This is a genomic window from Sphingopyxis sp. (assembly GCF_035998905.1).
In the GTDB taxonomy this organism is placed as follows: Bacteria; Pseudomonadota; Alphaproteobacteria; order Sphingomonadales; family Sphingomonadaceae; genus Sphingopyxis.
Map to the genome: position 1 here is coordinate 56602 of NZ_DASYHG010000021.1, position 55475 is coordinate 112076.

General features: G+C 65.2%; 53 protein-coding genes (2 of these 53 only partly in view). 22 read left to right on the forward strand and 31 right to left on the reverse strand.

Going from position 1 to position 55475, the window contains the following annotated elements; all coding sequences use genetic code 11:
• Nucleotides 1–700: the 5' portion of a dipeptidase gene (locus VGN62_RS11555; RefSeq protein ID WP_327453919.1), read on the reverse strand. The gene continues 443 nt to the left of window position 1, outside the view; only the first 700 of its 1143 coding nucleotides appear in the window; it begins with the start codon at nt 698–700; the stop codon falls past the left edge of the window.
• Nucleotides 701–923: 223 nt separating this feature from the next.
• The gene (locus VGN62_RS11560; protein ID WP_327453921.1) at nt 924–2903 is read right to left on the reverse strand and encodes a serine hydrolase domain-containing protein; all 1980 of its coding nucleotides are present in this window, start codon (nt 2901–2903) and stop codon (nt 924–926) included.
• 142 nt (nt 2904–3045) lie between these two features.
• Here VGN62_RS11560 and VGN62_RS11565 point away from each other — a divergent pair, with 142 nt between their 5' ends.
• Together VGN62_RS11565 and VGN62_RS11570 are read left to right on the forward strand one after the other, a co-directional pair.
• Nucleotides 3046–3672, forward strand: a complete 627-nt coding sequence (locus tag VGN62_RS11565) for an XRE family transcriptional regulator (RefSeq protein ID WP_327453924.1) — start codon at nt 3046–3048, stop codon at nt 3670–3672.
• Nucleotides 3665–5356 (forward strand): D-aminoacylase, encoded by a 1692-nt coding sequence (locus VGN62_RS11570; RefSeq protein WP_327453926.1) that lies wholly within the window; start codon nt 3665–3667, stop codon nt 5354–5356. Before VGN62_RS11565 ends, VGN62_RS11570 begins: the two co-directional genes overlap by 8 nt.
• Here the strand turns inward: VGN62_RS11570 and VGN62_RS11575 are convergent.
• Both VGN62_RS11575 and VGN62_RS11580 read right to left on the reverse strand, forming a co-directional pair.
• Complete coding sequence (locus VGN62_RS11575) at nt 5353–6252, reverse strand: oxygenase MpaB family protein (protein ID WP_327453928.1); 900 nt, start codon at nt 6250–6252, stop codon at nt 5353–5355. The two genes, VGN62_RS11570 and VGN62_RS11575, sit on opposite strands and share 4 nt — an antisense overlap.
• A 14-nt stretch (nt 6253–6266) precedes the next feature.
• Nucleotides 6267–8729 carry a TonB-dependent receptor gene (locus tag VGN62_RS11580; protein WP_327453930.1) on the reverse strand — a complete coding sequence of 821 codons (2463 nt, stop codon included), beginning with the start codon at nt 8727–8729 and terminating at the stop codon, nt 6267–6269.
• Between the two features lie 148 nt (nt 8730–8877).
• Between VGN62_RS11580 and VGN62_RS11585 the strand changes: the two genes are divergently transcribed.
• On the forward strand, nt 8878–9627 hold the full coding sequence (locus VGN62_RS11585) for a helix-turn-helix transcriptional regulator (protein ID WP_327453932.1): 750 nt from the start codon (nt 8878–8880) through the stop codon (nt 9625–9627).
• Between the two features lie 55 nt (nt 9628–9682).
• Nucleotides 9683–10807, forward strand: coding sequence for an acyl-CoA dehydrogenase family protein (locus tag VGN62_RS11590; protein WP_327453934.1), 1125 nt, complete (start codon nt 9683–9685; stop codon nt 10805–10807).
• On the opposite strand, the gene VGN62_RS11595 is transcribed toward VGN62_RS11590, so the two are convergent.
• Entirely contained in the window at nt 10804–11826 is a 1023-nt protein-coding gene (locus VGN62_RS11595) for an acyl-CoA dehydrogenase (protein WP_327453936.1), read from the reverse strand. The genes VGN62_RS11590 and VGN62_RS11595 overlap by 4 nt on opposite strands.
• A gap of 222 nt (nt 11827–12048) precedes the next feature.
• Between VGN62_RS11595 and VGN62_RS11600 the strand changes: the two genes are divergently transcribed.
• Nucleotides 12049–12960: an EamA family transporter gene (locus VGN62_RS11600; RefSeq protein WP_327453938.1), complete on the forward strand. Its 912-nt coding sequence runs from the start codon at nt 12049–12051 to the stop codon at nt 12958–12960.
• Here the strand turns inward: VGN62_RS11600 and VGN62_RS11605 are convergent.
• Nucleotides 12957–13856, reverse strand: coding sequence for a hydroxymethylglutaryl-CoA lyase (locus tag VGN62_RS11605; RefSeq protein WP_327453940.1), 900 nt, complete (start codon nt 13854–13856; stop codon nt 12957–12959). The genes VGN62_RS11600 and VGN62_RS11605 overlap by 4 nt on opposite strands.
• Before the next feature lie 118 nt (nt 13857–13974).
• Here VGN62_RS11605 and VGN62_RS11610 point away from each other — a divergent pair, with 118 nt between their 5' ends.
• Nucleotides 13975–15138 (forward strand): CoA transferase, encoded by a 1164-nt coding sequence (locus tag VGN62_RS11610; RefSeq protein ID WP_327453942.1) that lies wholly within the window; start codon nt 13975–13977, stop codon nt 15136–15138.
• Between the two features lie 4 nt (nt 15139–15142).
• Nucleotides 15143–15847, forward strand: coding sequence for a glutathione S-transferase family protein (locus VGN62_RS11615; RefSeq protein ID WP_327453944.1), 705 nt, complete (start codon nt 15143–15145; stop codon nt 15845–15847).
• A 3-nt stretch (nt 15848–15850) separates the two neighbouring features.
• Here the strand turns inward: VGN62_RS11615 and VGN62_RS11620 are convergent, their stop codons facing one another.
• Together VGN62_RS11620 and VGN62_RS11625 are read right to left on the reverse strand one after the other, a co-directional pair.
• Entirely contained in the window at nt 15851–16576 is a 726-nt protein-coding gene (locus VGN62_RS11620; RefSeq protein ID WP_327453946.1) for a glutathione binding-like protein, read from the reverse strand.
• Nucleotides 16576–17082: a DUF3237 domain-containing protein gene (locus VGN62_RS11625; RefSeq protein WP_327453948.1), complete on the reverse strand. Its 507-nt coding sequence runs from the start codon at nt 17080–17082 to the stop codon at nt 16576–16578. The genes VGN62_RS11620 and VGN62_RS11625 overlap by 1 nt, the downstream gene beginning before the upstream one ends.
• 122 nt (nt 17083–17204) lie before the next feature.
• On the opposite strand from VGN62_RS11625, the gene VGN62_RS11630 reads away from it, so the two are divergent.
• Both VGN62_RS11630 and VGN62_RS11635 read left to right on the forward strand, forming a co-directional pair.
• Nucleotides 17205–19469 carry a TonB-dependent receptor gene (locus tag VGN62_RS11630; protein WP_327453950.1) on the forward strand — a complete coding sequence of 755 codons (2265 nt, stop codon included), beginning with the start codon at nt 17205–17207 and terminating at the stop codon, nt 19467–19469.
• Between the two features lie 91 nt (nt 19470–19560).
• Nucleotides 19561–20271 carry a glutathione binding-like protein gene (locus tag VGN62_RS11635; protein WP_327453952.1) on the forward strand — a complete coding sequence of 237 codons (711 nt, stop codon included), beginning with the start codon at nt 19561–19563 and terminating at the stop codon, nt 20269–20271.
• Here the strand turns inward: VGN62_RS11635 and VGN62_RS11640 are convergent.
• A complete protein-coding gene (locus VGN62_RS11640) occupies nt 20268–21035 on the reverse strand; it encodes an SDR family oxidoreductase (RefSeq protein WP_327453954.1) in 768 nt (255 codons plus the stop codon). The two genes, VGN62_RS11635 and VGN62_RS11640, sit on opposite strands and share 4 nt — an antisense overlap.
• A gap of 108 nt (nt 21036–21143) precedes the next feature.
• On the opposite strand from VGN62_RS11640, the gene VGN62_RS11645 reads away from it, so the two are divergent.
• From VGN62_RS11645 to VGN62_RS11680, 8 genes are all read left to right on the forward strand, one after another.
• Nucleotides 21144–22439 carry an MFS transporter gene (locus VGN62_RS11645; protein ID WP_327453956.1) on the forward strand — a complete coding sequence of 432 codons (1296 nt, stop codon included), beginning with the start codon at nt 21144–21146 and terminating at the stop codon, nt 22437–22439.
• Nucleotides 22436–23323: an SDR family NAD(P)-dependent oxidoreductase gene (locus VGN62_RS11650; RefSeq protein WP_327453958.1), complete on the forward strand. Its 888-nt coding sequence runs from the start codon at nt 22436–22438 to the stop codon at nt 23321–23323. Before VGN62_RS11645 ends, VGN62_RS11650 begins: the two co-directional genes overlap by 4 nt.
• 10 nt (nt 23324–23333) lie before the next feature.
• Entirely contained in the window at nt 23334–23729 is a 396-nt protein-coding gene (locus VGN62_RS11655) for a nuclear transport factor 2 family protein (RefSeq protein ID WP_327453960.1), read from the forward strand.
• A gap of 11 nt (nt 23730–23740) precedes the next feature.
• On the forward strand, nt 23741–24388 hold the full coding sequence (locus tag VGN62_RS11660; protein ID WP_327453962.1) for a carboxymuconolactone decarboxylase family protein: 648 nt from the start codon (nt 23741–23743) through the stop codon (nt 24386–24388).
• Complete coding sequence (locus VGN62_RS11665; protein ID WP_327453964.1) at nt 24385–25299, forward strand: SMP-30/gluconolactonase/LRE family protein; 915 nt, start codon at nt 24385–24387, stop codon at nt 25297–25299. The genes VGN62_RS11660 and VGN62_RS11665 overlap by 4 nt, the downstream gene beginning before the upstream one ends.
• 47 nt (nt 25300–25346) lie before the next feature.
• Entirely contained in the window at nt 25347–25964 is a 618-nt protein-coding gene (locus VGN62_RS11670) for a glutathione S-transferase (protein ID WP_327453967.1), read from the forward strand.
• An 18-nt stretch (nt 25965–25982) separates the two neighbouring features.
• Nucleotides 25983–26576, forward strand: a complete 594-nt coding sequence (locus VGN62_RS11675) for a VOC family protein (RefSeq protein WP_327453969.1) — start codon at nt 25983–25985, stop codon at nt 26574–26576.
• 306 nt (nt 26577–26882) lie between these two features.
• Nucleotides 26883–28064, forward strand: a complete 1182-nt coding sequence (locus VGN62_RS11680; protein WP_327453971.1) for an MFS transporter — start codon at nt 26883–26885, stop codon at nt 28062–28064.
• Here the strand turns inward: VGN62_RS11680 and VGN62_RS11685 are convergent.
• Genes VGN62_RS11685 through radA form a run of 4 tightly spaced genes read right to left on the reverse strand, consistent with a single transcriptional unit; the run spans nt 28061 to nt 32298 of the window.
• Nucleotides 28061–29959 carry a cation:proton antiporter gene (locus VGN62_RS11685; protein WP_414713278.1) on the reverse strand — a complete coding sequence of 633 codons (1899 nt, stop codon included), beginning with the start codon at nt 29957–29959 and terminating at the stop codon, nt 28061–28063. The genes VGN62_RS11680 and VGN62_RS11685 overlap by 4 nt on opposite strands.
• Nucleotides 29956–30384 (reverse strand): iron-sulfur cluster assembly scaffold protein, encoded by a 429-nt coding sequence (locus tag VGN62_RS11690; RefSeq protein ID WP_327453973.1) that lies wholly within the window; start codon nt 30382–30384, stop codon nt 29956–29958. The genes VGN62_RS11685 and VGN62_RS11690 overlap by 4 nt, the downstream gene beginning before the upstream one ends.
• Nucleotides 30381–30926 (reverse strand): CvpA family protein, encoded by a 546-nt coding sequence (locus VGN62_RS11695; RefSeq protein WP_327453976.1) that lies wholly within the window; start codon nt 30924–30926, stop codon nt 30381–30383. Before VGN62_RS11695 ends, VGN62_RS11690 begins: the two co-directional genes overlap by 4 nt.
• Nucleotides 30927–30936: 10 nt before the next feature.
• The gene (gene radA / locus VGN62_RS11700; protein ID WP_327453978.1) at nt 30937–32298 is read right to left on the reverse strand and encodes a DNA repair protein RadA; all 1362 of its coding nucleotides are present in this window, start codon (nt 32296–32298) and stop codon (nt 30937–30939) included.
• Nucleotides 32299–32529: 231 nt separating this feature from the next.
• Here radA and fsa point away from each other — a divergent pair, with 231 nt between their 5' ends.
• The 3 genes from fsa (at nt 32530) to VGN62_RS11715 (ending at nt 35595) form a co-directional block, all read left to right on the forward strand.
• Nucleotides 32530–33180: a fructose-6-phosphate aldolase gene (fsa, locus tag VGN62_RS11705; protein ID WP_327453980.1), complete on the forward strand. Its 651-nt coding sequence runs from the start codon at nt 32530–32532 to the stop codon at nt 33178–33180.
• A 107-nt stretch (nt 33181–33287) separates the two neighbouring features.
• Nucleotides 33288–34091, forward strand: a complete 804-nt coding sequence (locus VGN62_RS11710) for an enoyl-CoA hydratase-related protein (RefSeq protein ID WP_327453982.1) — start codon at nt 33288–33290, stop codon at nt 34089–34091.
• Between the two features lies 1 nt (nt 34092).
• Nucleotides 34093–35595 (forward strand): acetyl-CoA acetyltransferase, encoded by a 1503-nt coding sequence (locus VGN62_RS11715; RefSeq protein WP_327453984.1) that lies wholly within the window; start codon nt 34093–34095, stop codon nt 35593–35595.
• A 24-nt stretch (nt 35596–35619) separates the two neighbouring features.
• Here VGN62_RS11715 and VGN62_RS11720 read toward each other — a convergent pair whose 3' ends face one another.
• Nucleotides 35620–37119 (reverse strand): aldehyde dehydrogenase family protein, encoded by a 1500-nt coding sequence (locus tag VGN62_RS11720; protein ID WP_327453986.1) that lies wholly within the window; start codon nt 37117–37119, stop codon nt 35620–35622.
• 97 nt (nt 37120–37216) lie between these two features.
• Between VGN62_RS11720 and acs the strand changes: the two genes are divergently transcribed.
• Nucleotides 37217–39184: an acetate--CoA ligase gene (gene acs / locus VGN62_RS11725; protein WP_327453988.1), complete on the forward strand. Its 1968-nt coding sequence runs from the start codon at nt 37217–37219 to the stop codon at nt 39182–39184.
• An 11-nt stretch (nt 39185–39195) separates the two neighbouring features.
• Here acs and VGN62_RS11730 read toward each other — a convergent pair whose 3' ends face one another.
• The 10 genes from VGN62_RS11730 to VGN62_RS11775 all read right to left on the reverse strand — a co-directional run bounded on the left by VGN62_RS11730 (nt 39196) and on the right by VGN62_RS11775 (nt 50577).
• Nucleotides 39196–40278, reverse strand: coding sequence for a Kelch repeat-containing protein (locus tag VGN62_RS11730; RefSeq protein WP_327453990.1), 1083 nt, complete (start codon nt 40276–40278; stop codon nt 39196–39198).
• A 142-nt stretch (nt 40279–40420) separates the two neighbouring features.
• Nucleotides 40421–41611, reverse strand: coding sequence for a serine hydrolase domain-containing protein (locus VGN62_RS11735; RefSeq protein WP_327453992.1), 1191 nt, complete (start codon nt 41609–41611; stop codon nt 40421–40423).
• 50 nt (nt 41612–41661) lie between these two features.
• On the reverse strand, nt 41662–42393 hold the full coding sequence (locus VGN62_RS11740) for a peptidase (protein ID WP_327453994.1): 732 nt from the start codon (nt 42391–42393) through the stop codon (nt 41662–41664).
• 45 nt (nt 42394–42438) lie between these two features.
• On the reverse strand, nt 42439–43242 hold the full coding sequence (locus VGN62_RS11745; protein ID WP_327453996.1) for a transglutaminase family protein: 804 nt from the start codon (nt 43240–43242) through the stop codon (nt 42439–42441).
• A gap of 2 nt (nt 43243–43244) precedes the next feature.
• Complete coding sequence (locus VGN62_RS11750; RefSeq protein ID WP_327453998.1) at nt 43245–44186, reverse strand: alpha-E domain-containing protein; 942 nt, start codon at nt 44184–44186, stop codon at nt 43245–43247.
• Nucleotides 44186–45625, reverse strand: coding sequence for a circularly permuted type 2 ATP-grasp protein (locus tag VGN62_RS11755; protein ID WP_327454000.1), 1440 nt, complete (start codon nt 45623–45625; stop codon nt 44186–44188). Before VGN62_RS11755 ends, VGN62_RS11750 begins: the two co-directional genes overlap by 1 nt.
• Before the next feature lie 205 nt (nt 45626–45830).
• Entirely contained in the window at nt 45831–48566 is a 2736-nt protein-coding gene (secA, locus tag VGN62_RS11760; protein WP_327454002.1) for a preprotein translocase subunit SecA, read from the reverse strand.
• 113 nt (nt 48567–48679) lie between these two features.
• Complete coding sequence (locus VGN62_RS11765; protein ID WP_327454004.1) at nt 48680–48946, reverse strand: hypothetical protein; 267 nt, start codon at nt 48944–48946, stop codon at nt 48680–48682.
• A gap of 90 nt (nt 48947–49036) precedes the next feature.
• Complete coding sequence (locus VGN62_RS11770) at nt 49037–50050, reverse strand: TonB family protein (RefSeq protein ID WP_327454006.1); 1014 nt, start codon at nt 50048–50050, stop codon at nt 49037–49039.
• A gap of 11 nt (nt 50051–50061) precedes the next feature.
• Nucleotides 50062–50577 (reverse strand): hypothetical protein, encoded by a 516-nt coding sequence (locus tag VGN62_RS11775; protein WP_327454008.1) that lies wholly within the window; start codon nt 50575–50577, stop codon nt 50062–50064.
• A 111-nt stretch (nt 50578–50688) separates the two neighbouring features.
• On the opposite strand from VGN62_RS11775, the gene VGN62_RS11780 reads away from it, so the two are divergent.
• Nucleotides 50689–51495: an SDR family oxidoreductase gene (locus VGN62_RS11780; protein WP_327454010.1), complete on the forward strand. Its 807-nt coding sequence runs from the start codon at nt 50689–50691 to the stop codon at nt 51493–51495.
• A 15-nt stretch (nt 51496–51510) separates the two neighbouring features.
• Here VGN62_RS11780 and VGN62_RS11785 read toward each other — a convergent pair whose 3' ends face one another.
• The 7 genes in view from VGN62_RS11785 to VGN62_RS11815 are tightly spaced (at most 58 nt apart) and all read right to left on the reverse strand, a layout consistent with a single transcriptional unit that may run on beyond the window.
• Entirely contained in the window at nt 51511–52221 is a 711-nt protein-coding gene (locus VGN62_RS11785) for a head GIN domain-containing protein (protein WP_327454012.1), read from the reverse strand.
• Between the two features lie 43 nt (nt 52222–52264).
• On the reverse strand, nt 52265–53017 hold the full coding sequence (locus tag VGN62_RS11790; RefSeq protein ID WP_327454014.1) for a head GIN domain-containing protein: 753 nt from the start codon (nt 53015–53017) through the stop codon (nt 52265–52267).
• A gap of 58 nt (nt 53018–53075) precedes the next feature.
• On the reverse strand, nt 53076–53726 hold the full coding sequence (locus tag VGN62_RS11795; RefSeq protein ID WP_327454016.1) for a DUF1109 domain-containing protein: 651 nt from the start codon (nt 53724–53726) through the stop codon (nt 53076–53078).
• A gap of 1 nt (nt 53727) precedes the next feature.
• Nucleotides 53728–54249, reverse strand: a complete 522-nt coding sequence (locus VGN62_RS11800; protein WP_327454019.1) for a sigma-70 family RNA polymerase sigma factor — start codon at nt 54247–54249, stop codon at nt 53728–53730.
• On the reverse strand, nt 54246–54704 hold the full coding sequence (locus VGN62_RS11805) for a DoxX family protein (RefSeq protein ID WP_327454021.1): 459 nt from the start codon (nt 54702–54704) through the stop codon (nt 54246–54248). Before VGN62_RS11805 ends, VGN62_RS11800 begins: the two co-directional genes overlap by 4 nt.
• A 3-nt stretch (nt 54705–54707) precedes the next feature.
• Nucleotides 54708–55403 carry a DNA-binding domain-containing protein gene (locus tag VGN62_RS11810; RefSeq protein ID WP_327454023.1) on the reverse strand — a complete coding sequence of 232 codons (696 nt, stop codon included), beginning with the start codon at nt 55401–55403 and terminating at the stop codon, nt 54708–54710.
• Nucleotides 55396–55475, reverse strand: partial view of a DUF692 domain-containing protein gene (locus VGN62_RS11815; RefSeq protein WP_327454025.1) — the end only. The gene runs 781 nt beyond the window's last position; the window shows 80 of its 861 coding nt (coding positions 782–861); the start codon falls outside the window, past its right edge; it ends in the stop codon at nt 55396–55398. Before VGN62_RS11815 ends, VGN62_RS11810 begins: the two co-directional genes overlap by 8 nt.

Below are 55475 nucleotides of genomic sequence, written 5' to 3' on the forward strand. Positions count from 1 at the left end.
TGATCGCGATCGGCCCTTTCGCGATGGCGATCGCATCCAATGTCGTCTTGTCGCCGCAGTGCGAGACGTCGACCAGCATCTTCTGCTTTTCCATCTCGGCGATGATCGCGGCGCCATAGTCGCTGACCCCGCCGTCGACGCGTTCGGTGCTGCCCGACCCGATCAGGTTCTGCGTATTATAGGTAAGCTGCGCACAGCGAAGGCCAAGGCGGCGGAACAGCGCGACATCCTCGATCTTCTCGAAATGCTCGGCATTCTGGATGCCCATGATGACGGCGCATTTCTTGTCCGCCTTGGCGCGGTCGAGATCCTGAACCGTATCGACGAGTGTGAAGACGTGGCTGTTGCGCCCCGCGAAGCCCTGCCACCCGGCAAGGAATTCGAGTGCCTGCGCCTTGGCGCCAGGACCGCCGAGGCCATAGGCATTGTGAAATCCGGTAATGCCGCTCGCCTTGAACTCGGCGGCTTCGGCGTCGGTCAGCCGGTGCGCGACATAATTTTCATCGAGGGTGATCTTGAGCGGTGCGAGCATGTCGATGACGAGCGACGACGCAACAAGGTCGACGGCGCGGCGCGAGTAGCTCTTCCCCGGCGCCGCGGCGAAGGCAAAGGCGCCCTTGTTGATCATCGGCGCCGACATAGCGACACCCACCACGCCCGCGAGTGCCGCGCGGCGCGTCATCTGGAACGACCCCGTCATCCCAACCTCCCTGTTTATAGTTTCATCGTCGACTATTGTCCTAATCAGAAAATTGTCAACCCATTTAGGACATAAATTTGTCACGCTCAGCGTTGGGGTGACTGGCTTCCGAATGGCGACGCAGTTTCGGTAAAGCTGTGCAGCAAAAGGCGCGGGCCCCGATGACACGAAAAACGCTCGACCCGAAGGTCGAGCGTCAGTTCGCGCGCGCTTTACGCCCGCATCAATAGACCATCCCGAAACCATAGAGATGGAAGGCAAGCGTCACCCAGACGAGCACGAGCGCGGCAAGGATCAGCAGCACCGCACCGAGTTTCATCGTCCAGCGGCGCTTGTCCTTGACGCTGAGCCACAGGTGCCAGCCCGCCGTCGCAAGCAGGCCGAAAGCGGCGAGCGGCGTCAGGATGCGCAGCAGGTGGATCAGCCAGTCGAGCGGACCGCCGATCGCGCCAATATCGGCCGAGAAGGCGGCGATCAGCCCGAACCAGCCGGCAAGCGCGCCGATCGCGAGCCACGCGAAGACCCGCGACAGGCGGTACGCACGGCGCGCCTTACCCTCGAGCGCGAAGTCGGCCTTGAAGCTGCGGCGCACCAGGGCCCGCACCGGCCACGCCAGCGCGGCGAGCAGGATGATGCCGAATGCGAAGATCAGCGCCGGGTTGAGCCAGGCGGCATTGACGCTCGCCGGAGCGGGCTCGAACACCATGAAGGGCGAGCCTCCATCGACGCTCCACCGCACGACGCGGCCGTCCTTGACCTCCGCGGCAACGCGTTCGCCGGTGCCGGTGTCGCGCCATACGAAGGGTTCGACCTCGACCCAGTCGCGTGCGCCCGCGCCCAGCCCATCGAGCGCCGGGAGCGTGATCTTGCCGTCCTCGGTCAGCGAGATCGTCGTCTGGCCGAGCAGCCCGAACAGGCTCATGAAGTTGGTGAACGACCCGCGGCTGCTGATGTAATTGCCGACCATCATCTGCGCATGTTCTTTTGCGGTCTTGGCATCGACCTGACCGGGCTTTTCGGTGCCGGGCAGGTAGCGGTCGGCGAACTTATGGAACAGCGCGCTGCGGATCGCGCCCGCGTCACCCTGTTTCCCGGCGCTGTTCATCGAGATGTAGACGCCGATATCGGCGTCGGGGAACAGCCACAAATAGCTATGAAACCATACGGTGTCGCCACCATGCGCGATCGCACGGTGACCATTGACCCATTGTTCGTAGAAGCCGAGCGCCATGCTGTTGAGCGGGCCGACGCCGGGCGCCTTGAAATCGTGCATCTGCTTCGCGGTCTCGGGCTTCAGGAGGCCGGCGCCGTCATTGAGGTGCGCGATCATGAACTTGCCCATGTCGGCGCCGCTCGCCGACAGGCTGCCCGCCGGCGCGGGGATCACCATCTCGAACGGCTTGGGCTTTTGCGTGACGTCGGGATAGCCCTTCGACATATGCGGCGCGAGATTGGCGGGAAGCGGCTGGCGGAACGACGAATGCGCCATGCCGAGCGGCTTGAAGATGTGATTGTCGATATAGTCGTCGAAATCCTCTCCGCTGACGCGCTCGACGATATAGCCCGCGAGCGCGGTGGCGTAGTTCGAGTATGCCGGTGTCGTCCCCGGCGCAAAGACGCGGTCGGGCAGCGCCAGCGGCATCTGCTTCTTCAGCGCCATCACCGACTTGGGATCGCTGCTGATCAGGTAGCGGACCGATTCCTGGAAACCGGCGGTATGCGTCATGATGTTACGCATCGTCACCGGCTTGCCCTGATAGGGCGGAATCTTGAAATCGAGATAGGCGTTGACGTCCTTGTCGAGGTCGATCTTGCCCGCTTCGACCTGCTGCATCACCGCGGTCCACGTCAGGAGCTTCGACACCGATCCCGGCCGGAAAAGCGTGGTCTCGGGCAGGACAGGCGCGCGCTTCGCGACGTCGGAAAAGCCATAGCCTTTCTGGAGCACGACCTGGTCGCCGCGAACGACGACGACGACCGCGCCCGGAATGCGCGCGCGTTCGAGCGCATAGGGCAGGTAGCCGTCGAGCCAGGCCTCGAGGTCTTTCGCATCGAGCGCGACCGGCGCTGTTGCTGTCTTGGCGACCGGCACCGCCGCCGCTTCGGTTTTCTTTGCCGCCGGCGCGGGCAAAGGCCCCTGCGCCGCCAGCGGCAACGCGGCGAATGCCGCGAGGCCGATCATCGCCTTTCGGATGAAACGCATCGCTTTCCCCTTTTCTTTTGCGAGGCCTGTCACACCTTGCAGCAAGCCGCGCGACCCCTTACCAAGGGACCAACCTCTGTTAGCCCGATAGGGACATAATGATCCTGATTGGAAAATTGTCAAACATGGATTGGAAAAACTGATGGCGGACCGCTCGACACCGCCCACGCTGGGCACGGTGATGAAGAGCATCCGGTCGCGAAACGGCTGGACGCTCAAGGAAATGAGCGCGAAATCGGGGATCCCGGTGTCGACGCTGTCGAAGGTCGAGCATGACCGGCTCACGCTCAGTTACGACAAGTTGCAGCAGCTCAGCCAGCGATTGAACATCCGCATGTCGGACCTGTTCGCCGAGGATGACGAGGATCAGACGCCGCGCGTGACCGGCCGCCGCAGCATCGGCACGGTCGACCAGGCGGTGCGCGTCACGACCGACAATTATGATTATCACTATCTGTGCACCGACCTCCGGCAAAAGCGGATGATCCCGATCATCACACGGATCCGGGCGCACAGCGCGCGCGAGTTCGGCGAGCTTGTCCGCCATCAGGGCGAGGAATTCATCTTCGTCCTCGAAGGCGAGGTCGAGATTCATACCGAATTCTACGACCCGGTCGCGCTCAAGACCGGTCAGGGCATCTATCTCGATTCGTCGATGGGCCACGCCTATGTCGTCGCCGAGGGACATGAGGAAGCGCTGGTGCTCGGCGTCTGTTCGAGCGCCGACGACGGACTGATGGATGAACTGATAAGGAATCTTCATGGTTAGCCGCCCCGCCGCCCGCGCGCTGCTTCTCGGCAGCGCCCTTCTCGTCTCGGTGTCGGCACAGGCGGCAGACGCCGCCTACGACCTCATCATTCGCGGCGGCACGATCTACGACGGGTCGGGCAAGGCGCCGGTCGTCGGCGATGTCGCGATCAAGGGCGATCGCATCGTCGCGGTTGGCAAGGTCGAGGGCAGCGCGAAGACCGAAGTCGCGGCGAAGGGCATGGCGGTCGCGCCGGGCTTCATCAACATGTTGAGCTGGGCGACCGAGTCGCTGATCGCCGATCCCCGGAGCCAGAGCGACATCCGCCAGGGCGTGACGCTGGAGGTGATGGGCGAAGGCTGGTCGATGGGGCCGATGAACGCCGCGATGAAACGGCTTGAGACCGAACGTCAGGGCGACGTCAAATATCCGATCGAATGGACCACCCTCGGCGACTATCTCGGCTGGCTCGAAAAGCGCGGGGTTTCGACCAATGTCGCAAGCTTCGTCGGCGCGGCGACGGTGCGCGTCCACGAACTGGGCGAAGGCGATGTCGACCCGACGCCCGAACAGCTCGCCCGGATGCGCGCGCTTGTCCGTCAGGCGATGAACGAGGGCGCGATGGGGGTCGGCAGCTCGATCATCTACGCGCCGGGTTCCTATGCCGAGACCGACGAGCTGGTCGCGCTGACCAGCGAGGCCGCGAAATGCGGCGGCATGTATATCAGCCACATGCGCTCCGAAGGCGACCGGATCGAGGAAGCCGTCGACGAGTTGATCGACATCTCGCGCCGTTCGGGGGCACCCGCAGAAATCTATCACTTGAAGATGGCGGGGCGCAGCAACTGGGGCAAGCTCGACACGATCGTGAAGAAGATCGAAGCGGCCCGCGCCGAGGGGCTGAAGATCACGACCGACATGTACACCTATACCGCCGGCGCCACCGGGCTCGATGCCGCGATGCCGACATGGGTGCAGGCGGGCGGGCTCGAAGAATGGATCAAGCGGTTGAAGGACCCCGCGATCCGCGCGCGCGTCGCCGCCGAGATGAAGCAGCCGGGCAGCGATTGGGAAAATCTCTATTTCGGCGCGGGCGCCGACAAGATGATCCTTTCGGGGTTCAAGAATGACGCGCTCAAGCCGCTGACCGGCAAGACGCTTGCCGAGGTTGCGGCGATGCGCGGCAAGTCGCCCGAAGAAACCGCGATGGACCTCGTCGTCGAGGACGGGTCGCGCGTCGGCACCGTCTATTTCCTGATGTCGGAAGACAATGTGCGCAGGCAGGTCCAGCTTCCATGGATGAGCTTCGGGTCGGACGCCGCGTCGCAAGCGACCGAGGGCGTCTTCCTGAAATCGGGCGCACACCCGCGCACCTATGGCAATTTCGCGCGGCTGCTCGGCCGCTATGTCCGCGACGAGAAGCTGATCCCGCTCGAACAGGCGGTGTACCGCCTCACCACCCTGCCCGCGACCAACCTCGGCATCAAGGAACGCGGCGCGCTACGGCCCGGCTATTATGCCGATGTCGTGGTGTTCGATCCGGCGACGATCGGCGACCGGTCGACCTTCGAAAAGCCGCACCAATATTCGGTCGGGATGCGCGACGTCTTCGTCAACGGCGTCGGCGTGCTGCGGAACGGCGAGCATAGCGGCGCGACGCCGGGGCGCGCGGTACGCGGTGCGGGCTGGAACCGCTGTTCCTAGGCGGCGGCGAGCAACCGCCGCTGCTCGGCAGGTGATTTGAACAGGAAATCGTGCGGCAAGCCGAGCCGGACGCTCGCCTGACAGTGCGGCGCGGCGCGGTCGACATGGCGGTCGGCAAGCCGACCGGCGATGCGTAGCGCGGTGCGGTCGAGCCGTGTCAGGTCGTAACGCGGGCCGAGGTCCAGCTTGCGGCGAATATACGGCGGAAGCAGCGACACCGAAGCGCGCGCGATCGCGCGGTGGAGGAAGCGCGGCACACCGGGAGCCGCCTTGCCCGACTGGATAATATCGAGGAATTCGAAGATGATCGGGTGCGGCTCGAAGCGCGGTTCGAGCTCGTCCATCATCGCCATGAAAGCGTCCACCGTCGGCGGCGTATGCCGCGCCCCGAACTCGCGCCCGATCGCATCGCCGTCGGCCATGAAGCGGTCCTTGTCGGCGTCGCTGAGCGGACGGACGAAGCGGTCATAGGCCATGAGGAAGCCATAGGAAGCGGTCGCCGCGACCCAATCGAGCAGCAGCGGATCGAGCGCCCGATATTTCGTGCCGTCGGGGGTTTCGCCCTTCACCTTGCCGTGCATCCGGTTGACCTGCCCGATCACGGCTTTTGCGCTACTCGCCGGTCCATAGCAGGCGAGCATCGCAACCAGCCCGGTGCGGCGCGAACGCCCGATCGGGTCGGCCTTGTAGGTCGAATCGTCCCACACCCCCGACCGGATGCGCGGCTCGGCAAATTCGAGCAGCACCGCGGCGATGCCGCCGATGCCGAGCGCGATCGGGTTCTTGTAGATGCGCCACTGTACGCTGTCGGGCGCGAGCAGCGCGGGTTCGCCGATGGGGGCGGCGAAGTCGATCGCCGTCCCCAGATATTCATCCTGCATCGGCAAACGCGCCACGCGACCCTGCTCCTTTAAAAGTCATAACCCAGCGTCAGGCCAAAGGTTCGCGGCTGGTTGGCGAACCGGACCACGACGTTGGCGTTACTGGCAACCGCCGACCAATGATATTTGTTGAACAGGTTCTTCGACCACAGCGACAGCGACCAGCCGCTTTCGTCCTTGAGACCGAGGCTCGCGTTTACGACGGCATAGGAAGCAACCTCATAGAGCGGATCGTCCTCGAAAATCGTATTCGCCTTGCCCTGGTAACGCAGGCTGACCGCGCCGTTGAGCGCCAGCGTATCGGTGATCGGCGCGTCATAGGCCGCGACGATGCTGCCCTGGAAACGCGGGCTGTAAATGAACTCGGCACCGTCGAAATTCTCCGGCTGGCCGGCCGCATTGGTGCCGAGATAGTCGATCACCTTCGTCTTCAGCCACAGGCCGTTGGCCGCGATGGTCACGCCCTCCACCGGTCGCAGGGTCAGCTCGCCTTCGAGGCCATAGGCCTTCGACTTGGGCACATTGTCGAGACGCGACAGCGCCGTGTAGATCGGATCGGCAAAATAGGTGCTGATCTGCTTGTCCTTATAGTCGTAATAAAAGGCCGCGAAATTGGCCTGGAGCAGCCGGTCCGCCAGCGTTGCCTTCACGCCCAGTTCGTAGGCGGTCAGCTTTTCCTGCGTCACCGGTGCATTCTGGCGCGCCTTGCTCGCCGCGTTGACCGGCGAGGTCCCCGACTTGTAACCGCGCGACACCGACGCATAGACGAGCGTATCGTCGTTCGGCGACCAGTCGAGCGCGACCCGCCAGGCAAGATTGTTCTCGTCGAGCGTCGAAATCACCGGGCCGAAGCTGTTGGTGACGTCGTTGAAGGTGTTGCACTGGCCTTCGGAAATCGGTGCCGGGATCGGCAGCGTTCCGCCGGCCGAGAAGAGGAAACGGTTCACGACGTTGACGTTCGGCAACATGCTGCCCTTGTAGTCGCGCGAACAGCCGACATAGTCCTGCTTGTCTTCGGTGTAGCGCAGCCCGACCGTCAGCTTGAGCTGGTCGGTCAGTTCGGCATCGGCGTTGCCGAAGACGCTCCACGTCTTCGTGTTCATCGTGCCGATGTCTTCATAGGTGCGGAAGGCGGTCGCCATGTCGGCGGCGGTGTAGCCGCCCGAATTGAACGGCGTGTTGAGCAGGTTGACGCCGGGCACGATGATGAAGGGCACCGCGCGGATGAAACGCGCATTCGCATTTTCGCCGAGCAAAGTGCGGTTGCTGTCGACGATCTTGTCGTGACCATAATAGCCCCCGACCAGCCAGTTGACCCGGCCGGCCTCGCCCTCGAAATGGATTTCCTGGGCAAAGCTCTTGATCCGGCCATCGGCCTTTTGCAGCAGGACTTCGAACGGCGCGCCGCTCCAGTCGGACAATGCCTTGCGCTGGAAGTCATTGTAACTGGTCAGGCTGACGAACTTCGCGGTGTCGCCGATTTCCTGGTCGATGCGCGCCTTCAGGCCCCAAAAACGGTTGTTTTCCGCAAGGTCGCCCGGCAGGCCCTCGCCGCGTCCGATATTGGCCGAGCGCCCGGCTTCGGGCGCCCAATCGGCCTGGCTCGCCTTGGTCGGAAAATGGTTCGCCAGATAGGTCGCAAGCCCCGGAGCGTTGAACAGGCGCGAATTGCTGGTGCCCGACACCGGGTTGGTCGCGGGCGTGAAGCCGATGCCCTGGCCGGCAACGGTGTCCGACTTGTTCTGCCACCAGGTCACCGACAGGTCGATGCTGGTCCCCGGGCCGGGATCGATCGCCAGCGAGCCGCGGATGCCCAGCTTGTCGACCTTGCCGAGGCGTTCGTCGGGGCGCGCGTTGCTGATCTGCCAGCCCTTGTCGCTGTTTTCGCTGCGCACCGCGATGCGCGCCGCGACGCCCTCGCCGAGCGGACCCGAAATATGACCCTCGAAATTATAGGTCTGGTAGTTCCCGAGTTCCGCCTTGACGCCGCCTTCGAACGTGTCGGTCGGCTTTGCCGTGATGAAGTTGATCAGGCCCGCGGTGGTGTTGCGGCCATAGAGCGTGCCCTGCGGCCCCTTGAGCACTTCGACGCGTTCGAGGTCGTACACCGGCCCCGTGTTCATGATCGGATAGGCATAGGCGACTTCGTCGACATAGGTGCCGACGGTGGAGGTGGCCGACAGATTGATCGTGTTGAAGCCGATACCGCGCAGCGTATAGGTCGGCACGCCCTGATAGCTTTGCGAGACGGTGAAGCTCGGCGCCACCGTCGTCAGGTCGCGCATGTCGGTGACGCGCAGGCTTTCGAGCGTCGCACCATCGACCGCCTGGATCGCCATGCCGACGTCGTTCATCGATTCGGCGCGGCGCTGTGCGGTGACGATGATGTCGCCTTCCGCCGCAACCGTTTCGGCCGCCGCTTCCTCGACCGCGAAGGCCGGAGTCGCCAGAACGAGACCCACCGCCGAACCCGCGCCCAAGAAAATACGCATTGCCTTCATCACTCATCCTCCCTCAAACAGCTTGTCGCCGGGCTCGTCTTTGTGCGAGCGTCGTGCGAAGCCGAACCGTGACAGAACAGAGGATCGCGGCCGGGCGAACAAGCTGACACCTGTGTCAGGATAGCGGAGGGACGAACGCGTGACCGATCAGAGGGCCGAATGCTGGGCTGAAATGCCCGCGCTGATCGCGGCGGTACAGGCCGCTGGCGACACGATCGGCCTGCCCTACGTCGCCGCGCAAGCCGACCTTGGCGACCCCGAACCGATGAGCGACGACGAGGGACGCCCCTACGCCGAAACCAGCTTTCATTGGGTCGATCCCAGCTATGCCTATTGGCGCGATCGCAAGCTCGCGCTGCAACTTGCCTTCTTGACCGCGGCACGGCTCGTTGCCGAGCCCTTCTATTATAGCGACGGGCGGCTCGGTACCTGGCGCCCAACCCACCTGCTCGACGAGGTCGATTGCTCGCAGGCGCGGAACACCCCCAATTTCGGCGAGGCGATCATCGCGCCGGTGCACCTGCCGCGCGGTCTGGTCGGTGCGGTCTTCTGGTGTTCGCGCGAGCCGGTCGGCGTCGAGGCGATCTATGCCGAGCACGCCGGCCACCTCCACAACCTCGCGGTCAAGCTGATCGCGACGCACAATGAAGCGCGCGGGCGTCCGCGCAATGCCACGGTGCCGCAGACGCTGACCCGCCGCGAAGTGCAATGCCTGCGCTGGGCTGCGGCCGGCAAGACCGACGGCGAGATCGGGATCATCTTGTCGCTGTCGGTGTCGACCGTGCGCTTCCATTTGCGCAACGCCTCGACGAAGCTCGGCGCGACCGGACGCGCGCAGTCGATACAGATCGCAGCGGGACTCGGCTTCGTCGGAGCGCGCGCGGCCTGATGCAGGTGCCAGCTTGGCCCGGCCCTGCCGCGACCTACAAGTCCGGGGCATGGACATGCTGAACGATCCCGCACTCATGGCTTTTCGCGAAGAGGTTCGCGCCTTCCTCAGCGCGAATTTGCCCGACGACATCTGCCGCGGCGCCGCGCGCGCGACCAGCGTCTTTATCGACCCCGACGTCTCCCTGCCGTGGCAGCGCATCCTCCATGCCAAAGGATGGGCCGCGCCCGACTGGCCCGCCGAGTTCGGCGGCCCCGGCTGGAGCGAGATCGAGCGTTATATCTTCGCCGCCGAATGCGCGCGCGCCGGTGCACCGAACCTCGCGCCGATGGGGCTGAAGATGGTCGCGCCGGTGATCATGCACTATGGCAGCCCCGAACAGCGCGCGCATTATCTGCCGCGGATTTTGTCGGGCGAAGATTATTGGTGCCAGGGCTTTTCGGAACCCGGCGCGGGGTCCGACCTTGCCGCGCTGCAGCTACGCGCGACGCAGGACGGCAACGACTATATCCTCAACGGGTCGAAGATCTGGACCACCCACGCACATTTCGCGAACCGCATGTTCGCGCTCGTCCGCACCTCGAACGAAGGCAAGCCGCAAGCGGGGATCAGTTTCCTGCTGCTCGACATGGGCTTGCCGGGCATTACCGTCGAGCCGATCCGAACGCTCGCCGGCGACCATGAATTCAACCAGGTGTTCTTCGACGATGTCCGCGTCCCGCAGGCAAACCGGCTCGGCGGCGAGAATGAAGGCTGGTCGGTCGCGAAGCACCTGCTGACCTTCGAGCGCGGCGGCAAATACGCGCCGGGGCTGATCGGGCGGCTCGAAGGGCTGCGCGCCCGCGGCGATGTCGATCCGGTGCTGCGCGCACGGCTCGACCGTGAGGCGGTGACGTTGCAGGCGCTGCAGGCGCTCGAGATGAAAGCGATGCGCGGCGTTGGCGGCAGCGCGGCACTCTATGCCTCGGCGCTCAAGATATTGGGAACCGAGACCGCGCAACGGATCGATACGCTGGCGTGCGAAATCGCAGGTCACGCCGCATGGGCCGACGCCGACGGACAGACACCGGCTGAACTGGCAGTCGCGGTACCGCGCTATCTGAACGACCGTGCCGCGACCATCTATGCCGGCTCGAACGAGATCCAGCGCGACCTGATTGCGCGAACGATGCTGGGCTAACCAGCCACCTCGGAAAAGCGCGCGAGATGGCCGGCGCGCGGGCCAAAGGCCGCGGCGATCGCGAGCGCGCGCTTGAAATGCCCGCCAAGGCTGAGTTCTTCGGTCAGTCCCATCGCGCCGTGAATCTGCACCGCGCTTTCGCCGACGACGCGTACCGCATCGCCGACTTCGATACAGGCGGCGCTGACGGCTTGCGCGCGGTCGGCGCGGTCCTGATCGACTGCGAGGATCGCGGCCTCGGTGAGCGCGGCAGCCTTCATCAGCGCAAGCTGCATGTCGGCAGCGCGGTGGCGTAGCGACTGGAACCGGCCGATCGCGGTGCCGAACTGCTTGCGCTGGCCAAGATAATCGACGCTGTCGGCGATCATCTGCTGCATCAGGCCAACCGCCTCGGCGCAGCGCCCCGTGAGGATCAGGTCGTTGGCATAATCGGCCCATATGCGCGCGTCGGCCCTGCTCGCGAGCATCGTCGTATCGCCGGGTTTCAAGGTAAAAGCGAGATCGGCCGACACCGTGCCATCGTGCATGATACGATGGCGCTGTTCGACTTTGGCGCCGTCGGCGGCGACGAGCAGCAGGGCGTCGTCGCTCGCGAGCAGCAACAGATCGGCCTCCGCCGCTCCCGCGACCAGCGCCGCGCTACCGCGTATCAAACCGCCTTCGACGACGGGCATCGCCGCAGTCGAGGCGGTGCAGATGATCGCGATGCGCTGGCGACCCGCCGCCAGATCGGCCAACGCCGGATGGCCGGGCGCCGTTCGCGCCAGCAGCATCGTCGCTGCGGCATGCGAAAGCCAGTCTGCGCCCGCGAGTGCGGGACCGAGATCCGCCATCACCAGGGCGATATCGATAGCCCCGCCACCGAAGCCCCCGACGTCCTCGGGCAACGCAATCCCCGCAAGGCCAAGCGAGTCCGCCAGATCGCGCCAGCCTGGACGCGCATTGTCGATGAGGAATCGCTGGACGCTGTCGCGCAGCAGTTGCTGCTCGTCCCGAAGCGGCAAGTCGAGTTCGGCCATCTCAGATCGCCAGCGCAGCGCGGCGCGCTTTTGCAATATCGTGCGTCATTTTCTCTCCCGCGCCTGTCCTGCAACGCGCCGCGCCGCGGGTCTAGCTGATTGGTGTAGCAGGTTGGCGGGCGCGCCGGCTCGGAGCCATATACTTAGTAATAAAACTATTGCATGGGGCGGCATGCACAGGATGGAGCGAGTCGAGAACAGGGCGCAGGCGGGGCGGACGGGATGAACCCGATCTGGCTTCCCGCATCGCTGTTCGGCGGCCTGTTCCAGGCTTGGCGCACGGCACTCCAGCAGCGGCTTCGCGCCGAACTGAGCGTCAGCGGCGCAGGGCTGGTGCGCTACCTCTACGGCCTGCCCTTCGCGTTGGTTTTCGCCGCAGCCTGGCTGACAATCCGGCACGACGCGATTCCGGTGTTCGGCGGAGCTTTCGCCGGCTTCGCGATCGCCGGCGCGATCACGCAAATGGCGGGGACGATCCTGCTCATCATGGCATTCGGGCATCGCGGTTTCGTCGTCGGCACCGCCTTTTCCAAGACCGAAGCGGTGCAGGCCGCGCTCGTCACCGCGCTGTTCCTCGGCGAGCGATTGCCCTTGCTCGCATGGATCGGGATCGTCGCGGGCGTCGCGGGCGTGCTGGTGCTTGCCCTCGCGGGACGCGGAGTCTCGGCACGCGAGCTTTTGCGCGCGCTCGGCCAGCCCGCAGCGCTGTGCGGGCTCGGCGCGGGATCGATGTTCGCGCTCGCCGCGATCGCGGTGAAGCTCGCGACCGCCGAACTCGAAGGCGTCGACCTGATCGGCTCGGCGCTCGTGACCCTCGTCGTCGTGATGGCGATCCAGACGGGACTTCACATGCTCTGGGTCGCGCTACGCGACCGCGACACGCTGCGCGCCGTCTTCCGGCAATGGCGGACGTCGAGCCAGGTCGGGCTGCTGTCGGCGCTCGGATCGGCGTGCTGGTATATCGGCTTCGCGGCCGCACCCGCGGCGCTGGTGCGGATCGTCGGACAGGTCGAGGTCGCCTTCACGATCGGTTTCGCGCATTTCTACCTGCGCGAGCCGGTGCGCTGGCAGGAGATTGCCGGACTGCTGCTCGTCGTCGGCGGGGTTGTGATGGCGCTGCTCGCGACCTTCTAGAAAGCCGGCGCCTTGCTGACCATTGCGGGCAAGGGTCGCCCCATCACGCCCGTCAGCCATCCCGCAGCGTCGACCACCTGCGACAATGTCACGCCGGTTTGAACGCCGCTGTTTTCGAGCAGGTAGATTACATCCTCGGTCGCGACATTGCCCGCCGCGCCCGGCGCAAAGGGACAGCCGCCGAGCCCGCCAAGCGAGGCATCGACCGTCGCCGCGCCTGCCTTCACCGCCGCCCACACATTGGCGATGCCGGTGCCGCGCGTGTTGTGGAAATGGACGCGCACCGGCAGGTCGCCGACCGCCTCGCGCACGCGCCCGACCATCTCCGACACCTGCCCCGGCACGCCCACCCCGATCGTATCGGCGAGCGCGATTTCACGCGGGTTTACGCCGGCCGCGCGCTTAGCCATCTCGACGACGCGCTCGATCGGCACCCTGCCCTCGAACGGGCACCCGAAGGCGGTGGCGATGGTGATCTGCCCGCCGCGCCCCGCTTCCTTCGCCAGCGCAACAATCTCCATCGCCGCGGCGAGCGATTCGTCGGAGCTTTGCCCCTGGTTGCGAACCCCGAACGTATCGCTCGTCACACACACCGCGCCGAGTTCGTCGATGCGCCCGGTCCCCAGCGCGCGCTCCGCGCCGCGGCGATTGAGCACCAGCCCGATATAGGTCACATCCTCGCGCTCGGGCAGCATCGCCACCAGTTCCTCGGCATCGGCGAGTTGCGGCACCTTCTTGGGATTGACGAAGCTCGTCACCTCGATACGCCGGACACCATAATCGATCGCACGGTGGATCAGCCCGAGCTTGTCGGCGGTCGAGACGATCGCAGATTCATTCTGGAGCCCGTCGCGCGGACCGACCTCGACGATTTCCACACCATGATTTTTCAACATCTTGCGTCCTGATTATCCTGAGTCATTTAGCAGGTTGAAAATTACATAGCATTCTAAGTATAACATGACCATGGGCGAGGCAGGCCATTCTATCAGAGTCGGCCGCGAAAGGAATGATATGAGCGAGACGAGCAGCGGGGGCGCGCTGGAAGGCATCAAGGTCGTCGAAATGGGGCAGTTGATCGCGGGTCCCTTCTGCGGACAGCTTCTCGGCGACATGGGCGCCGAAATCGTCAAGCTCGAGCCCCCGGTGACCGGCGACCAGATGCGCAACTGGGGCCAGGGCGACAAGCCGAGCTGGTGGCGCGTCATTGCACGCAACAAATATTCGGTCGCAGTCGATCTGCGCTCGGAGGAAGGCCAGGCGCTTGCGCGCGAGCTGATCGCGAAGGCCGATATCCTTATCGAGAATTTCCGCCCCGGGACGCTCGAGAAATGGAACCTCGACCCGGCAGAGCTGCGCAAGAGCAATCCGGGCCTCATCGTCGTGCGCGTGTCGGGCTATGGCCAGACGGGCCCCTATTCGGCGCGCGCGGGGTTCGGCGGCATCGGCGAAGCGATGGGGGGCTGGCGCGGCATCGTCGGTTATCCCGACCTGCCGCCCGCACGCATGGGGGTGTCGATCGGCGACACGCTCGCCGCCACCTACGGCTGCATGGGCGCGCTTGCCGCGCTCCATCATCGCAGCAAGACCGGCGAAGGCCAGATCGTCGACTCCGCGCTGTATGAGGCGGTGTTGCAGGTGATGGAATCGACAGTGTCCGACTATTCGGCGAGTGGCACCAAGCGCCGCCGCACGGGTTCGACGCTGCCTGCGATCGCGCCTTCGAACGTCTATCCGTGCAAGGACGGCGAATATCTGATCGGCGCCAATCAGGACGGTGTCTTCGCGCGCCTCGCCGCCGCGATGGGGCGCCCCGAACTCGCCAGCGACGATCGCTATGCGACGCACCGCGCACGCGGCGTGCGGCAGGAGGAACTCGACGCGCTGATCGGCGAATGGACCGCCACCATGACGATCGAAGAGCTCGAAGCGAAGATGGTCGAGGCCGGCGTTCCTGCTGGGCGCGTTTATGACGCCGAGGACATGCTCGCCGACCCGCATTTCGCCGCACGCGAGGCGCTGATCGCCGTTCCCGACGAGGAATTGGGCGAAATCAGGATGCAGGGCGTGTTCCCCAAACTGTCGGCAACGCCGGGCAGCGTGCGCCGCCCCGCCCCGCTCGCGGTCGGACAGGACACCGCCGACGTGCTGGAACGCTGGCTCGGGCGGGAGGCGTGAGCCGATGATCACGCTCTACGGCGGCCCCACGCCCAATGCGCGCAAGATCGCAATCGCGCTCCTCGAAATGGGGCTCGAATGGCGGCTGGAATATATCGACATCCTTGCGGGCGATCAGCTCACCCCCGAATTCCTCGCGCTCAACCCGAACAACAAGACCCCTGTCATCGTCGATGACGAAGGTCCGGAAGGACCGGGCTTCGTGCTGTGGGAAACCGGCGCGATCCTGCTCTATCTCGCCGAAAAGACCGGGCGCTTTTTGCCCGTCGATCCTGTGAAGCGCGCGACCTGCTGGCAATGGCTGATGTTCCAGGTGTCGGGCGTCGGCCCGATGTTCGGGCAGGAAGTGCATTTCACCCATTATGCCAAGGACCGGCACGACTATGCGATCACCCGATACAGCCGCGAAGTCGACCGGTTGATGATGGTGCTCGACAAGCGCCTTGGCGAGGCCGAATGGCTGGCGGGCGACGAGTATAGCATCGCCGACATGGCGACCCTGCCCTTCCTGCGCCGCCAGCTGATCGAAAAGGCCGGACGCTTTCCGAACGTCGACCGCTGGGGCGCCGCAATGCTCGAACGCCCCGCAGTCGCCGAAGGCATGAAGGTCGGCGTTGCGCGCGCAGAGACGATCGAGGGCGGTCTCACCGGCTTCACCGACGCGCATCGCGCGATCCTGTGGGGCGACCGCCAACACGCGAAGCGCTGATCTTCAGTCCTTCGCGACCGCCGAGTGGTTCGCATCGCCGAACATGTTCGACCATTCCTTTTCATCGAGCGTCTGGTGCCGCCCGATATATTTAGCCGGCGCCTTCAGATCCTCGCGCGCCATCGCGCGCACCACCGCCGGGCGCGCGCGGATGCGTTCGAACCAGTCGTGCATCGCGGGCCATTCGTCGAGCCCCATGCCCATCACGAACGCCGAGGCGCGGCCGGGCCAGATCGCCATGTCGGCGATCGAATAATCGTTACCCGCGACATAGCTGCTCTTCTCCAGCCGCTTTTCGAGCACGGTCAGCAGCCGCTGGACCTCTTTCGTATAACGCGCGGTGGCATAATCCTGCCCCGCGGGCGCATAGCGCAGGAAATGGCTCGCCTGCCCGCCCATTGGCCCGAGCCCCGCAACCTGCCAGGTCAGCCACGATAGCGTCGCCGCGCGCGCAGCGCCCGATGCGGGCAGGAAGCGGCCGCTCTTTTCGGCCAGATATTGCAGGATCGCACCCGATTCGAACACGGTAACCGGATCGCCGCCACCCACCGGATCCTGATCCACGATCGCGGGCAACTTGTGGTTCGGATTGATCCGCCCGAATTCCGCCGTGAGCTGGTCACCGTCGAAAATGTCATAGGGGATAACGCGATAGGGCTCGCCGATTTCCTCGAGCATGATCGCGATCTTCTGCCCGTTCGGGGTCGCCGAATAATGGAGGTCGATCATCACAGCACCTCGTGGATCACGTGGCGCACGCCGAAATCGGTTCGCTCGCCGACGCCTACGGCCAGCACCCCGTTGAGCCAGCCATATTTCGCGCTCGCGGTTTCGAACACCGGCGCGATTCGCAGATAGTAGCGCGACGCGTCGGCGTCAGGCACCGCCGGATCGGCAAAAGTCGCGCGGACATCGTCAGGAATGATGTTGCGCCCGGTGTAGCTCAGATAGATGAGGTCGCCGTCGTCGGTCTGCCACACCGCGCGCGCATCGAATGTGCCGACCGACGCTGCGTCGCCAAGCCGTCCCGAGCGCGACCAATTGCCGCCGCCTGGCAGGATTATCCCGTTGATACGGGGTCCGAAAAACTGGCCTCCACTGATATAGCCGAGCCGCTGGTCGCCGAACGGCGACGCGCCGATCCCGATGATTCCGCCCCCTACTTCGAACTCGGCGGTGCACAGATGCCGCGTCGCCAGCGCCGTTGATGCGTCTTGCAGCTTTTCTTCATTCATGATGCGAATCCTCTTCCAGCCTATGGACAAGCATAAAACCATTAGTATACTAAGGGTCAATCAGATTGACGGATCGGAAGGCTTTCCGGGACCGCAACAACAAGCTCTATGGGAGGGTGAAGATGAAGGTGCATACCCAGTTCCTGCTGTCCGGCGTTGCCGCGATCGCGATGCTCGCCAATACCGCACCGGCGATGGCGCAAGCCGCCCCCGCCGACACGGCTGACGTCGACGACAGCAACACCAACGAAATCATCGTGACCGCGCAAAAGCGCGAACAGAATCTGCAGAACGTCCCGATCTCGATGGAAGTCGTCAGCGGCGCCAAGCTCGCCGAATTCAACACGAGCGACATCAAGGCGGTGATGAATTACACGCCGAACGTCTTCGTCCAGTCGACCGCGGGCAACGACGTCATCTATATCCGTGGTTTCGGTTCGCCGCCGGCGAACTTCGCGTTCGACCAGTCGGTCTCGCTCTATGTCGACGGCATTTACGCCGGCCGCAACCGCCAGGCGCAGGCTCCCTTCTTCGACCTCGCGCGCGTCGAGGTGCTGCGCGGTCCGCAGGGCGCGCTGTTCGGCAAGAACACTGCCGCGGGCGCGGTCAGCGTCGTCTCGGCGGGTCCGACCAAGGATTTCGAGGGCGCGATCACCGGCCTCTATAACTTCGACCACAAGGGCACCGATTTCTCGGGTTACCTGTCGGGACCGATCACCGACACGCTCGGCGCGCGCTTCGCGTACAAGATCGTCAACCAGGACGGCTATATCTACAACCGCGCGACGGATCACGACGATCCCGAAATCCGGTCGCAGCTGCTGCGCCTGACGTTGAAGTGGGAGCCGTCGGACAATTTCGATTATACGGCGAAGGTCGAATACGGTAACCGCGAAGTCATCGGCGGCATCACCGTGTCGAGCCCGCTGACCAGCGGACAGGATCCGCAGACGACGCGTTATCTCGAACGTTCGGCGCTCGGCGACGAAGGCAATGACAACAAGTCGGTGATGATCTCGGGCGTCGGCAACCTCGCGCTCGGCGATTTCACGCTGACCTCGGTCACCGGTTACAGCTGGTTCAAGTCCAAGATCGTCAACGGCTTCGACCAGACGATCCCGAACAGCGGCGGCGCCGTCACCGCCAACTCGGTGTACAACGCCTTCCCGGAACGCTTCGACCAGATCTCGCAGGAAATCCGCATCCTGTCGCCGACCGGCCGGACGTTCGAATTCATCGTCGGCGCCTACTACGACAAGTCGAACTATCAGCTGGAGCAATATCAGGGCTTCAACATCGCGGCGCTCAACTATTTCGGCCGCATCGACAGCCTGTTCAAGCAGAAGGCCGAATCCTGGTCGGCATTTGGCCAGGCGACGGTCAACATCAGCGACGCGTTCCGCGCGATCGGCAGCCTGCGCTACAGCCACACCAAGAAGGACGGCGATTTCGCCTCGCGCCTCGTTTACGGCCCCTTCGCGCTGCGCCCGATTTCGAGCGCGACCGGTTCGATCAGCGAAGGCAATGTCGATCCGTCGGTCACGCTGCAATATGACATCGCGCCGCGCATCATGGTCTACGGCACCTGGGGCCGCGGCTCGAAGTCGGGCGGCTTCGTCTCGAACACGCTGGGAACGACGAGCGCAACCTTCACCTTCGAACCCGAACGGTCGGAGAATTTCGAGGCCGGCATCAAATCGACGCTTTTCGACGGCAAGGTCATCGCCAACGTCTCGGCCTATCACACCAAGTTCAAGGACCTGCAGGTCTCGGTCTACCAGCCCGCAACGTCGAGCTACCTGACCGGCAACGCTGCGGCGGCGACCTCGAAGGGCCTCGAAGGGTCGCTCAGTATCTTCCCGACCCCCAATTTCGACATCAGCGCGTCGGCCGCCTATTCGGATATCAAATATGACAATTATCCGGGCGCGGCCTGCCTCGCCAGCCAGCCGCTGTCGGTCTGCAACCCCGCACAGACCGATCGGACGCAACCGAACCACGTCGCGAACAACAACCTGGCCGGTTACCCTGTCGCCTATTCGTCGAAATATACCGGCAGCGTTACGGCGCACGGGCGGTTCGACATGTCGGACGACCTGAAGCTCGACATCACGGGCGTTGCGTCGGCACGGTCGAAATATTTCAACTCCGACAACCAGAGCCCGATTTTCGGCGTGCAGGGCGGATATGTGAAGCTCGACCTTCGCGTCCAGCTCGCCGATCAGGACGACCGCTGGCACGTCGCGCTCGTCGGCAAGAATCTGACGAACGAAAAGACGATTGGCAGCGCGTTCAACCTGCCGTCGCCGATCACCGCAAATCCGCGCGCGATCCTCTATCTTGAGCCCACGCGCAACATTTCGGTCGAGGCCGGGATCAAGTTCTAACGATGTCCCAGGGATCGGCCGCCGTCGATGCTTTCCCCGACAGGGAAGCGGCGACGGCGGTCGTGACCTGTTTTAAGGGGTGAACCGCGATATGATCGACGTCTATTTCACCCCGACGCCGAACGGCCACAAAGTCTCGATCATGCTCGAAGAGATCGGGCTGCCGCACCGGCTGCTCGCGATGAACATGCTCGAGGGCGATCACCTGACCCCCGAATATCGCCGGATCAATCCCAACGGCCGCCTGCCCGCGATTGTCGACCATGATCCGGTCGGCGGCGGCGCGCCGCTGCCCATATTCGAAAGCGGCGCGATCCTGCTCTATCTTGCCGAAAAGAGCGGCCAGCTTCTTCCCGACAGCCCGCGTCGCCGCAGCCAGGCGCAGCAATGGCTGATGTGGCAGATGGCGAGCTTCGGCCCGATGCAGGGCCAGGCACATCATTTTATCCGCTATGCGCCCGAGGGACAGACCTACCCGGTCGAACGCTATCGCAACGAGACGCTACGGCTGCTCCACGTCCTCAACGGCCGGCTGAGCGAGAGCGATTATCTCGCAGAGGAATATAGCATCGCCGACATTGCCGCCTGGCCTTGGACGCGTGCGATCCGCGCGATCGGTCTGACGCTCGACGATTATCCGGCGGTCGCCGACTGGTTCGCGCGCATCGGCGAACGCCCCGCGGTGATCGCGGGCACCGACGTCAAGAATGCCGCAAACCTGTCGAGCGCGCGCCCCGTGCTGACCGAGGAGCAATGGTCGAACCTGTTCGGCAAGAACATGCTCGAAGCGCCGACGCGCTAAACCGTGTCGGCGTGCCCCCACTGATATTCGACCTGCCCGTTCAGCCGCCGCACCGCGACCCAGTCCCCGCCCGCGAGGCCGTCATCCTCGATCAGCATCGCAACGCCCCCGGCGATATCCTCGGGCACGCACGCCTCGTTGTTCGCGAGCACCGCCTTCATCCAGTCGGACTTGCCGCCGGCGCCGGTCGTGTCGAGGATCGGCGTGTCGACGAGCCCGGGCAACATGCCCGCGACGCGGACATTGCACTCCTCCTTCAGCGGCGCGCAGCAGCGGGTGAACATCATCACCGCCGCCTTCGTCGTGGCATACATGGCATCGTAGAAACCCGTGCCCAGCGCCACCGTCGACACGGTGTTGACGATCACACCGCCGCCACGCTTTCGCATCGCCTGGACCGCGATCTGGGTCGCGGCGACAAGCGAGGTGATGTTGACGTCGATGATCCAGCGGATGCGTGCCGCATCGACGTCGGGGAATTGCGGCAGGCCCGACACGACCCCGGCATTGTTATGCAATATGTCCACGTCACCATGCGCATGGAACCAGGCTTCGGTCGCGGGGATGTCCGACAGGTCGAGTATGTGGGTGCTCGCCCGCGCGCCCGCCGCCTCGACCAGCCGCGCCGTCTCGGCGAGCCCCGCCTCATTGACGTCGACCAGCGCGATCTCCGCCGCACCGCGGGCCGCCAGCATGACCGCGCTCGCGCGGCCGATACCGCCTGCGGAGCCCGTGACGATCGCCGTTTTGCCCTTGATCTCCATCTCTTCTCTCCCATCGATCTTGTCGCTACCGTAAACCACATTGACAGATAAACTTAAATACCTAAGTATTTTTGGAACGAGAAGACTCGTGCATTTTTGGAGAGTGTGATGACAGAGGCTACCGCCGTTAATGCAGGCGCCGCGGCGTCCGACAGCGGTCTCGCGCTACGCCGTAATGTCGCGCTCGCCATGCTGTTCATCGTCGGCACGATCAACTTCGTCGACCGCCAGCTCCTGTCGGTGCTCGTCGAACCGATCCGCGCCGAGATGGATTTCAGCGACACCCAGTTCGGCCTGCTCACCGGCCTTGCCTTCGCGCTCTTCTATGCCGCGATGGGGGTTCCCGTCGCGATGATCGCCGACCGCTGGAACCGCGTGAAGCTGATCGGCATCGCGTGCGTCGTGTGGAGCGGCTTCACCGCCGCGTGCGGCATGGCGTCAAGCTTCTGGCAATTGGCGCTCATGCGCTTCGGCGTCGGCGCGGGCGAAGCCGGCGGCACCGCGCCATCGCTGTCCGTCATCGCCGACTATTACCCGCCCGCGCAGCGCCCGCTCGCGATCGGCATCTTCACACTCAACGGCCCGTTCGGCGTCTTTGTGGGCGCGACCTTCGGTGCCTGGGCCGCCGCCAATATCGGATGGCGCAATGCCTTCATCCTGATCGGCATCGTCGGCATCATCATCGCACCGATCCTGATCTGGCTCGTCCGCGAACCCGCGCGCGGGGCGATGGACGCGCAAAAGGCCGCCGACGAGGCACTGCCCTTTTCGCAAAGCCTTGCGATGTTCTGGCGGCGTCCGTCGCTGCGCATGGTGATGATCGGCAGCGGCCTCGCCGCCTTCACCAGCTATGGCATGCTCAACTGGATCCCCGCCTTCCTGATGCGGACGCAGAAGATGCCGCTCGACGCCATGGCGACCTGGTTCGGTCCGGCGGCGGGTATCACCTTCGGCATCGGCATCCTCGGCGGCGGCTGGCTGGTCAGCCACCGCGCAAAGGTGTCGGCGCGTGCCTATGGCACCATTCCGGCGCTCGCGACCGCCGTTCTGATTCCGACCTTCATCGCCGCGCTGCTCGTCGACAGCTGGCAGCTCTCGCTCGCACTGATGCTGGTCCCGATGGCGGCCTGCACCGCCTATGTCGCCCCCGCGCTCGCGCTGGTGCAGAATCTGACGCCGCCGCGCAGCCGCGCGACCGCCGCCGCGGTGCTGATGCTGATGTTCAACATCATCGGCCTCGGGCTCGGCCCGCTGTTCGCCGGGATCGTCAGCGACAGCCTGAAACCCGAATATGGCGACGAAAGCCTGCGCTGGGCGCTGATGGCGCTCATGCCCTTCGCCGCCGCCGCCGGCATCGCGCAATATCGCATGACGCGCTACCTCGAGAAGGACTTCGCCGAATGACCGATGTCGCGGGCAAGACCGCCTTCATCACCGGCGGCGCGAGCGGGCTCGGACTCGCCACCGCCAAGGCGCTCGCCGCCAAGGGTGCGTCGGTGATCCTCGCCGACATCGATGGAGCGGGCGCCGATGGCGCGGCCGAAGCGCTGCGCAGCGAAGGCGCCAACGCGCTCGGCCTCCAGCTCGATGTGACCAGCGAGGACAGTTGGGCCGCTGCAGGCGAACAGGCGCGCGACTTCGGTCCCGTGCGCATCCTGTTCAGCAACGCCGGCGTCGGCGGCGGATCGGGGCCCTTCGAACAATATGACACCGACGTCTGGCGCTGGAACTATGCGGTCAACGCGCATGCGCATCTTTACGCCTGCCGCACCTTCCTCGGCGACATGAAGGCGAGCGGCGAAGCGTCGCACCTGATTTTCACCTCGTCGATGGTCGCGATCGTCCCGCCGCCGATCTCGGTCGCCTATATCAGCTCCAAATATGCGACACTCGGCATCGCGATGGCGCTGCGCAACGAGCTGGCCGGAACCTGCGTCGATATTTCGGTGCTGATGCCCGGCATGTCGGCGACGCGGATCGTCGAGACAACGCGCGACCTCCGCCCCGTCGAGGTCGAGGTCGGCAAGGCGGCCGCGACAAGCCAGGCGATGCAGGGCGTGCTCGCGGGCGGCATGTCGCCGAGCAAGATCGGCGCGCGCGTCGTCGAGGCGATCGAGGCCGGCGAATATTGGATCTTCACTCACCCCGAATGGAAGGCGATGGCCGAACTGGTGACGCAGGATATGCTGTCGTCCTTCGGCCCCTCGGCCGACCCCGCATATAAGGGCGACGATATCGACTCACTGATCGCCGCCAACGGCGGCCGCATGTTCGGCGCGCGAGTTTAAGGAGGATATGATGGCAGAGCAGGACGACATCCGCGCCATGGCGCAGCGCTTTTTCGACGCGATCGAGGCGGGCGACATCGAAACGATGCAGGGCAGCTTCACCCCCGACGCTGAAATCTGGCACAACACCGACGAGTTGATCGTCACCCCCGCGCAGACCGCCCAGACGCTGACGGGCATGGTCACGCGGATCAAGGACCGCGAATATGCCGAGCGCCAGCTCGTCACCTTCCCCGGCGGCTTCGTCCAGCAACATGTGCTGAAGGGCAAGCGCGTCCACGACGACGGCGAGGTCCGCCTGCCCTGTGCGATCATCTGCAAGGTCGAGGATGGCAAGATCACGCGGCTCGACGAATATTTCGACAGCGCGCACGTCGCCGAATTCCGCAAATTCGCCAACGCCTGAGGAGATATCCCATGCCCGTCCTGCGCCAGGTCCCCCGCTCGGAAGTCACCGACGAGACCGTCCTTGCTTATTACAACCGCCTGTTCGGCGACCGCGACCCCGTCGCCGAGCCCGGCACCGCGACCGGCACGCCCGGCGATTGGTGGACCGTGTTCGCGCTATCGCCCGACATCTTCGAACATGCGGTCAAGGGCTTCGCCGTCTATCGCAATCCGGCGCGCACCATCGATCCGGTCCTTCGCGAGCTCGGCCAGACGCGCGCAGGATGGGTCAAGGGCAGCCAGTTCGTCTTCTCGCAGCATTGCAAATCGCTGCGCGGCCTCGGCGTCAGCGACGAGAAGATCGCCGCCATCGCGCACTGGCAAGTCGCCGACTGCTACAACGAGCAGGAGCGTACGGTGCTCGCCTACGCCGACTGCCTTGCCCAGGCCGGCGGACGGGTGCCGCTGGAGGTCTTCGACAAGCTCAAGACCTTCTGGAACGACGAGCAGATTTTCGAATTCACCTACATCACCTGCCTCTATGACATGCACGCGGTGATCACGCGTGCGCTGCGCATGGAATATGATGCGCGCGAGGACCCGATCGTCGAGGTCGCGGCGCCCGAAGGCTTCAACGCCGCCGACTTCCTCAGCGCCCCGCGCCCAGCAAACGGATGAGCGAATTCGGCACCCCCGAGGTCGTCGCGACCGGCCTTCGCTTTCCCGAAGGCCCGGTGCCGATGGCCGACGGGTCGGTGCTGCTCGTCGAGATCGCGCGCGGCACGCTGACGCGCGTCGCCCCCGATGGCGAGCTTTCGGTCGTTGCCGAACTCGGCGGCGGCCCGAACGGGCTTGCGATCGGCCCCGACAGCGCCGCCTATGTCTGCAATAACGGCGGGTTCGAGTGGGTCGAGGCGGGCAGCATATTGTTCCCGGGTCATGCCGCGAACCCCGACGCGTGCGGGTCGATCCAGCGCGTCGACCTGACCAGCGGCGCCGTGACGACGCTCTACGACAGCTTCGAGGGCGAACGGCTCAAGGGACCGAACGATATCGTGTTCGACGACGCGGGCGGTTTCTGGTTCACCGACCATGGACAGGTGCGCGACAGCGGCCGCGACCATGGCGCGCTCTATCATGCCGCCGCCGACGGATCGCGCATCACGCGTCAGCGTGCCGACATGATGGGCCCGAATGGCGTGGGTCTCTCACCCGACGGCAACACGCTTTATGTCAGCGAGACGATGACTGCGCGCGTGTGGGCGATGGATGTGGTTGCGCCGGGCACCCTCGCCCCGCCCCCGCCCTGGGCTCCCGGGCGCTTCGTCGGCACCCCGCCCGCCTTCCGGCTGCTCGACAGCATGGCGATCGAGGAAAGCGGGCGCATCTGCGTCGGCACGATGGTCGAGGGCGGGATCACCATTTTCGACCCCGCCGGCGACGGTTCGGAGTTCCTGCCGCTCCCCGATGTCGGGATCACCAATATCGCCTTTGGCGGCGCCGACCGGCGCGATGCCTATATCACCGCATCGACAACGGGGACGCTCTATCGCGTCCGTTGGCCGCGCCCCGGCTTAATCGTCAACTAAGTTGACGATTAAGCCGCAAGATGTTAAAAGGACTGCGAGAGGATAAGATGAAATTCTATAACAGCGTCGGCCCCAACCCGCGCGTCGTGAAACTTTTCATGGCGGAAAAGGGTATCGAGATCCCCGAGGTCAGCGTCGACCTGCGCGGCGGCGAGAATCGGCGCGCGCCCTATAATGTCGATGTGAACCCCGCCGGGCAAACCCCCGCGCTCGAACTCGACGATGGCAGTTTCGTCTGCGAAATCACGGCAATCTGCGAATATCTGGAAGAATGCTTCCCCGAAACGCCGCTGATCGGCACCACGGCAGAGGAGCGCGCGAACACCCGCATGTGGACGCGCCGCGTCGACCTCAAGATTTGCGAGCCGCTGACCAACGGCTTCCGCTTTGCCGAAGGCCTGCCGCTGTTCGAGGCGCGGCTACGCTGCCTGCCCGAAGCCGCCGACGGGTTGAAAGCGACCGCGCAGGACGGGATCAAATGGCTCGACGCACAGATCGCCGGGCGCGAATTCATCGCGGGCGACGCGCTGAGCCTCGCCGACATCATGCTGTTCGCATTCCTCGATTTCGGTGCGTCGGTCGGCCAGCCGATCGACCCCGCCAACACCAATATTCAGAGCTGGTACGAGCGGATGAAAAGCCGCCCCGGCGCAACGGCAAACTGAACCACAAGGAGACGGATGATGGCTGCTACGAATAGCGAATTCGAATTCTGCGGGGTCAATCACCTCGCGCTCGTGTGCAAGGATATGGCGCGAACGGTCGAGTTTTATCGCGACATTCTCGGCATGCCGCTGGTCAAGACGCTCGATCTGCCGGGTGGACGCGGCCAGCATTTCTTCTTCGATGTCGGCAACGGCGACAGCATCGCCTTCTTCTGGTTTCCGAACGCACCGGAAGCCGTTCCGGGCATTTCGGCGCCCGAAGCGCTGCCGACGCGCGGCAACTTCATGTCGGCGCACGGATCGATGAATCATATCGCGATCAACGTCCACGCCGACAAGTTCGAGGAATATTATCAGCGGCTGGTGAGCAAGGGCGTCGACGTCACGCCAATCCTCAATCACGACAATTCACCGACCCAGTCGTCGCCCGAGATGAACGACGACGTCTATGTCCGCTCGGTCTATTTCTTCGACCCCGACGGCGTCTGCCTCGAATTTGCGGCATGGACAAAAGTCTTCGACGAAAGCGACGTCGCGCACGATCCGGTGCAGGCCGATGGCACGAAGCGCGAAGGCTTCATCACCGGCCGCAGCCCGGTGCCCGCCGAATAGACATTCCCAAGGTACCACTGGGAACTCCTCCTGGACCCGGCCTCTGGCCGGGTTCTTTTTGCGCGGCCCCTCCATCGCCGTCCGACAGACAGGAGCGACCGGTTCCACAGCTATCGCCGGACACCCCCTTCCCCCCACCTCCATTTTCCGTTACCCCGGATTTGCAAATGACTTGCAATATAAAGCTGGCGGGAGCGATATTTGGCTGCGGTTGCCGATCCGACAAATTGGGCCGACAGTGATCGTCCGACCCGTCCGGCCGGGCTATGGACGGTCGCTTTCCTGGGGATAACCGCGGGAACGCAGATGAGCGACCGCGGGCTGCAATCGATCCTTTCACCCGCGATCCAGCAGAGTTTCGGCGTATCCGATGCCGTGATCGGCGCGTTGCACGGCATCGCGGGCATCCTCGTCGCGAGCGCGCTGGCCGTCCCGCTTGCGCGCCTCGCCGACCGCCATTCGCGCAAGACCATCCTGCTTGGGCTGATCCTGCTGTGGGGCTTGCTGACCGCACTCAGCGGGATCGCGCCCGATTTCGAGCTGTTCTTCATCGGCCGCGCCGCGTCGGGAATTACCGAATTCGCCATGATCCCCGTCGTCTATTCGCTGATCCCCGACCTCGTCAGCGACCGCCACCGGGTACCGGCGAACCTTGCCTTTGCCGCGCTGATGGCGACGGGCGCGAGCGCGGGTTTCTATTTCGGCGGCAGCCTGCTGGAGTTTGCAGGGACAATCGCGCCTGCGGACATCGAACCGTGGCGCGTCGCACTGCTCTGTCTCAGCTTGCTCGCACTACCCTTGCTCGGCGCCGGGCTCTTCGTCCACGATCCACCGCGCGGCCACGCCGCCGCCAGCGAGCAAGGCGAAGACGCGGCGCTCGGACCGTTCCTTCGCGCACACCAGCGCCGCATCCTGCTGTTCCTCGGCGCTGCCGGCGGGCTGGCGATCGCGGTGCAGGCGGTCGCGCCAATGGCGGCGATGGGGCTCGTTCGCCGCTTTGCCGCCGATCTCGTCCCCACGGGTCACGCGCTCGGCCTGATCACGCTCGCGACCAGCCTCGGCAGCCTCGCGGTCGCGGGCACCGTCGACCGTTTCCTGCGCCCCCGGCTCGGCGAAGCCTCGCGGCCCATCGTGATGGCGGCGGGCGCAACGCTCGCCATCCCCTGCCTAATCTGGCTCGGCAGCGCGGGCGATGAGCGGCAAGCGCTGACGACGATCGCGCTGTTCCTCATACTCACCAGCACTGCGAACGCGCTGATCCCGACGATCCTGCAGGATATCATCCCGCCCGAACTGCGTGCGCGCAGCTTTGCGATCTACAGCTTTGTCATCGCCGCCTTCTGCGCGCTCGGGCCGTTGCTGACCGGCGGCCTCTCCGATCGCGCGGTCGGCGGCGACCTGCTGCTCGCGATGGCACTCGGCGGCGTGCCGGCCCTTGCCGCAGCGGCCGTCTCGGCAACCCTGATGGCGCGACAGCGCCGCGCCTAACGATCGGTCGCCAGCCCCGGCACCTCATTATCGTCCCTGGCCAGCTTCGCCGCGAGCCGCCGCTGGCGCAGCTTCTCGAGCACGCTTTCGGCCTCGCGCCCGCCACCGGGTTTGAACCGGTGGTCCATCCCCGCCGACAGGTCGCCCTCGTCGAGCTGCGCTTGGAGCCGCGCGTCGTCGAGATGACGGAGCGTCGTCTCGACATCCTCCATCTCGCGCGGATCGACGTCGAGGTGCCGCAGCGCCATCAGCCCCAGCGCGATCGAGCTCTCGAACACCTCGCGCACCGCGCCGTCGACCCCCGCGCCGTCGAGTGCGAGCAACTGGCGCCGGTCGAACACGCGCATCAGCACCTTTGCGCCCGGAAAGGCATCGACGACGGGTTTCAACGCCGCGGCGTCGACCGACGCATCGTCGATGCAAAAGATGATCAGCCGCGCCTCTTCGGCGCCCGCGCGGCGCAGCAGGTCGACGCGCAGCCCGTCGCCGAAATAAACCTTGGTATCGAAGCGGCTCGACAGCTCGATCTGGCTCGGCTTCTTGTCGATCAGCGTCACCGAACAGGCGACGCCGTGCAGCATCTGCGCCACGGTCTGCCCGAACCGGCCATAGCCGACGACGATTGCCGAGCCGCGCGGCGCATCCTCTGGATCGTCGAGATCGGCCGGCTCCGCAGCGGGCGAGAATTCGAGGTTGCGCGCGAACAGCATCAGGAACGGCGTCGTTACCATCGATAAGGTCACCACCGCGCTGAACAGGCTCGCCGCTTCGGGCTCGATGAGGAGCGCGTCGGCGGCCTGCGCGAACAGCAGGAAGCCGAACTCGCCGCCCTGGCTGAGCAGCAGGCCCAGCCCGAGCGCCGCCGACCAGCTTTTCCCGAACGCCTTGACGATCAATGTCAGCACCGCCGCCTTCACCGCGACAAGGCCGAGCGCCAGCCCGAGGACGAGGAGCGGCCGTTCCATCACCGCGCCGACGTCGAGCACCATGCCGACCGCAAGGAAGAAGAGGCCGAGCAGGATCAGGCGGAAGGGTTCGACATCCGATTCAATCTCGTGCCGGTAGGGCGAGTCGGCGAGCATGACGCCTGCGATAAAGGCGCCGAGCGCGGTCGACAGGTGCAGGCTGTGCATCAATGCAGCGCTCGCAAGGATCGTGAGCAGGCCGACGACGACAAACAGTTCGCGTTCGCCGTACCGGCCGATGATCCGCAGCAGCGGGTTGACGACGAAGCGCCCCGCGAGGACGAGCACGACGATCGCCCATAGGGTGAAAAAGGCCATCTGCCACCCGGGCGGCGCCGAGGGATCGGCGGGTGCACGCGACAGGACGGCCACGATGGTGATCATCGGCACGATCGCGAGGTCCTGGAACAGCAGGATCGAGAAGGCCTTCTCGCCAAAGGGCGAATTGATCCGCCCCGAACTCTTGAGGCCCGGAAGCACCTGCGCGGTCGATGACAGCGCGAGCGGCAGGCCAAGCGCAAGCGAGGCTGCCGGGCTGAACCCGAGGATCAGGTGGATCAGCGCCGTGAGCACCAGCCCGGTCACCACGACCTGGACCATGCCAAGCCCGAAGATCGCGCGGCGCATCTGCCACAAACGGCCCGGCGACAATTCGAGCCCGACGAGGAAGAGCAGGAAGGCGATGCCGAGTTCGGCAAAGGCGAGCTTCGATTCGCCCCCGCCGACCAGCCCAAGCCCGTGCGGTCCGACAATCGCGCCCGCGATCAGGTAGCCGAGCACCGCACCGAGGCCAAGACGGCGGAAGATGAGCACGAACAAGGTCGCAACGCCGAGCAGGATCGCGCCCTCGACCAGCGCGGTGTCGGTTACCGTTTCCGCCGCCTTCTCGGCCGCCTCCGACGCCGCCGCCGTCAGCGCCAGCAGCGTCACGCCGCCGCCGCCTGGTCCTCGAGCGCGGCAATCGCGGCATCGAACGGCAGCAGGATCGCGCCATGGCGCGCGGGATAGTCGCGCGCGGGGGCGAGCAGGTCGAACCCCGGCCAATCGGGCCGGTCGCCCGCGCCCGCAAACCACGCGGCGATACCGTCGCGCGCCGCGCGTATGTCGGCGAGGCCAAGACCTGACGCATGGCGCGCAAGCAGCGCCGCCGACGCCTGGCCCAGCGCGCATGCCTCAACGTGCATTCCGACGCGCGTCACGCGCCCGGAGGCGTCGGTATCGAGATCGAGGATGATCGCACTGCCGCACAGCGGCGCACGCTTGCTCACGCGGTGCGACGCATCGGCAAGCGGCAGATAGTCCGCGGTCGCGACCGCCAGCGCCAGTATGTCGCGATTATAGAGCGGCGCGCTCATGACTTGTCGGCCTTCGCCGCTTCGGCCTCGGCTTCGCGGGCCTGCGCGCGGCGTTCGGCGATCACCTTGCTCATCGCCGCGCTCGTCGCGTTGAGCGCGGGATAGCTGCGGCTGTCGGTCATCCATGCCGGGCGCTGCACATTGCCATAGCCGATGTCGTACAGCAAAGTGATCAGCATGAAGCCGATCGAGGCGATCAGCAGGCCCTTGACCGCGCCGAAACCGGCACCCAGCCCGCGGTCGAACCCGCCGACCAGCGAGGCGCGGCTGCGCTGCCCCATCGCGCGCGAACCCCATTTGGCCAGCGCGAACACGCCGCCGAAGAGCAGGACAAAGGCGAGCATCGCCGCGCCGCCCTCACCGCCGACCCAGCCGGCAAGCAGGTCGGTAACGAGCGGGTGAAAGAAGCGCACCGCCGCAATCGCGAGGACCCACGCGAGCAGCGTCGTCACTTCCTGCACGAGGCCGCGCGAAAAACCGAGCACCGCGCCGCCGCCGACAAGCGTCAGCACGATGATATCCAGAGCCGTCAGACTTCCCATTTCCCGGTCGCTAGTCGCGCCCGAGCATCAGGTCAACGAGTTCGCCGAGGCGGCCGAAGCCGGTGACCGAAATTCCGCCGACCGCCTTCATGCCCGTCGGCCCCCAGCCGCGCGAAAAACCGAGCTTCGCGGCCTCGCGAAGGCGCAAGCCATCGTGCGAAACCTGCCGTACCTCCCCCGACAGCGACAGTTCGCCGAACACGATCGCATCGGCCGGAACCGGCCGCTCGCTGAACGCCGAGATCAGCGCCGCCGCGACGGCAAGGTCGGCGGCGGGATCGGTCAGCCGATATCCCCCCGCAATGTTGAGATAGACTTCGGCGCCGCCCATCTGCAGCCCGCAGCGCGCCTCCAATACCGCGAGCACCATCGCGAGCCGCCCGCTGTCCCAGCCGACGACCGCTCTTCGGGGGGTCGCCCCGCTCGCCAGCCGCACGGTCAGCGCCTGCACCTCGACCAGCACCGGGCGCGTGCCTTCGAGCGCCGGGAACACCACCGATCCCGGCACGTCGCGGCTGCGGTCGGTCAGGAACAGGCTCGACGGGTTCGCCACCTCGCCCAGCCCTTCCTCGCCCATCGCGAACACCCCGATCTCGTCGGTGCCGCCGAAGCGGTTCTTCACCGCGCGCAGGATACGATATTGGTGGCTGCGCTCGCCCTCGAACGCCAGCACGGTGTCGACCATATGTTCGAGCACGCGCGGTCCCGCGATCGCCCCGTCCTTGGTGACATGGCCGACGAGCACGATCGCCGCATCGCTGTCCTTGGCATAGCGGATCAGTTCCTGCGCGCTCGCACGCACCTGGCTTACCGTCCCCGGCGCGCTGTCGATCAGGTCGCTATGCATCGTCTGGATCGAATCGATGACGACAAAATCGGCGTCGCGCCCGTCGAGCGTCGCGAGGATATCGCGCACCGACGTCGCGCTCGCGAGCGCGACCGGCGCGTTGCCGAGCCCCAGCCGCTGCGCGCGCAGCCGCACCTGCGCCGCCGCTTCCTCGCCGCTGATATAGACGACCGACTTGCCCGCCTTCGCAAGCCGCCCCGCCGCCTGCAGCAGCAGCGTCGACTTGCCGATCCCCGGATCGCCGCCGATCAGCGTCGCCGACCCCGCGACGAACCCGCCGCCGAGCGCGCGGTCGAATTCGGCGATCCCGCACAGCATCCGGTCGGGCATCTTGCTGTCGGCGTCAAGCGTTTCGAGTGCAAGCGTCCGCCCGCCCCGGCTAAGGTCGTGCTTCGCCGAAAAGACGGTCTCGGCGGCCTCTTCGACCAGCGTGTTCCACTCGCCGCAATCGGCGCACTGCCCCTGCCAGCGATAGGTTGCGGATCCGCAATTCTGGCAGACATATTGACGTTTCGCTTTGGCCATGCGGTTCGCATAATGCGAACAAAGATGGAACGCCAGCGGTTTCAAACATCGTCACCCTCGAACGAGACAAGCGGCCCGTTCGACTTGATCCGGGGTCCATGCCACGACCGCCGAGATGGATGCCGGATCAAGTCCGGCATGACGAAGGAGGCTTGGACGGTTCATATTTCGGACGCGTTGCTCTAGGGGGATCAGCAACACCGAATCGCCTCGTACAGGAAAGCCCACGCCATGAAATTCTTCGCCGACACCGCCGAAATCGCCGACATTCAGGAGCTCGCCGCGACCGGCCTGCTCGACGGCGTCACCACCAACCCGTCGCTGATCGCCAAGTCGGGCCGCGACTTCAAGGAAGTCACGAAGGAAATCTGCGCCCTCGTCGACGGTCCCGTATCGGCCGAAGTCGTTGCGCTCGACCATGCGACGATGATGAAAGAGGCCGAAATCCTCCGCAAGATCGCCGACAATGTCTGCATCAAGGTGCCGCTGACGATCGACGGCCTCAAGACCTGCAAGGCGCTGACCAGCGACGGCACGATGGTCAATGTCACGCTCTGCTTCTCGGCAACGCAGGCGTTGCTCGCGGCAAAGGCTGGCGCGACCTTCGTCTCGCCCTTCGTCGGCCGCCACGACGACAATGGCTTCGACGGCATGCAGCTGATCGCCGACATCCGCCTGATTTACGACAATTATGCCTATGAAACCGAGATCCTCGTCGCCAGCGTGCGCCACGGCATTCACGTCCTCGAAGCCGCGAAGATCGGCGCCGACGTGATGACCGCGCCGCCGTCGGTGATCAAGGGACTGTTCAAGCATGTCCTGACCGAAAAGGGCATCGAAGGCTTCCTCGCGGACTGGGCGAAGACGGGCCAGTCGATCTGAGGTCAGCCTCGCGCTCTTAGCAGTTGACGTAAACGTTAACTTCGGCCGATAGTTTTTCCCGACCGCCGGATTCGCGCCTTCGCGCATCCGGCGCAGGGAGAGACATGATGACCGACACCGCCCAGCCCGCCGTTCTGACGATCCGTCAGGGCCATATCCTGATCGTCACGATCAACCGGCCCGAGGCGCGCAACGCGGTTAATTTGGACGTTCATGTCGGCATCGGCACCGCGCTAGAAGAAGCGGAGAACGACCCGGAAATCCGGGCCGTCATCATCACCGGCGCGGGCGACAAGGCTTTCTGTGCCGGCGCCGACCTCGTTGCGCTGTCGCGCGGCGGGGCGCTTGCCCCCGACGACAAGGCGCAACAGGCGTGGGGCTTCGGCGGCTTTGCCGCGCATCCAATTTCGAAGCCGATCATCGGCGCGGTCAACGGCTTCGCCTTTGGCGGCGGCTGCGAACTCGCGCTGATGTGCGACATCGTCGTCGCATCCGAGAATGCGCAATTCGGCCTGCCCGAAGTCAAGGTCGGGCTGTTCGCCGCAGCAGGCGGGGCTTTCCGCATCGTCAAGCAATTGCCGCAGAAGATCGCGATGGAGCATCTGCTGACCGGCGACCCCTTCGATGCCGCGACCGCACTGCGCTATGGCTTCGCGAACCGCGTTGTCCCGCTCGCCGACCTGATGCCGACCGCGATCGCGCTTGCCGAAAAGATCGCGGGCAATGCCCCGCTGTCGGTGCAGGCGTCGAAGCGCGTCGCGCTGCGCATCATCGACGGCCAGATCGCCGGCGACGACGCGCATTGGGACGACAACAAGCGCGAGCGCAAGGTGCTGATGGCGAGCGAAGATGCACGCGAAGGCCCGCTCGCCTTCGCGCAAAAACGCAAGCCCGAGTGGAAGGCACGCTGACATGACGATGACCGATCCCGAACGCATTCCCGTCATCATCGGCGTCGGGCAAGTCAATGATCGGCCCGAGGACCCCGACCAGGGGCTCGACTCCTTGGGGTTGATGGTCGCGGCACTGCGGGTTGCCGCCGAAGACGCGGGGGTGCCGCTGGCCGAGATCGACAGCCTCGCGATCGTCGACCAGATCAGCTTCCACAGCCTTGGAAAGCTTTGCGAGCCGCTTGCCGCCGCGATCGGTGCAAACCCGGCGATCAACTATCAGTCGGCCGCCCCGCACGGCGACACGCCGGTGCGGCTGCTCAACGAAGCCGCGAACCGCATCGGCGCGGGTGAGGTCAAGCTTGCCGCGATCGTCGGCGGCGAAGCGCTCCGTACCGCCGCCGGCCGCGCCGCCAAGGCCGCGAGTGGAGAGGACAAGAGCTATAATGCGATCCGCAAGGTCGCAACGCGGCGCGAACCCAATTACGCCCAGAAACATGGCCTCGCGGCGCCGGTCGACGTCTATCCGCTCTACGAAAATGCGACGCGCGCGGCATGGGGCCAGAGCCTCGAGGATGCACAATTCGAAAGCGCCGAAATCTGGTCGCGCTTTTCCGAGGTAGCCGCAGCAAACGACGGCGCGTGGATCCGCAAACCCGCCGCGCCCGACGACATCTTGCGCGTCGACGAGCGCAACCGCCCGATCGCCTTTCCCTACTCGAAGCTGATGGTCGCCAATTCGTCGGTGAACCAGGGCGCGGGCTTCATCGTTGCAAGCCTCGCCGAGGCGTGGCGCCGCGGGATCGCCGAAGACCGCCTGATCCACATCGGCATGGGCGCGGCAGCGAAGGAACCTGCAAGCATCCTCCGCCGCGATCGCTACGACGGCAGCGTCAGCATGGAGACGTCGATCACGCGCACGCTCGAACTCAATGCGCTGACCGCGGCTGATTTCGATTTCGTCGAGCTTTACAGCTGCTTTCCCTGCGTCCCCAAGATGGCGCGGCGCATCCTCGGCTGGCCGTGGGATCGCCCCGCGACCGTATTTGGCGGCCTCACCTTCGGCGGCGGCCCGATCGCCAACTATATGAGCCATGCGATCGTCTCGATGGTCGAGAAATTGCGCAGCGAGGGCCGCTATGGCTTCCTCTTCGCCAATGGCGGCTTTGCGACCGACAATCATTGCATCGTCCTCGGCAACAAACCGATCGCCGCGGCCAGCTTTCCACAGGATTTCGACTATCAGGCCGAAGCGGAAGCCCGGCGCGGCGCGGTGCCCGATCTGGTCGAGGACTATGCGGGCCCCGCGACGATCGAAAGCTACACGGTGTTTTATGGCCGCGATGGCGGACCGAAAGCGGGCGCGGTCGTGGCGCGGACGCCCGAAGGCCAGCGCACGCTCGCCCATGTCGACGTGAGCGACGCCGCGATGCTGGCTTTCCTGACCGACGGGAAAGCAGAGCCGGTCGGGACGGCGGGTGAAGTCGTCGCTCTCGAAGAAGGCTTCGGCTGGCGGGCTGACTGATCCTCCCCGTTCCGGGGAGGACCTTCAGATCTCGAACGAAACCCCCTGCGCCAAGGGCAGCGCATCCGAATAATTCAGCGTGTTCGTCGCGCGGCGCATATAGGCTTTCCAGCTGTCCGAGCCGCTCTCGCGTCCGCCGCCGGTTTCCTTCTCGCCGCCGAACGCACCGCCGATCTCGGCGCCCGAGGTACCGAGATTGACGTTCGCGATCCCGCAGTCGCTCGCAGCAAGAAAGCGCTCGGCCTCGCGCATGTCGGTCGTGAAGATCGCCGACGACAGCCCCGCGGCGACGTCGTTATGCTGCTCGATCACCGCATCGAGATCGTAATATCGCATCACATAGAGGATCGGCGCGAACGTCTCTTCGAGCACCGGTCCGACCTGCCCCGGCATCTCGACGAGCGCGGGCTTCACATAGAAGCTTGCCCCCTCGCCGACGCGGGTTCCGCCATGCACGACGCCGCCTGCCGCCTTCGCCGCCGCCAGCGCTGCCTGCATCATCTCATAGGCTGCACGGTCGATCAGCGGCCCGACGAGTATCTCGCCGTCGAGCGGGTTGCCGACCCCGACGCTCGCATAAGCCGCCTTCAGCTTCGCGACGAAACCGTCGTAGATGCCGTCGTGGAGGAACAATCGCCGCGTCGTCGTGCAGCGCTGCCCTGCGGTTCCCATCGCGCCGAATGCCACACCGCGCAGCGCGAGGTCGAGGTCGGCCGACGGCGTGACGATCACACCATTATTGCCGCCGAGTTCGAGGATCGCGCGCGCGAAACGCTCTGCCAGCCGCGGCGCGACCGCGCGGCCCATGCGCGTGGATCCGGTCGCCGAAACGAGCGCGACGCGCCGGTCGTCGACGAGCGCCTCGCCCGCCTCGCGTCCGCCGATGAGGAACTGCGCAAGGCCTGCGGGCGCATCGCCGAAGCGTGCGGCTGCCCGCTCGAAAATCGCTTGCGTCGCCAAGGCCATCAGCGGCGTCTTTTCGGACGGCTTCCACACCACGCTGTTGCCGCACACGAGCGCGATCGCCGCATTCCACGCCCACACCGCGACCGGAAAGTTGAACGCCGAAATCACCCCGACGACGCCGAGCGGGTGCCACACCTCCATCATCCGGTGTCCCGGCCGCTCGGTCGCGATGGTGAGGCCATAAAGCTGACGCGACAGGCCGACCGCGAAGTCGCAGATGTCGATCATCTCCTGTACCTCGCCCGCGCCTTCGGACGGAATCTTGCCCGCCTCGATCGTCACCAATTTCGCGAGGTCGTCCTTCGCCGCGCGCAATTCCTCGCCCCACAATCGCACCAGTTCGCCGCGGCGCGGCGCGGGAACATCGCGCCACGCACGGAAGGCCGCGCTCGCAGTGTCGAGCTTTTCGTCGATCGCCGCGGCATCGGCGACCTGCACCATGCCAAGCTGTTCACCCGTCAGCGGCGTCACCGACGGCATCGATCCGTCGGTCCAGAGCGCGCGGTCGACACCCAGCCTGTCGAGGAGTTCGCCTGTCTCCCGGCCCAGTTGAAGCATATATAGTCCCTTCATAAGCGCGCGAGCGCCTTGCAACTTGCGGCTCGCGGGTTATCGCTTCGCGCGAACAAAGCAAACCCAATAGGGAGAGTCGCCTGTGTCGTCCGAACTGCACCCCTCCGAACCCCTTGTTCCCGTCCCCGCCGATGCCGCGGCGAATACGCATTGCAGTGCCGCCGATTACGACCGGCTTTATGCGGCGAGCATCGCCGATCCCGACGCCTTCTGGGCAGAGCAGGCGAAGCGCATCGACTGGATCACGCCGCCGACGAAGATCGCGAACTGGTCGTACGATCCGGTGAGCATCAAATGGTTTGAGGACGGCGTCCTCAACCTCTGCCACAATGCGGTCGACCGCCATGTCGCCGCGGGTCACGGCGACCGCACCGCGATCATCTTCGAACCCGACGCGCCCGACGGCGAGACGCGGCACATCAGCTATGCCGCGCTGCTCGCCGACGTCGTCCGCTTCGCGAATACGCTGAAGAAGATGGGCGTCCAAAAGGGCGACCGCGTCACCATCTATATGCCGATGATCCCCGAAGGTGCGGTGGCGATGCTCGCCTGCGCGCGCATCGGCGCGGTGCACAGCGTCGTCTTCGGCGGCTTCTCGCCTGAGGCGATCCACGGCCGCATCGAGGATTGCGGCAGCGACTGGGTGATCTGCGCCGACGAAGGGCTACGCGGCGGCAAGGTGGTGCCGCTCAAGGCCAATGTCGACAAGGCGCTCGAGCGCGTCGATGTGAAGGCGGTGCTCGTCATCGCGCACACCGGCGGCCATGTGACGATGAAGGAAGGCCGCGACCATTGGTACGACGCGCTCTCGGCCGGTGTCGGCACCGACTGCCCGTGCGAGCCGATGGGTGCCGAAGACCCGCTGTTCATCCTCTACACCTCGGGGTCGACGGGCAGCCCGAAGGGCGTGCTCCACACCGTGGGCGGCTATTCGGTCTGGACCGCGTCGACCTTCTTCTACGGCTTCGACTATAGGCCGGGCGAGATTTTCTGGTGCAGCGCCGATATCGGCTGGGTCACCGGCCACAGCTACGTCGTCTACGGCCCGCTCCAGAATGGCGCGACGACGCTGATGTTCGAGGGCGTGCCGAACTACCCCGATCACGACCGCTTCTGGCAGGTCGTCGACAAGCACCAGGTCAATATCCTCTACACTGCGCCGACCGCGATCCGCGCGCTGATGCGCGAGGGCGACGATTATGTGACGCGCCACGACCTGTCGTCGATCCGGCTGCTCGGCAGCGTCGGCGAGCCGATCAATCCCGAGGCGTGGCGCTGGTATCACCAAGTCGTCGGAAAGGGCCGCGTGCCCGTGATCGACACCTGGTGGCAGACCGAAACCGGCGGGATCATGATCACCACCCTGCCCGGCGCGCATCCGATGCAGCCGGGCAGCGCCGGGCGCCCCTTCTTCGGCGTCCGGCCGCAACTGGTGGATGCCGACGGCGCGGTGCTCGTCGACGAACAGACCGGCGGCGCGTCCGAAGGCAATCTCTGCATCACGCACAGCTGGCCGGGGCAGGCGCGCACCGTCTATGGCGATCATGACCGCTTCATCCAGACCTATTTCTCGACCTATAAGGGCAAATATTTCACCGGCGACGGCTGCCGCCGCGATGCCGACGGCTATTGGCGCATCACCGGCCGCGTCGACGACGTCATCAACGTATCGGGCCACCGCATGGGCACCGCCGAAGTCGAAAGTGCGCTGGTCCTCCACGACCTCGTCGCCGAGGCCGCGGTGGTCGGCTTCCCGCACGATATCAAAGGTCAGGGCATCTACGCCTATGTGACGCTCAACGCCGGGGTCGAGCCGAGCGACGAGGTCGCCGCGCAGCTCAAGCAGCAGGTGCGCACCGAAATCGGCCCGATCGCGACCCCCGACCATATCCACCTGACGCCCGGCCTGCCCAAGACGCGCTCGGGCAAGATCATGCGCCGCATCCTTCGCAAGATCGCCGAAAATGATTTCGGGTCACTGGGCGACACGTCGACGCTCGCCGACCCGAGCCTCGTCGATGGGCTGATCGAAGGGCGCAAGAACCGCTAACGCCGCGCCGCTTACTCGCAGCGCATCGTCGGGCGGTAGACCTGCATCGCATTGGTGCCGGTGTTGCCGCCCAGCGTGATCGCCCCGCCCGGCAGGAAGATGCGCCCGCCGATCACCGCGCTGCCCTTGAGGCCGTGCACGGCGATCGGAAGATCGGCCAACCGCGTCCAGCGGTCGGCGCGCGGATCATAGCCGTAAGCGGTGGGCGTCAGGCCGAGCACATGGCTCCGCTCGCCCTCGCCGCCAAAGACGAACATGCAGCCGCCATGAACCGCGCCGGTGATCCCGCCGCGCGGCGCCGGAAGCGATGCGCCACGGGTCCAGCGGCGCGTCGCCGGATCGTAGATTTCGACCACATCGACCCGCTCGGCCATCGCACCCGGACCGGTGCGGCCACCGGCGACGACGACCTTTCCATCGAGCGCGACCATCGCGAGGTGATTGCGCTGGGTCGGCATGTCGGGAAGCTTTTCCCATGTATCTGTCGCCGGATCATAGACTTCGAAGGCATGGCCGCCGGGCGGGCGCCCGCCGGCAACATAGATCTTGCCGTCGATCACCGCCTTGCCGCCGCCGCTTCGGGGTGTCGGCATCGGCGCCCGCCGGACCCAGCCGCCGACCGCGGGGTCGTGAACCCAGACATGCCCCACGAAAATCTCGGGCCGTCCCGTGCTCGCACCGTCGAGCTCGCCACCGATCACATAGAGCTTGCCGCTCACCGCCGCGACCATCATGTGGTGGATCGGCTGCGGTAAGCGCGGGCCGAGCGACCAGCGGCTCGCGGCCGGATCGTAAATCTGGACGAGGTTCGACGGTAGCCGCCCCGGCGGATAGCCGCCGAGCACCCAGATCTTTCCGTCCAGCTCGGCGATCGCATGTTCGGAACGCGCAAGCGGCATCGCGAGTCCCAGGCTCCACCCCTCGAACTCGGGCGCGGAACCGACCGGGGCGCCAGCGCTCACCCGCTCGTTCCAGGTCTCGACGAGTTCATTGTCCTGCACGGGCGTCGCCGGGCGAGGCGTTACCGCGCCGCCTCCGGCATTCTGTTGGGCCGTCGCGGTCGTCGCGAGCAGCAACGTCGCCCCCGCTGTCATCCAGTGGCGCCTCATGATCCTTCTCCCGGCCCGGTGCGCCGCACGCATCGGCGACGTCTTCGTCATCGGCCTGCGTCAGGATGGCAGAAATTGCCGTGCCACGACTTACAGATCGACAAACAACGGCTTCGGTCGACGAGCGCTATTGCGCCAGCGCCTCGCACAGGCGGTCGGTTGCCAGCGCCATGCGCGATTCCGCGGTCTTGCGATTGGCGGCGCTGTTCTGGACGCCGCGCGTTTCGGTGTTGAAGGCAAGCAGGCTGCCGACGCGCTGGTCGGGGCACAGGCTGAGATAGGCACGAAAGCCGTTCTGGTCGCCATTATGCCCGACGAAGCGAACCGCGGCGCTGCGGTCGATGAAGAAAGACAGGCCGCTTTGCGTCGTCGGCGCCATCCGGCCCTGCGTAAAATCCTCGCCCGCCGCGATCTGCTGCGCCCACATTTCCTCGATCGACGACCGTTTCAGCACCTGGTCATAGTCGGGCTGGCGCGACGGATCGCCGAGCAGGAACGCAACATAATTCGCCATGTCGGGCATCGGAGCGTTGAGCCCGCCGTTCGACACCGTCACCCCGGTATCGACATCGAACGGCGCCGCCACGCGCTTGCCGTCCTTGATATAATAGCTGTGCGAGCGGTGCGGCAGCAGGTGCGGCGGGGTGCGGTCGAAATAGCTCGCGTGCATGCCGAGCGGCTTCAGGATATTTTTGTCGATATAGACTTCATAATCCTCGCCCGACAGGCGCTCGATCACCTGCCCGAGATAGACGATTCCCGGGTTCGAATAGCCGAAGCGGCTGCCGGGTTTGAACTCGACCGCCGTGTAAGGCAGCATCGCCACAAGCTGCGACCAGCCCTTCGGCTCGAACGGCTGCCAGTCGTGGTCGCGCCACGGCCATGTCCCGCTGCGAAAGCCCGCACTATGGCTCATCAACTGGCGGATCGTGATAGTACCCGTGTCGCCATAGGGATTATGCACCACGGCGAGTTCGGGGACGTAACGCACGATCGGGTCGTCGAGCGACAACAGCCCGCGATCGCGCAATTGCATGATCGCGATCCCCGTCATCGTCTTGGTGATCGACGCCCAATGATAGATCGTCCGGGCGTCGACGGGGACATGCGCGTCGGCATCCTGCTCGCCCAGATGATCGGCCGCGACGGTCCGCCCATCGCGCACCACGTAAAAGCTGCTGCCAGCGATCCGGGCGCGGCCGGTCTCGCTACGATGCAGTTCGCGAAAATCGCGCAGCGCCGCTTCAAAACCGGCCTCTTCAGCCGCCGCCGCCGGGCTGGCGATCAGAACAAGTGCGGCAGCAATCCAGCGCGACATGGCAATCCCCTCCTGTGCATCCACCACAGTGGGACGGTGGCTGAAGGCGATCAGAAATGAAAGTCGGGAAGTTCCGCGAGTGCGATCCCCAGCGCTTCGGCCCAGCCATCGGCGACGCTTTCGAAATAGGGATCGTTGCGCTCGAAGCGCCGTTCGCGCACGCCGACGAAATCGTCGCGCTCATGGACCTTGAGGTCGATCGGCAGGTCGACGCCGGCGTTGGCGCGGATCGTCGAATCGAACGAAACGCAGAGCAATTTCACCGCATCCTCGAACGACATCGCGGGATCGTACGACCGCACGATGATCGGGCGGCCGTACTTCGTCTCGCCGATCTGGAAGAAGGGATTATCCTCGCCCGCCTCGATGAAATTGCCTTCGGGATAGATGAGGAACAACCGCGGTTCGGCGCCCTTGATCTGCCCACCGACGATCAGCGACGCGCGGAACAGCGATTCGGCCGCCGGCCCTTCATCATTGTGGCGCATCACGACGCCGCGCAGCGTTTCGCCGACGATCGTCGCGACCTGGAACATCGAAGGCGCTTCGAGGATCGACGGGTTGCGATCGGCGGGCGCCTTGGTGCGCTCGTCGAGCAGGCTGACAACAGCCTGCGTCGTCGCGAGATTGCCCGCCGACATCAAGGTGATCACGCGCTCGCCGGGGACGGTCCAGCTGCGCATCTTGCGGACCTGCGAAATGTCGTCGACGCCCGCGTTGGTGCGGGTGTCCGACATGAACACCAGCCCCTTGTTCAAACGCATGCCAACGCAATAGGTCATCTTATCCCGTTTCCCCGCCCGGAGTATCCGTGTCGCCCCGTCCGCTTATTGCTGGACCTGCAATTGGACAACCAGATTTTCCTGCGCTGCACCATAGCGCATGCCGCGAACCGGGGCTGCATCGCGATAATCGAGCCCCGTCGCGACGCGGATATAGCGCTGGTCGGGTGAATGGCCGTTGCTGACGTCGAAACCGATCCAGCCGATATGCTCGAAATGGGCCTCGGCCCATGCGTGGGTCGCGTCCTGATGCGTCCGGTCGTTCATCATCAGATAGCCCGAGACATAGCGCGCCGGGTGCCCGAGGTGGCGCATCGCGGCGATGAAGATATGCGCATGGTCCTGGCAAACCCCGCCCTCGCTGCCGAGCGCCTGTTCGGCGCTGGTCTCGGCGTCGGTGAAGCCGATCCGATAAGCGAGCCGCTCGATGATCAGCGCCGACAGCGCGTGCGCGCGCTCGATCTCGTTGCCATGGTCGCGCCCGAGCTGCGCGACCAGTGCGCGCACGTGCCGTCCCGCGCGCGTCAGCGCGGTCGGACGCAGGAAGGTCCAGAGCGGCATCGCGCCGCGATGCGCGCCGATCACCCCGTCCCATGTTTCAAGCTCGACCTCGCCATGGCAGCGGACGACGAGTTCGCTCGAACCGCCCTGCACCGCAATCAGGTCGACGCCATTGCCGTGATGATCGGTATAATGCAGTTGCTGCGTCCCGCCCTCGACCTCGATCGTCCAGCCATGGACGCGCTGCTGTCCCGGCCGGTCCTTCGGTGTCAGCTTGATCTGCTGCAGCGCATAGCTGACGGGGCTGTCATATTGATAGCGGGTGATATGTTCGACGAACAAACGCATGGTCACTCCACGAACCGGTAGTCGCGCTCGATCTGCCGCGCGAGCGCGGCGTTCGCGCGCAGGAAGCCCGTCACATATTCGTGGAGGCCGCCGTCGAAGATCGACTGGATCGGCCCGGCGAGCCGTTCGTGGCTCAGCGCATGCGCCAGTCGCCACGCCTCGGTCTCTTCGCCATAGCCGCGCTGCAATTGCGCCAGATTATCCTCCATCCGCTCGCAGCAGAAGGCAAGGCTGCGCGGCATCTGGCGATAGAGGATGAGGAATTCGGCGATCTTGAGCGCGCTGATTTCGGCGCCATAGAGCCAGCGATAGGCGCGGTGCGCCGACACCGAACGCAGGATCGTCTCCCACTGCACATTGTCAATCGAGGTGCCGATATGCGCGACCGAGGGCAGCAGCAGGTAATATTTGACGTCGAGGATGCGCGCGGTGTTGTCGGCGCGCTCAAGGAAGGTGCCGAGCAGCGAGAAATGATAGCCGTCGTTGCGCAGCATCGTGCCGTTTAATGCGCCGCGCACATGTGCGCTCTGCTGGCGGATCGTCGCCAGCACGTCGGGCAGGTCGTCCTCGCGCACCGGCCGCTTGAGCAGCGCGACGAGCGTCATCCAGCTCGTGTTGACCGCTTCCCATGTTTCGCGCGTCAAGGCGGTCCGTGCGGTGCGGGCGTTGTCGCGCGCCTGCCGGATGACCGAGAGAATGCTCGACGGGTTCGCGGGGTCGCGGAGCAGGAAGTCAATCACCCGCGCCGAGCTGTAATCGCCATGCGCCGCCTGGAATGCCTGATTAACCCCCGCCGTGACGAGGACCGATTTCCATTCGGCGGCCGCCGTTGACGAACGTGTCAGCGCGATGCGGAACCCCGCGTCGATCAGCCGCGCATTATTTTCGCTGCGCTCGAGATAGCGCGCCATCCAGAAGAGCGAGCCTGCGGTCTTGCCCAGCATCAGTCTTCCAATACCCAGGTGTCTTTGGTGCCGCCGCCCTGGCTGCTGTTCACCACCAGCGACCCCCTCGTCATCGCGACGCGGGTCAGCCCCCCGGGCGTGATCGTGATCCCCTGCGGCGACATCAGCACGAAGGGGCGCAGGTCGACGTGCCGCGGCGCAAGACCCTTTTTCGTGAAGATCGGCACGGTCGACAGCGACAGCGTCGGCTGCGCGATATAATTGCCCGGATTCGCCTCCAGCTTGGCGCGGAAGGCCACGAGTTCCTTTTTGCTCGCCGCCGGGCCGACGAGCATCCCGTACCCCCCCGACCCATGAACTTCCTTGACGACGAGTTCGGGAAGCCGGTCGAGCACTTCGCGCAGATGTTCCGGATCCGAACAGCGCCACGTCGGCACATTGGGCAGCAGCGCCTTTTCACCCGTATAGAATTCGATGATGTCGGGCATATAGCTGTAGAGCGCCTTGTCATCGGCGATGCCGGTGCCCGGCGCGTTGGCGATCGTGATGCCGCCCGCGCGATAGACGTCCCAGATGCCCGGCACGCCGAGCAGCGAGTCAGGGCGGAAGTTCAGCGGATCGAGGAAATCGTCGTCGACGCGGCGATAGAGGACATCGATCGCCTTATAGCCTTGCGTCGTGCGCATCGCGACGCGCCCGTCGACGACGCGCAGATCATGCCCTTCGACCAGCTCGGCGCCCATATGGTCGGCGAGAAAGCTGTGCTCATAATAAGCGCTGTTGTGGATGCCGGGGGTCAGCACCGCGACCGTCGGTGTCCCCCCGCACGCGGGCGGCGCGCAGGCCGCCAGCGATTTCAAGAGGTTGATCGGATAATCGCTGACCTCGCGCACCGGCACTTTCGCAAACAGCTCGGGGAACATCTGGAGCATCGTTTCGCGATTTTCGAGCATGTAGGACACGCCCGACGGGGTGCGCGCATTATCCTCGAGCACGTAAAATTCGTCGGCGCCGGTGCGGACGATGTCGGTCCCGCTGATATGCGTATAGATGCCGCCCGGCGGGTCGAGCCCCATCATCATCGGCAGGAAGGCTTCGTTGCCGGCGATCAACTCGGTCGGCACGCGGCCCGCGCGCAATATTTCCTGCCGGTGATAAATATCGTGGAGAAAGGCGTTGAGCGCGCGCACGCGCTGTTCGATCCCGCGCGACAGGCGGCGCCATTCGCTGGCGGAGATGATCCGCGGTACGACATCGAAGGGGATCAGCCGCTCGTCGCCGTCGGCGGCGCCATAGACGTTGAAGGTGATCCCGGTGGTGCGGAACAGCGCCTCGGCCTGCTGCGCCTTGTGCTGGATACGCGCCGCATCCTCGGCCGCGAACCACCCGCAATAGTCTCGATAGGGCGACCGGGTCTCGCCCTCCTGGCTCGTAATTTCATCAAAAAAGGAAATGCGCCTGCCCTTTCCACGCAACATGCCGTCCCCTGCCGCACGCCCGATGTCTTCGGCCTGCGCGGCGCTTCAGGTTCCTGCTGCTGCGTCGCCCGCCGGCTGCGTGGCCACCGGGCTTATGCGGGCGATGCTAATCGCGGCCGCCTGCCTTGGCAAGCGGGCTTATGAAGGATGGTGTTACCGTAACTTCAACGACTTGCCGCGCACCCAAGGGCGCGCGGCAGCCATGTCAGATCGCGCCGTGGCAATGCTTGTACTTGCGGCCCGAACCGCAGGGACAGGGCGCGTTGCGGCTGATGTCGAGCGCCGCATAGGGGTTTTCGCCTTCGGGCAGGTCGGGGCGCGGGATCTGCATCGGCGGCAGCGTGTTCGCGATCACGCCCAGATCGCCGCCATCGATGTCGGCGCTGTTGTCCTCACCCGTGAACGGGTCGATGTGCGTCGTCAGGAAGTCGGGCAGGTCGGGCAGCGGCATCGGCTCGGGTTCTTCGAAACGCAGGTCGATGCGCGCCACCGTGCGCGTCACATCCTCGCGGATATTCTGCAGCATGCGCTCGAACAGTGCGAAGGCTTCCTGCTTATATTCGTTGATCGGCTGCTTCTGCGCATAGGCGCGCAGGAACACGACCTGACGCAGTGCGTCGAGCGTCGAAAGATGCTCTTTCCAGTGATGATCGAGCGTCTGGAGCAGCACCGATTTCTCGATGCCCTTCCACGTCTCGGCATCAACGAGCGCGGCCTTTTCAGCCGCGACCGCATCGGCCTGCGCCTGGATGCGCTCCTCGAACATCTCGGCGTCGACCGCGTCTTCCTGCATCCACGCATCGATCGGCGGCGACAGGTCGAGGATATTCTCCACCCGCTCCTTCATCTGCTCGATGTTCCATTGCTCGGGATAGCTGCCCGGCGGGCACGCGTCGGCGACGATCGAATTGACCGTCTCGGCGCGCATCGCCGCCATCACCTCGTCGACGGTCTCGCTGTCGATGATCTCGCCGCGCTGTTCGTAGATGACCTTGCGCTGGTCGTTCATGACGTTGTCATATTCGACGACCTGCTTGCGGATGTCATAGTTGCGCGCTTCGACCTTCTTCTGCGCGGTCTCGATCGCCTTCGACAGCCACTTCGACCCGATCGCCTCGCCATCCTCCAGATTCTTGTTCATCATCTTGGAAAACAGCGTGTCGGGGCCAAAGATGCGCAGCAGGTCATCGTCGAGGCAGAGGTAGAATTTCGACAGGCCGGGATCGCCCTGACGTCCCGAACGGCCGCGCAGCTGGTTGTCGATGCGGCGGCTTTCGTGGCGCTCGGTCGCGAGCACGAACAGCCCGCCGGCCGCCTTCACCGCCTCGCGTTCGGCCGCAACCTCGTCCTTGATGCGCGCGATCGCGGCGTCGCGCTCGGCACCTTCGGGCAGGTCCTTCAATTCGTCGTCGATGCGGAATTCTTCGTTGCCGCCGAGTTTGATGTCGGTGCCGCGGCCCGCCATGTTCGTCGCGATGGTGACCGCACCGGTGCGGCCCGCCTGTGCGACGATATGCGCCTCGCTCTCGTGGAAGCGCGCGTTGAGCACGCTGTGCGGCACATTTTCCTTTTCGAGGTAGGACGAGAGCAGCTCGGACTTTTCGATCGACACGGTGCCGACGAGCACCGGCTGGCCGCGCTCGTTCGCCTCGCGGATCGTCTTGGCGATCGCGCCGAACTTGTCGGTGATATTCTTGTAGAATTCATCCTCGTCGTCGATGCGCGCGATCGGACGGTTGGTCGGGATGTTGACGACATTCATCTTGTAGATGTCGAAGAATTCGGCGGCTTCGGTCGCGGCGGTACCGGTCATGCCCGACAGCTTCGGATACATGCGGAAATAATTCTGGAAGGTGATCGAAGCCAGCGTCTGGTTCTCGGGCTCGATCTGCACGCCTTCCTTCGCCTCGACCGCCTGGTGCAGACCGTCGGACCAGCGGCGCCCGTCCATCATGCGGCCGGTGAATTCGTCAATGATCACGACCTTGCCGTCCTTGACGATATAGTCGGTGTCGATGCGGAACATCTGGATCGCCTTCAACGCCTGATTGACGTGATGGACGACCTGCGTGTTCTCGATGTCATAGAGATTGTTGCCCTGGAGCAGCCCCGCCTCTTCGAGCAGGCGTTCGACATGCTCGGTGCCGTCTTCGGTCAGGCTGATCGACTTGGACTTTTCGTCCTTCTCATAATCATCTTCGGTCAGGTTCAGGACGACCTCGTTGACGCGGATGTAGAGTTCCGACTTGTCTTCGGTCGGGCCCGAAATGATCAGCGGCGTACGCGCTTCGTCGATCAGGATCGAATCGACCTCGTCGACGATGCCGAAATTGAAGGTGCGGTGGACCATCTGCTGTCGGTCGAACTTCATATTGTCGCGCAGGTAATCGAAACCGAGCTCGTTGTTCGTCGCGTAGGTGATGTCGCTGTTATACGCGTCGCGGCGCTGCGTCTCGTTGAGGTTCGGGACGATGATCCCGGTGGTCAGGCCAAGGAAGCCATAGACGGTGCCCATCCATTCGGCGTCGCGCGTGGCGAGATAGTCGTTGACGGTGACGACATGGACGCCCTTCCCTTCGAGCGCGTTGAGATAGCAGGGCAAGGTCGCCATCAGCGTCTTGCCTTCGCCCGTCGCCATTTCGGCAATCTCGCCGCGGTGGAGAACGACGCCGCCGACCATCTGCACGTCGAAATGGCGCATGCCGAGCGTGCGGACCGCCGCCTCGCGCACCGTTGCAAAAGCTTCGGGGAGGATATCGTCGAGCGTCTCCCCGGCTTCGAGGCGGTCGCGGAATTTCTGCGTCTGCGCCTGCAGTTCCGCATCGCCCAGCGCCTGCATCGCGGGCTCGAAGGCGTTGATCTTGTCGACGATCTTGCGGATCGAGGCGACATAACGGTCGTTGGACGAGCCGAACAGGCTCTTGGCAAGGCCAGCAAACATGAAATTTTCCTTGGAATTTGAATGAAGTGGCGGCGATCATGGCCGCGTGAATGTGCAAAAAAGCCCCGTCATGGGGCGGCGCCTATCCGAACAGGCGCCAAGGCGCGACGGCTCTATTCGAGCGCGCGGTCGCTGCCGGTGAGCAGGCCGGGAAGATGCGGCGGCGGGGCCTTGCGCGGCTTGCCGCTGCCGCCCGATGTGCGCCGAGTCGGCGCGGTGGTCGCGGGGCGGCGTTCGGCATCGCTTGTCTCGGCCTTGCCCGCCGTTTCGGCGAACATGACCAATGCCCCCATCGCCGCCGGGACGGCAGGCGCGGCAACGGCCCGGTCGGCGGTCGCCAAGCCGGTCAGCAATGCCAAAAGGGTCAACAACAACCGCAAGAAATGCCCCTCTTCACGTCCGGAGCATCAGATATTGCGCCCCGTTCCCTGAACATAGGGTGAAAGTGGCGCCGCGTCCAGAGTGCCCGCTCATTTGGCGGGCGCAGGCGCATCCTCGATCGTGAGTTCGCTGCGCATGACCACACGCTTCGCAACGGGCTTCCCATCGGCGCCGGTGAAAGGCGTGTAGCGCGCCTGCGGAGCGAACATGTCGCACGGCGTCATGCCATTCGCCATCGCGCCGAATTTCCCCGTGTTGGAAAAGCGGCAATCCGCAACGCGCCCGTCCGCGCCCACGAGCACCGTCATCGTCACGCTGCCCGGCTCCCCCATCGGGAAACCTCGGTCGCGCGGCGCCGGCACGCCGCTGGCGTCTCCCTCCTCCTCTTCCTCCTCCTTCGGCAGCGCCCACCGGAATTTGGTCGCGATGACCGACCGGACAGGCTTGCCGTCGCTGTCGAGCGCAGGCGCGAATCTGCCTTCGCTGCGCATCAGCGTACAAGCCGCCTCGTCGAGCGCCGCCGAAAGGCTGCTTTCGTTGACCTTGCAGCCCGTGACGCGTCCACCGCCGTCGATATTCAGCTCCATATGGACGATACCCTCTTCGCGCGCGGCGCGCGCGGCCGCCGGATAATGCGCTGCGGGGTCGATGCGCGTGAAGGCGTCGTCGGGCTTGGGACCCCGTGGCCAGCTTTCCTGCGCCGCATCGACAGCAAAGCCCGCGACCTCGACCGCAAAGCCGTCGCCTTCGGGAATCTGCCAGCGGATGCGGTTGCTATAGGTGCCGCCCGTCGCTTCGCCGCGCGCGCTGCGGCCGGGTGTGAAGCGCGCGCGCTCCATGACCAGCCGACAGGTCGCCGCATCGAGGTCGGCATGACCGCTCGGCGCGATGATCTTGCAGCCGCTCGGCAGGCCGTCAGTGCCGATCGTCAGCTTGAACCCCGTCGTGCCCTCGCGTTCCTCGCGCATCGCGCTGGCCGGATAATCGTCGTTCGTGATCCAGCTCCCCGGATTGGTCGCCGGCTCCATCGCCTTTTCCGCGCTTGCGCCATTGCCTTGCGCTGCGGCGAGCGTCAGTGCGATCGCCATCCCCGACTGCAACATCCCCATCCCCTTCATCCCAATTGCGGGTTCAGGCCCCTTACTTCGATCAGAAAGCTCTTCGGCTTCTTGAAGAGCTTGCTTTGCCTGTTGACCTTCAGCCCAACAACCTCGGCAAGCTCCATGACGAAATGCACGCAATTGCGCTTGTTCAGGCTATAACTCGGTTGCTCGCGGTCGCGCCATTCGGCAACCTTCGCGATGATCCGCGCATAGGTCGCATCGTCGACGGTCACGTCGAACTGGCGGTCGCTTTTCGCGATATAATCGGGCTTGGACGATTCCACCTTGCCCTTCACCGATCCCAGCAGGATCGCCGGGCTGACCGAGACGGCGGTAAAACCATAATTGGCATCGACGATCTCGCCCGTCGCGTCGACCGTCCCCTTCATCACGATGAAGGCGTGCGGAAAACGATCCCCGAAATCATGGCTGTAAAAGCTCACAACCACCTCGGCGCGCGCCGGGGCAGCGAGTCCGGTGCACAGCAGCATCAGGGACAGGAGGATCAGGCGCAGGCCGCGGGTCATCGCCGCCCTCTTAGCGACGGGCGCTCCGCCTTGCCAAGCCGCGATTGCCGCTTGACGGGCACGTCAACTTCGCATCTTTGTCGCATTGACACAAATGTAAGGAGAGGCCGGATGGCACGGAAGGCGATTTTCATCACCGGGGGCGGATCGGGCATCGGCCGCGCCGTCGCGCGCCATTTCGCCGGGCAAGGCTGGTTCGTCGGGATCGCCGACGTCAACCGCGCCGGGATCGATGAAACCGCCGCGCTGCTTCCCGGCGGTGCCTCGTCGCGCCACGTTATGGACGTGCGCGATCGCGACCAGTGGAAGGCCGCGCTAGACGAATTTGCGGCAGCCAGCGGCGGCCGGCTCGACGTTCTGTTCAACAATGCGGGCATCGGATCGGGCGGCCAGTATATGGACATGCCGCCCGAGGAGGCCGACCGGCTAATCGCGATCAATTTCGGCGGAGTCGTCAACGGCATCTATATGGCGCTGCCCCTGCTGCGCGCGACGCCCGGATCGGCGATCCTCAACACCGGATCGGCGTCGGGCTTTTACGGGGTCGCCGGCCTCGCCGTCTATTCGGCGACCAAATTCGCAGTGCGCGGGCTGACCGAGGCGCTCGAGATCGAGTTCGCCAAGCATGACATCAAGGTGCGCTCGCTGATGCCCGGCTTCATCGACACGCCGCTGCTCGACCAGGTCAGCGCCGACAGCAACGAACCGGCGCGAAGCCGCCTGTCGGACAGCGGGTTCGAGATTTCGCCGGTCGAAGACGTCGCGCAGGCGGCGTGGGACGCCGTGCACGGAACGCGCGTCCATACGCCCGTCGGCAAAATGGCGAAGCGCCTCTCAAGCCTCGCGCGCTGGTTCCCGGGACTGATCGTGCGCCAGTCGAAAAAGATCGACGGGCTGGGCGCGGCGTCAACGCACTAGGGTCCTGACCCTAGGCTATTTGGCCGGGCCGCACGTCACCGACCCGCTGCCGACATTGCGCACCGTGCAAGCCGGCCGGCCGAGCACGACGGTCTTGCCGATCCCGCGCGCGGTGATCGCCGCGCTCTTGACCGCGCGCAGGACATGGTCGCCCGCGCCCTCGCTGTCGCTGATCAATTCATCGACCGCCAGCGCACCGGCGTCGACCATGCCCGCACCCGATAGCGTCATCTGCGCCTGCTTGACGGCGCCGCCGAGCGTCATCGTGCCATTGCCGAGCATCGCGACCGAGAGCCGGTCGGCGGCAATCCGGCCGACGATCAGCCGCCCCGGGCCGCGCAGCCCGACCATCGCGCGTTGCCCCTTCAACGCATCGACCTGCAACGACCCCGCGCCGCCAAGCGTCGCCGAGCGCAGGTTCGCCGCGTTGACGCGGATCGTGACAGGGCCGCGCGGCGCGCGGCGTTTCTCGTCGCCCGCGAATTGGCGTTCGCCAATCACCAGCTTGCCGTCGCGCGCCTCGATGCTCAGCCGGTCGAGCGCGTCCTGTGGCCCGGTCGCGACGGCGCTGACCGGCGCACGGTTCACGACTTCGACCGTGACGTCGGCATTGACCTCGATCGCCTCGAAACTGGAAAGACCGAAACGTTTCTCGGCAGCCGACGCGGAGCCGGCGAGAAACAGGGCGGTCGCCGCGAACGCGGCGCATCGGGCTGCGAAAATCATGGTGCCGCCTTAACCCGTTCGGGCAGGCGGCACCAGCGTCGCGTCACTTGCAGGTGGCGGTACCCGAACCCATCTGGCGCGTCGAACAATTCGCTCCGCCGGTCAGCGTCACATCGCCCGAACCAAGGATGCTGATGTCCGCCTTGCCGGTCGCCTGCGCGTCGACATTGCCCGATCCGGTAACCGATACCTCCAGCGTCGTGGCGACAAGGCCGTCGGCGTCGATATCGCCCGATCCGGTCACGCTCAATTCGCCCGAACCGATCGTGCCGCCGGCGATCTCGATGTCGCCCGAGCCCGATACGGTGATATCGGCGCGCTTGCCCGTCAGCTTCGCGACCTTGAGGTCGCCCGATCCGGTCACCACGGCCTCGACCGCATCGCCATCGACGTTATCGGCGTCAATCGTTCCCGACCCGGTCAGGCGCACCGCATTCAGCCGGGGCATGGTGATTGCGATATCGACGTCATCCTCGTCGCGGCTCGAAAAGCTGAAGCCCTCGCGCTTGCGTCCGATCTTCAAATCGGGACCGTCGAGCGTGATCTCGAGCCGGTCGAGCGCCTCCTTGCGGCCCCGCGCAGTGATCGAAAAAGCGTCGCCCTGGCGAATGGTGATATCGTCGGGCCCGGCGACCTCGACACGGGTGAAGCCGGTGAGCGCAAAGCTCTGTGTCGTGATCGGCCCGACGCTGGCCGGCGGCCCGCTCCGTTCACTCCGCTTCTCGTCGCTCGGCGCCGCGCTGTTGCATCCCGTGACAAGCACCAGCGGCAACATCGCCATCATCCAGTTCCGCATCGTAAATCTCCTCTGTGTATTACCTAAATAACACACAAGAGATCGCCTGTCCAGCACGCTACCAGCGCAGCAAGGGCGCTAGCAGCAGGCGGCCCGCCAGGCCGGAAAGCACGACGGCAAGGCCGTGCCAAAGCGCGATGTGCATCATGTCGTTCGACGCACAATGCAGCGCGACGATCGTCGCGCCCGCCGCCCCAGCCGCGATCCCGACCACCCAGCCGGCCCGCGTCGGCGACGTCGGTGCGCCCGCCTTCAGCCATGCGAACAGCGCCGCGCCGACGCCCAGCCCCGCCATGACGCCCTCGATCAGGCAGCCCAGCCCGTTTTCGGGCCGCGCCGCTTCCATCGCCGCATGACCATCGCCCAGCGCCATGACGAGCGCCGAAAGCGGCAACGCCAGCGCCGCGAGTCCGGCCCAGCGCCAGCCGCTGTAATCGCGCCCGACGCCCGGCAACCCCATGCGCAGCGCGCTCCATGCCGCGGCAAAACCCAAGGCGACGACCAGCCAGAAGGCGAGCAGCGGCAACGGCGGCATCATGACGCCCTCCGCGAGGTCGTGGCGCATACCCGAAAACCAGAAGAGCAACAGCGCACCCGCCACCCATCCGGCGGCGACCCACAAGGAACCGCGCGTCAGGCGGCGCGGGCGCACGGGTTCGAGCTCACCGGCGAGGTCGTCGATCAGATCGTCGATCGATGCGTTGCTCATCTCATTCGCTTTCAATCAATTGCGCGAGTTTCTTCAGTCCGCGGTGAATATTCACCTTCACCAGCGACTCGCTTTGCCCGCATATCTGCGATGCTTCGGCGATCGAGGCGCCTTCGATCTTGACCAGCGTGATCGCCTGCGCCTGTCCGGCAGGAAGCAAGCCCAACATCCGGTCGAGACTGAGCCGCGCGTGGACAGCTTCGTCGTCCGCACCGACCGCCGCATCATTGTCGCCCAGCTCCGCCTCGTCGCGCTGGCGGCGCAGCATGTCGATCCAGCGATAGCGCGCAATCGCCGCGAGCCACGGCAGGAAGGGCCGGTTCCTGTCCCAGGTGGCGAGCTTGCGGTGCATAGACACCAAAGTTTCCTGCACCAGGTCGTCGATATGCCCCGGGGCGATACGCCGCGCGAAATAGCGCTCGAGCCATTTGCGGCAATCGGCGAGCAGCGCGCGATAAGCGGCGCGGTCGCCGCGCTGCGATGCCGCCATCAGATGCGCCAGCGAAGGCTCGTCGATGCTCATTTGCGCCGCAGTCTAGCAGCGACGGCGTCGAGCGAGAACAGTCCGCCGCCGCGCACGATCAGTATCGCCGCCATTGCGGCCCAGAGCGAGTGCACTGGCCACCAGGCATCGGGGAAGACGAAGAGCTGGATGACCAGCGTCATGACAAGCAGCGCGCCCGCCGAAAAGCGCGTGGCGATCCCGAAGAGGAGAAGCATCGGAAAGACATGTTCGGCGACCACCGTTACCGGCACCGCGATCGCCGGGTCGAGCGGCAGGCCCGAAAATTCGGACGCGAACAGGTCATATTGCGACGGATCGATTTGCAGGAAGCCACCTTCGAGCACCTTGGTCTGACCCGAGCGCCAGAAAACCCCGGCGAGCGCCGCGCGGAGCAGCAGGAGCGCAATCGCTTCGGGAATGCGCCCTGCGGCCAGCGCGACGCCGCGATCGTAAATTGCGACAATGTTCTTCATCTCTCAGACCCTCTCGAACGCTCCGGCGCCGATCAGCGCCGCGATCGCGGCTCCGCCGTCGGGGTGGGTTTCGGCAAGCGCGGCGATGAGGTTACCCAGCAGCGAAAATTCCTCCGCCATGTGGAACGCGGCGACGGTGGCCGGATGGATGGCGGACACCCGGACTTCGGCTTCCGGGCGCGCAATGATCAGCGTCCCGACGTCCGGCGCAAAGTCCGGATCGATCAACGAAGCCGCAGCGCTCGCAAGTTTCACAATCCGCGCCGCGGGATGGCGGCGAACGGCGAGGCCCAGCAGCGCCGCCTCATCGATCCCGGCGAGATCGGCGAACGAGAGCGCCCGAGCGTCGGCGGCGTGATAGCTTTCCAACCACGCCCATTCTACACGCGCGAGGTCGGCAGCCACCGGATCGGCGAGCCAGTCGGGAAAGTCGCTCCCGATTTTGCCCAGCGAACGATATCGCGCGTGCCCCGCGTCGACGAAGTCTCGCGACAACTGATTGAAGAGGGCTTCGCCCAGATATTCTCGCGTGCGCGGGAACGTGTCTTCGAGGGCGACCAGCCGCGCGTGCGAAATCGTGTTGGCATGGACACGCAGCCCGCGCAGCGCCGCGGCCTCGCCGCCCGCGAACAGGTCGGCGGGCAGATAGGCGGGACCGTGAAGCAACGTCGCGGCGATCGCCGCCTGCACCTCATGCATCGGCCGGCTCGGAGACGAGCAGCGCGTCGGCCTTGGCCATTTCGGCAGCCAGCACCGGCCAGGTGGGGACAT

What these genes read in the sequence shown, in the direction of transcription:
- VGN62_RS11560 (WP_327453921.1), bottom strand. Translation starts at nt 2,903, where the DNA reads ATGCGTTTCATCCGAAAGGCGATGATCGGCCTCGCGGCATTCGCCGCG.
- VGN62_RS11565 (WP_327453924.1), top strand. Translation starts at nt 3,046, where the DNA reads ATGGCGGACCGCTCGACACCGCCCACGCTGGGCACGGTGATGAAGAGC.
- VGN62_RS11570 (WP_327453926.1), top strand. Translation starts at nt 3,665, where the DNA reads ATGGTTAGCCGCCCCGCCGCCCGCGCGCTGCTTCTCGGCAGCGCCCTT.
- VGN62_RS11580 (WP_327453930.1), bottom strand. Translation starts at nt 8,729, where the DNA reads ATGCGTATTTTCTTGGGCGCGGGTTCGGCGGTGGGTCTCGTTCTGGCG.
- VGN62_RS11590 (WP_327453934.1), top strand. Translation starts at nt 9,683, where the DNA reads ATGCTGAACGATCCCGCACTCATGGCTTTTCGCGAAGAGGTTCGCGCC.
- VGN62_RS11595 (WP_327453936.1), bottom strand. Translation starts at nt 11,826, where the DNA reads ATGGCCGAACTCGACTTGCCGCTTCGGGACGAGCAGCAACTGCTGCGC.
- VGN62_RS11600 (WP_327453938.1), top strand. Translation starts at nt 12,049, where the DNA reads ATGAACCCGATCTGGCTTCCCGCATCGCTGTTCGGCGGCCTGTTCCAG.
- VGN62_RS11605 (WP_327453940.1), bottom strand. Translation starts at nt 13,856, where the DNA reads ATGTTGAAAAATCATGGTGTGGAAATCGTCGAGGTCGGTCCGCGCGAC.
- VGN62_RS11610 (WP_327453942.1), top strand. Translation starts at nt 13,975, where the DNA reads ATGAGCGAGACGAGCAGCGGGGGCGCGCTGGAAGGCATCAAGGTCGTC.
- VGN62_RS11615 (WP_327453944.1), top strand. Translation starts at nt 15,143, where the DNA reads ATGATCACGCTCTACGGCGGCCCCACGCCCAATGCGCGCAAGATCGCA.
- VGN62_RS11620 (WP_327453946.1), bottom strand. Translation starts at nt 16,576, where the DNA reads ATGATCGACCTCCATTATTCGGCGACCCCGAACGGGCAGAAGATCGCG.
- VGN62_RS11625 (WP_327453948.1), bottom strand. Translation starts at nt 17,082, where the DNA reads ATGAATGAAGAAAAGCTGCAAGACGCATCAACGGCGCTGGCGACGCGG.
- VGN62_RS11630 (WP_327453950.1), top strand. Translation starts at nt 17,205, where the DNA reads ATGAAGGTGCATACCCAGTTCCTGCTGTCCGGCGTTGCCGCGATCGCG.
- VGN62_RS11635 (WP_327453952.1), top strand. Translation starts at nt 19,561, where the DNA reads ATGATCGACGTCTATTTCACCCCGACGCCGAACGGCCACAAAGTCTCG.
- VGN62_RS11640 (WP_327453954.1), bottom strand. Translation starts at nt 21,035, where the DNA reads ATGGAGATCAAGGGCAAAACGGCGATCGTCACGGGCTCCGCAGGCGGT.
- VGN62_RS11645 (WP_327453956.1), top strand. Translation starts at nt 21,144, where the DNA reads ATGACAGAGGCTACCGCCGTTAATGCAGGCGCCGCGGCGTCCGACAGC.
- VGN62_RS11650 (WP_327453958.1), top strand. Translation starts at nt 22,436, where the DNA reads ATGACCGATGTCGCGGGCAAGACCGCCTTCATCACCGGCGGCGCGAGC.
- VGN62_RS11655 (WP_327453960.1), top strand. Translation starts at nt 23,334, where the DNA reads ATGGCAGAGCAGGACGACATCCGCGCCATGGCGCAGCGCTTTTTCGAC.
- VGN62_RS11660 (WP_327453962.1), top strand. Translation starts at nt 23,741, where the DNA reads ATGCCCGTCCTGCGCCAGGTCCCCCGCTCGGAAGTCACCGACGAGACC.
- VGN62_RS11665 (WP_327453964.1), top strand. Translation starts at nt 24,385, where the DNA reads ATGAGCGAATTCGGCACCCCCGAGGTCGTCGCGACCGGCCTTCGCTTT.
- VGN62_RS11670 (WP_327453967.1), top strand. Translation starts at nt 25,347, where the DNA reads ATGAAATTCTATAACAGCGTCGGCCCCAACCCGCGCGTCGTGAAACTT.
- VGN62_RS11675 (WP_327453969.1), top strand. Translation starts at nt 25,983, where the DNA reads ATGGCTGCTACGAATAGCGAATTCGAATTCTGCGGGGTCAATCACCTC.
- VGN62_RS11680 (WP_327453971.1), top strand. Translation starts at nt 26,883, where the DNA reads ATGAGCGACCGCGGGCTGCAATCGATCCTTTCACCCGCGATCCAGCAG.
- VGN62_RS11690 (WP_327453973.1), bottom strand. Translation starts at nt 30,384, where the DNA reads ATGAGCGCGCCGCTCTATAATCGCGACATACTGGCGCTGGCGGTCGCG.
- VGN62_RS11695 (WP_327453976.1), bottom strand. Translation starts at nt 30,926, where the DNA reads ATGGGAAGTCTGACGGCTCTGGATATCATCGTGCTGACGCTTGTCGGC.
- radA (WP_327453978.1), bottom strand. Translation starts at nt 32,298, where the DNA reads ATGGCCAAAGCGAAACGTCAATATGTCTGCCAGAATTGCGGATCCGCA.
- fsa (WP_327453980.1), top strand. Translation starts at nt 32,530, where the DNA reads ATGAAATTCTTCGCCGACACCGCCGAAATCGCCGACATTCAGGAGCTC.
- VGN62_RS11710 (WP_327453982.1), top strand. Translation starts at nt 33,288, where the DNA reads ATGACCGACACCGCCCAGCCCGCCGTTCTGACGATCCGTCAGGGCCAT.
- VGN62_RS11715 (WP_327453984.1), top strand. Translation starts at nt 34,093, where the DNA reads ATGACGATGACCGATCCCGAACGCATTCCCGTCATCATCGGCGTCGGG.
- VGN62_RS11720 (WP_327453986.1), bottom strand. Translation starts at nt 37,119, where the DNA reads ATGCTTCAACTGGGCCGGGAGACAGGCGAACTCCTCGACAGGCTGGGT.
- VGN62_RS11730 (WP_327453990.1), bottom strand. Translation starts at nt 40,278, where the DNA reads ATGACAGCGGGGGCGACGTTGCTGCTCGCGACGACCGCGACGGCCCAA.
- VGN62_RS11735 (WP_327453992.1), bottom strand. Translation starts at nt 41,611, where the DNA reads ATGTCGCGCTGGATTGCTGCCGCACTTGTTCTGATCGCCAGCCCGGCG.
- VGN62_RS11740 (WP_327453994.1), bottom strand. Translation starts at nt 42,393, where the DNA reads ATGACCTATTGCGTTGGCATGCGTTTGAACAAGGGGCTGGTGTTCATG.
- VGN62_RS11745 (WP_327453996.1), bottom strand. Translation starts at nt 43,242, where the DNA reads ATGCGTTTGTTCGTCGAACATATCACCCGCTATCAATATGACAGCCCC.
- VGN62_RS11750 (WP_327453998.1), bottom strand. Translation starts at nt 44,186, where the DNA reads ATGCTGGGCAAGACCGCAGGCTCGCTCTTCTGGATGGCGCGCTATCTC.
- VGN62_RS11755 (WP_327454000.1), bottom strand. Translation starts at nt 45,625, where the DNA reads ATGTTGCGTGGAAAGGGCAGGCGCATTTCCTTTTTTGATGAAATTACG.
- secA (WP_327454002.1), bottom strand. Translation starts at nt 48,566, where the DNA reads ATGTTTGCTGGCCTTGCCAAGAGCCTGTTCGGCTCGTCCAACGACCGT.
- VGN62_RS11770 (WP_327454006.1), bottom strand. Translation starts at nt 50,050, where the DNA reads ATGTTGCAGTCGGGGATGGCGATCGCACTGACGCTCGCCGCAGCGCAA.
- VGN62_RS11775 (WP_327454008.1), bottom strand. Translation starts at nt 50,577, where the DNA reads ATGACCCGCGGCCTGCGCCTGATCCTCCTGTCCCTGATGCTGCTGTGC.
- VGN62_RS11780 (WP_327454010.1), top strand. Translation starts at nt 50,689, where the DNA reads ATGGCACGGAAGGCGATTTTCATCACCGGGGGCGGATCGGGCATCGGC.
- VGN62_RS11785 (WP_327454012.1), bottom strand. Translation starts at nt 52,221, where the DNA reads ATGATTTTCGCAGCCCGATGCGCCGCGTTCGCGGCGACCGCCCTGTTT.
- VGN62_RS11790 (WP_327454014.1), bottom strand. Translation starts at nt 53,017, where the DNA reads ATGCGGAACTGGATGATGGCGATGTTGCCGCTGGTGCTTGTCACGGGA.
- VGN62_RS11795 (WP_327454016.1), bottom strand. Translation starts at nt 53,726, where the DNA reads ATGAGCAACGCATCGATCGACGATCTGATCGACGACCTCGCCGGTGAG.
- VGN62_RS11800 (WP_327454019.1), bottom strand. Translation starts at nt 54,249, where the DNA reads ATGAGCATCGACGAGCCTTCGCTGGCGCATCTGATGGCGGCATCGCAG.
- VGN62_RS11805 (WP_327454021.1), bottom strand. Translation starts at nt 54,704, where the DNA reads ATGAAGAACATTGTCGCAATTTACGATCGCGGCGTCGCGCTGGCCGCA.
- VGN62_RS11810 (WP_327454023.1), bottom strand. Translation starts at nt 55,403, where the DNA reads ATGCATGAGGTGCAGGCGGCGATCGCCGCGACGTTGCTTCACGGTCCC.